Below are 57,671 nucleotides of genomic sequence, written 5' to 3'. Positions count from 1 at the left end.
ACCATGCCCAACTGGGGCTGAGCGAGGTGCGGGACGCGCTGGCCGATTACCCGATCTTTCTGCTGAAACATGCCGATAGCGGCCGGTTCAACCTCTGCGCCTTGTTCGCCCTGGAAGGGGGGGCAAGCTGGTTCATGATCCAGGGTGGCTGGCAGGCCACATATCTGCCGCGTAACCTGCTGCGCCAGCCTTTCCACCTCGCCCCCGGCGCCGGGGGCGTGTTCGATCTGGCGGTGGAGGAGGAAACGGACCGGCTGCATGACCGCGACGGCGAACCCCTGTTCGACGCGCACGGCCAGCCGACGGCGCGCACCGAACAGGTGGGCCGGCTGCTGGCCGGCCTGCGTGATGATCTGGCCGCCGCGCGCAGCTTTGTCGACCGGCTGGCGGCGCTGGACCTGATCTGCCCGGTCGACATGATGCTGACCTTCGGCGATGGGCGGGAAAACCAGATTGAGGGGCTTTACACGATCAGTGAAGACCGCCTGCGTGACTTGCCCGATGCGGATGTGCTGGCGCTGCACCGGGAGGGTCATCTGGCGCTCGCCCATGCGGTGATGGCATCGGCCACCCAGGTTCACCGCCTGCAACAGCTTCACAATGCAACGGCCAAGGTGCCGCTGACCCGCATCGCCAAGGCGGTGCGGGACTAAGAACATTAACCAACGGCGGCGACCGCCGCCGCGCGGCCCGTGCCGCGTAAGCCAAGGCGGCGGATGCCGCCGCCCGGCGCTTGAGGGGACAAGAAAATGACCGGCCATGTGCTTGCCATCGACCAGGGAACCACCGGCACCACCGTGCTGGTGTTCGACCGCGACGCCAATATGGTGGGCCGCGCCTATGCCGAGTTCACCCAGCATTTCCCCCAAGCCGGCTGGGTGGAACATGATGCGCTGGAAATCTGGCATGTGACGCTGGATGTGATTGGCCGCGCCCTACGCGCTGCCCATCTGCGTGCTGACGATCTGGCCGCCATCGGCATCACCAACCAGCGCGAAACCGTTGTGGTCTGGGACCGGGCGACGGGGGAGCCGCTGCACCGCGCCATCGTCTGGCAGGACCGCCGCACGGCTTCCTATTGCGAGGAATTGCGCGGGCAGTCCGGCGTGGAGGCGATGATCCGCGACAAGACCGGGCTGGTCATCGACCCCTATTTCTCCGGCACGAAAATCCGCTGGCTGCTGGACCATGTGCCGGGCCTGCGGACGCGGGCGGACAAGGGGGAAGTCGCTTTCGGCACCATTGACAGCTGGCTGATCTGGAAGCTGACCGGTGGTGCGGCGCATGTCACCGACTATTCCAACGCCGCCCGCACCCAGCTTTACAACATCCATGAACTGCGCTGGGATGAGGATATCCTGGCCCTGATGGATATCCCGGCTTGTTGCCTGCCCAAGGTCAACCCCTCCACCTGCATCCATGGGCTGACTGATCCCGACAGTTTCTTCGGCACCCATGGCATTCCTGTGTCGGGCGTGGCGGGGGACCAGCAGGCGGCCCTGTTCGGCCAGGCTTGCCATGGGCCGGGGCTGGCCAAGAACACCTATGGCACCGGTTCCTTCATGCTGATGAACACGGGCACGGCGGCGCGGCGGGGGCCGGGCAGCCTGTTGACCACCATTGCCTGGGGCATTGGTGATGAACCGGTGGAATATGCGCTGGAAGGGGCGATCTTCGTCACCGGGGCGGCGGTGCAGTGGCTGCGCGACGGGCTGGGGCTGATTGCATCCGCGGCGGAGACGGAGGAACTGGCCCGCTCCATCCGGGGCAATGAGGGGGTCTATTTCGTGCCGGCCCTGACCGGGCTGGGCGCCCCGCACTGGGATCCCTATGCGCGTGGCCTGATCTGCGGGCTGACGCGCGGCACTGGCCGCGCCCATATGGTGCGCGCGGCGCTGGAAGCCATGGCTTATCAGACGCTGGACGTGGTGCGCGCGATGGAGCGGGAGGCAGGGATTCCCTTGACGGAGTTGCGCGCCGATGGCGGGGCCACCGCCAACCATTTCCTGATGCAGTTCCAGGCCGACATGCTGGGCGTGCCGGTGGAGGTGCCGCGCATCGCCGAGACAACGGCATTGGGTGCCGCCTATCTGGCGGGGCTGGGGGCCGGTGTGTGGAGCAGCCGGGAAGAGTTGGATGAGAAATGGAAGCTGGCCCACCGGTTTGAACCGGGCATGACGCCAGCCGAACGGGACCGGTTGTATGAACGCTGGGGCCGCGCCCTGGAGCGCGCCAAAGGGTGGGATGTGTAGGGGGTGATGGTGGGGTGTTCTGTGAGGCACTTCCCGCCGCCCGTTATTGCCTCCCCCGCGAAAGCGGGGGTCCAGGGGCCGCCTGGACGACGCTTAAGTGCTTGTGGCCCCTGGATCCCCGCTTTCGCGGGGAAAGCACTGTAAGTGAATCAATCTCTCTAACTCCCCCTCAACCCGCCCCCCAATTCACGGGAACAAACAATGTCGATCCTGGATCGCAACCATTCCATCGCCCGGCTGGATGCCGAACCCGGCAAGTGCTGGGACTTGGTGATTATCGGCGGCGGGGCCAGTGGCCTGGGCGTGGCGCTGGAAGCGGCGGCGCGCGGATACAGCGCCCTGTTGCTGGAAGCGCATGATTTCGCCAAGGGCACCTCCTCGCGCTCCACCAAGCTGGTGCATGGCGGTGTGCGCTACCTGGCGCAGGGCAATATCGGGCTGGTGATGGATGCGCTGCGTGAACGCGGGCGGCTGCTGGCCAATGCCCCGCATGTCACCCGCAAGCAGCCCTTTGTCGTGCCGGTCTATCGCTGGTGGGATGCCGCCTTCTATGGTGCCGGGTTGATGGTGTACGACCTGCTGGCCGGGCGGCTGGGTCTGGGCCGGTCCCGCCTGCTGTCGCGGGCGGAGGTTCTGCGCCGCGCGCCGACGGTGAAACGGGCAGGGCTGAAGGCTGGCATTCTTTATTATGATGGGCAGTTCGATGATGCGCGGCTGGCCCTGACTTTGGGCTTGAGTGCGGCGGACGCCGGGGCCGTGTTGGTCAACCATGCCCCCGTCACCGGGCTGCTGAAGCAGGATGGCAAGGTGACGGGGGTGCGGTTCGTGGATAGCGAAACCGGTGTTGAACGCACGGCCAACGCCCGCGCCATCATCAATGCCACCGGGCTGTTCACCGACCAGACCCGGCATCTGGACGATCCGTCCCGCCCCTCCACCCTGTCGCTCAGCCAGGGGATTCATCTGGTGCTGGATCGGTCCTTCCTGCCGGGGGATGATGCGGTGATGGTGCCGAAAACAGCCGATGGGCGGGTGCTGTTCGCCGTGCCCTGGCACGACCGGGCCATTATCGGCACCACTGACACGCCCATCCCGGAGATCGCGCTGGAACCGCGCCCGCTGGAACAGGAAATCGAATTCCTGCTGACCCATGCCGCCCTCTATCTGGAAAAGGCCCCCAGCCGCGCCGATGTGCTGGCCGTGTTCAGCGGTATTCGCCCGCTGGTGAAGGCTGATGGTGTGTCCGGCACCTCCGCCGTGCCGCGCGACCATCTGATCATCACTGACCCTTCCGGCCTGATCACGCTGACCGGCGGGAAATGGACCACCTATCGCAAGATGGCCGAACAGACGGTGGATCGTGCTGCCGATCTGGCCGGGCTGCCGTCCGTGCCGTCCAACACGGCCGACCGGCATCTGGCTGGCTGGGTGGAGAAGGCGGGCGATTATGCCGATCCGTTGACCGTCTATGGCGCTGATGCCGATGCGGTGCGGGCGCTGATGGCATCCGATCCGGCCCTGGCCGCCCCGCTGCATCCGCGCCTGCCTTATCCGACCGCCCTGGTCATCCATGCTGTGCGGGCCGAAATGGCGCGCACGGTGGAGGATGTGCTGGCCCGCCGCACCCGCGCCCTGCTGCTGGATGCGGCGGCAGCCTTGGAAGCCGCACCCAAGGTGGCCGCCCTGATGGCCGCCGAACTGGGCCGGGATGAGACCTGGCAGCGGCAACAGGTGGAAGCCTTCGCCGCCACTGCCGCTGCCCATCATCTGTGATGGATGGCGTTCGCCATCCATCCACCGATCATAACCAATAAGGAAGTCGCCCCGTGACGATGCTCCGCCCCCTGGGAACCGCCCTTGCCACGCTTTTTCTGCTCTGCCCGCTGATGGTGGTCCCCGCCATGGCGGTGGAGCCAGAGCCGACGCGCGCCGAATGGGAGCGACCGGATATCCTTGCCATCGGGCGGGAACCGGCGCGCGCCACCTTTGACGGTTTCACCAGCCGTGAGGCCGCCCTGGCGCGCGATACCACGGGGCAGCCCTTTCACCTGTCGCTGGATGGCAAATGGTCCTTCGCCTATTCCCGCAACCCGGAGGCAAGGCCGAAGGATTTTTACCGCCCGGATTTTGATGTCAGCGGTTGGGGCAGCATCCAGGTGCCGGGCATCATGCAGGCGCAGGGCTATGGCCAACCCTATTTCAACAATATCGACTATCCGTTCCCGCTGAATCCTCCTTTCATCCCGCATGAAATGAACGAGGTCGGGTCGTACCGCCGCAGCATCGACATTCCGGCGGATTGGGCCGGGCGGCAGGTGTTCCTGAAGATTGGGGCTGCCGGTTCGGCCTATTATGTCTGGGTCAATGGCGTGCGCGTCGGCTATGCGGAGGACAGCAAGCTGCCGTCGGAATTCGACGTCACCCCGCATCTGAAGCCCGGCCAGCCCAATGTGGTGGCGATTGAGCTTTATCGTTTCGCCGATGGCTCTTACCTGGAAGATCAGGATTTCTGGCGGGTTTCCGGCATTGAACGCTCGGTCACGCTCTATGCCGCCCCCACCACCCATCTGCGTGATTTTGAGGTGAAGGCCGGGCTGGATAAGAGCTTCCAGAACGGCACCTTCGCCCTGGATGTGGCGATTGCCGGGGCGAAGGCCGCCAAGGGTGGGCAGGTGCGCGCCACCTTGTTGGATGGCAGCACCCCGGTGCTGACCCAGCAGGCCGCCGTGAAGGACACGGTCAGCCTGTCCGGCACCGTGCCGGGGGTGCGCCCCTGGTCGGCGGAAACGCCGCATCTTTATACGCTGCTGATCGAACTGCTGGACCGTGACGGCAAGCTGGTTGAGGCGACCAGCCGCCGCGTTGGCTTCCGTACCGTGGCGGTGGTGGATGGGGAGGTGCAGGTGAATGGCCGCCGCGTCACCATTCGTGGTGTGAACCGGCATGAACATGACCCACATACGTTCCGCGTTGTCAGTCTGGAAACCATGCGCCGCGATATCGAGTTGATGAAGCAGGCCAATGTCAACGCGCTGCGCACCTCCCACTATCCCAACGATCCGCGCCTGTATGATCTGGCCGATGAATATGGCCTCTACATCATGGATGAGGCGAATATCGAAACCCATGAATTCATGGAACTGGGTAACAAGACCGGCGACCGCGCCGCCCACCAGATGGGCTATAAGCCGGAATGGAAGGAGGCGCACCTGGACCGGTTGCGCCGCATGGTGGAGCGGGACAAGAACCACCCTTCCATCATCTTCTGGTCGCTGGGCAATGAGGCCGGCATCGGCCCCACCTTTGAGGCGATGGGCAAATGGGTGAAGGGGCGCGACCCGTCGCGCCTTGTCTCCTATCTCGGCTGGGGCACGCTGACCCAGGAACATCGGCCCAATGATTATGTCGATATCTATGCGCCCATGTATGACGATATCGACAAGATCGTCGATTACGCCACCGACCCCGCCTTCAAGCAGCCGTTGATCCAGTGCGAATATGCCCATGCCATGGGCAATTCGCTCGGCAATCTGGAAGATTACTGGAAGGCCATCCGCGCGCATCGCAAATTGCAGGGCGGTTTCGTCTGGGATTGGGTGGATCAGTCCATGATCCTGAAGGATGCCCAGGGCCGGGATTACTGGGCGTCGGGCTTTGATTACGGCCCCAACCCGCGCGGGGATCTCAGCGTTGTGGCCGATGGCTTGATCCAGTCCGACCGCACGCCCAACCCGCATTATTATGAATTGGCCAAGGTCTATGCCCCCATCGGCTTTGACGGGTTCGACCCCGCGGCTGGCACCGTCACCCTGCATAACCGCCACGACATGATCGACCTGTCCGGGGTCAGCTTCGACTGGAAGGTGGAGGCCGATGGCGTGGTGGTGGCCAGCGGTAGCCTGGAGGTGCCCAACGTACCGGCGGCCAGCAATGCCAAGCTGACCCTGCCGCGTTACCCAGCCCCGGCGGCGGGGGAGACGCGCAGCCATGTGCTGACCCTCCGTGCTTTGGCGCGGGAGGGGGCCATCCCCGGCGTGGCGGCGGGCCATGTCGTGGCCTGGGAGCAGTTCGCCCTGAACGAACCGCCGGCCCCGGCGCTGCTGGCGGCAGATGCCAGGCTGGTGGACCGCGATGGCCGCATCACCCTAACTGCCGGCGATGCCGAACTGGTGATCGACCGGGCAACCGGTCTGGTGGAGCGCTATGCCCGTCAGGGCAAGCTGCTGCTGTCCGGTGGGGCACCCAATTTCTTCCGGGCGCTGACCGACAATGATATCGGGGCTGGCGTGCAGAAGACCCATGATGTCTGGCGCGAACTGTCCGACGCCCAATATCGCCATGTGCGGGAGATCAAGGCCGACAAGGAAGGTGCCGTGACCGTGCGCCACGCGCTGGGGGCCGGCGGCGGCTGGTTCGAAACCCGCTATGCCATGGGGGCCGATGGGGTGGTGGAGGTGACGGGCAGCTTCACGCCGGTGAAGGATGACCTGCCCGACCCGCTGCGCATCGGCCTGTCCTACAGCATCCCCACCAGCCTGACCGACCTTTCCTGGTTCGGGCGTGGCCCGCAGGAAAGCTATGCCGACCGCAAGAGCGGGATGGCGCTGGGCCTGTGGCAGGGTAAGCTGGCCGAACAGCACCATGATTATGTGCGTCCGCAGGAAACCGGCAACAAGGTGGATGTGCGCTGGCTGACCCTGCAAGGGCAGGGCCTGCCCATGTTGCGGGTGACTGGGGCCGGTCCGCTGTCGGTCAATGCCCTGGCCTTCCCCTATGCCGATCTGATGATGAAGCCGGTGGGCAAGGCGCACAGCTCCGACATCCAGCCCGGCCCCATCGGCAGCCTGCTGATCGATGCCGGCCAGGTGGGTGTCGGCGGCGATACGGGGTGGAGCCTGGATGGCCGCGCCCTGCCGCCCTATCGCCTGAAGGTGGCCGCCACCAGCTTCCGTTTCCGGCTGGGCGGTTGATTACGCAATCGTTCCATGTCTGTAATGGAGCCTGAAATTCAAGGCGCTGTCTGACAGTAGGGCGGCTTTACCGGGCCTGTATTTATCATATATAATACCTGCCCGGTACCTCAGCCGCCCCTCTCTTATCTGCACCCTTTCAACAGCGCCCCCGCTGTTGGGCCCCGCCCGTCTGGCGCTTCTTCTGGCAGTGGAGTGCCGTCGCGGCTTCTGTGGAGTTCTGTTCAGATGACTAATGGCAATGCAAGGGGCCTGCGCCACGAAATGGGCCGCAACTTCACCTATGAAATCCTGCAGCGCCTGGGCGTGGATATCGTCACCGGCACCTATGGCGTGGGCAACCCGTTCCCGACCGAGGCGGAGCTGTGCAAGCAGCTGGGGGCCAGCCGCAGCGTGCTGCGCGAAGCGGTGAAGATGCTGACGGCCAAGGGCCTGCTGAAGGCCCGCCCCCGTCAGGGCACCTGGATTGAGCCGGAGCGCAATTGGAACCTGCTGGACCCCGATGTGCTCTATTGGCTGCTGGAGCGGAAATTCTCCCCCGGCCTGCTGCTGGAATTCACACAAGTCCGGCTGGCCATTGAACCGCTGGCGGCGGCCCTGGCGGCCCGCCATGCCGACGCCAAGGCCAAGGAGGCCATCACGGCGGCGCTGAACCGGATGAAGGCGGCGGAAGCCGGCGACGATGATCCGCTGACCTCTGACATTGCCTTCCATGTTGCGATTCTGGAAGCCAGCGGCAATCGTTTCTATGCCCAGCTGCGCGGGCTGATCGAGGCGGCGCTGCGCACGTCGATCCGGCTGACCAACCGGCGCAAGGGCGTGCGGCTGGCCAGCGTGGCCGACCATCAGCGCGTCGCCGACGCCATCTTCGCCAGCGATCCCGACGCGGCATCGGCCGCCATGCGTCATTTGATGGTGGAGGCGATGACCCTGATCGAGCAGGCGAAGGAAACCATGGAAGCGACGGGGGCCGAGGAGGATTGACACCGGACCCCGGTGCGAGGGACGCGATCGGGGACCGGCGGAAGTGGGGCGGAGGGTGGCCCTATACCCGGTAAGCCAGCCGCAGTGCCCCCCAATGTCGGCCCGCCACCTGGATCGGGGCTGAACAATCCTTCATCAGGGTATAGGTGCCGTTGCCCATGTCGCGGCGATAGGCCTGCAACAGGAAGGGCTGGGTGTTGCGCCCGGCGGCCAGCCCCACCCGGTCGTTGAAGATGCGGCGGTTGCGGCAATGGGCGGCGTTCCAGGCCGCATCGCCGGGGCGCTGCGGATCGCTGAATTTCCGGTTATGCGTGGGCAGATAGCCATTGCGGTCCAGCGCCACGCAGAACACCACCTTGTCGGTCAGGGTCAGCAGCGGTTCCTGAATGGCCGGCAGCAGCCGGTCGGTCAGGTTGGTGAAGCGGGCCATATGCTGCTGCGGGTCGCTGCCGGCGACGGGCTGGTAATCCTCGTCAAACAGGTCGGAAACCTGAATGCTGCCCTCGGCCAAGGCCCGCTCAAAGGCGGCGGAAATCTGCCGGGCGGCGGCCTGGGTGGCGCGGATATAGGGCGTGTCCACCGTCTCCACATCCAGCTTGGCAGTATGGCCGATCAGCCGTTCGCTGAGGGAGAGCAGGTTGCTCAACCGCTCCCCCGCCTGGGCCAGGCTGGCGCTGCTTTCCTTCACCCCGCCGGCCATGTCGCCAATCCGGCCGTCCACGGTTTCAATACTGCCGCCGATGGCACGGGCGGCGGCATCGATATGTTCCTGCTGACGGTCCACTTCGCCCATCGCGTCGGCCAGCACCTGCATGGTGCGGCCGATCTGGTCGGTTTCATTGCGCACCCTGGCGGCCTTGGCGCTGCCGGCGGCACCCTTGTTGGCCAGGGCCTTCACCTGTTCGCCCAGGTCGCGCATGGTGGCGTCGATTTCCTGCGTCGCCTCCGCCGTTTTGTTGGCCAGCGCCTTCACCTCCGTTGCCACCACGGCGAAGCCGCGCCCGGCATCGCCGGCGCGTGCCGCCTCAATGGTGGCATTCAGCGCCAGCAGGTTGGTCTGCTTGGCGATGGTGTTGATCTCACCGGCCACCTTGCCGACGCGTGACAAGGCATCGGTCAGGCCGCGCAATTGCTGTTCAATGCCGGTGACATCGGCGGCCAGGGCGCGGATTTCTGTCAGCGCTTGGTCCACCTGGGATCGGCTTTCCACCGCCTGGGCACGGGCCTTGCCCGTCACTTCCCGCGCGGCGGATGTCGCGGCCGTCACCTGGGTGTTGCCGGCCTTCATCTCCAGCGCCTCCCGGCGCAAGGACTCGAATATCTCCGCCTGCTGGCGGATACGGCGGCTGACATCATCGACATAGCCGGTCACATCGGCGATGGAAACGCCCAGCGTTCCGACCTCCTGCGCCAGCTCCGCGATGGCCTGGCTGGTGCCTGCGCTGGTGACGGGCTTTCCGTTGCCTGCATAGGCTTGATCCATGGCATTTGCCTCCCGGTATGGTCGGTCGCTTTCATCATTGCGACTCTGACTTGTCATAGAGGGGGAGAATGAACGGGCAACAGTGCCTGCCGCTATAGGCCATTGGTCGATTCTTGCTTAAAACAACGTAAACCGACAATACACTTATGTCGGGGATGTACAGGCGACCGCCTTCAGCCATGTAACAACGCCACGGCTGTTACCATGGCCGGGCGGTGGACATCGGCGGGCGGCCTTGCCATAAGGGGTTCCGCGAATGAAACCGGCCCTTATGCCCAGGGGCAGCACAGCAACGGATGGTTATTCCCATGGCGGACACCCAATTCGATCTCGTCGTCATCGGCGCCGGCCCCGGCGGTTATGTTGCCGCCATCCGCGCGGCCCAGCTTGGCATGCGCGTGGCGTGCGTGGAGATGCGCAAGACCCTGGGCGGTACCTGCCTGAATGTCGGCTGCATCCCTTCCAAGGCGCTGCTGGTCGCATCGGAAAAGTACAGCGAAGCCAAGCACCATCTGGGTGCCTTCGGCGTGAAGGTCTCGGGCGTTGAGCTGGATTTTGCCGGCCTGATGAAGCACAAGGACGAGGTGGTGAAGTCCAACGTCACTGGTGTGGATTTCCTGTTCAAGAAGAACAAGGTCACGCGCATCCTTGGCAAGGGTTCCATCAAGGCCGCCGGCATTGTGCTGGTGACGAAGGAAGATGGTTCGACTGAGGAAGTCACCGCCAAGAACATCCTGATCGCCACCGGCTCCGACGTGATGCCGCTGCCGGGCGTGACGATTGATGAAAAGCGGATCGTGTCTTCCACCGGTGCGCTGGAGCTGGAAAAGGTGCCGGGCCATCTGGTGGTGATCGGCGGCGGCGTCATCGGCCTGGAACTGGGTTCCGTCTGGCAGCGCCTGGGTGCCAAGGTCACGGTTATTGAATATCTGGACCGCATCCTGCCGACCATGGATGGCGAGGTTTCCAAGCAGTCCCAGCGGATTTTTGGCAAGCAGGGCATCGACTTCAAGCTGTCCACCAAGGTGACGGGTGCCACGGTTGAGGGTGACAGCGTCACCCTGACGGTGGAGCCGGCCAAGGGCGGTGCGGCGGAGACGATCCAGGCCGATATCGTGCTGGTGGCCATCGGCCGCCGTCCCTACACCGATGGTCTGGGCCTGGAAGCTGTGGGCGTGGAACTGGATGAACGCCGCCGCATCAAGACCGACCATCATTTCCGCACCAACGTGCCCGGCATCTGGGCCATTGGCGACGTGATCGCCGGCCAGATGCTGGCTCACAAGGCGGAAGAGGAAGGCGTTGTCGCGGCGGAAGTGATGGCGGGCCAGTCCGGCCACATCAATTACGATGCCATCCCCGGCGTTGTTTACACCTGGCCGGAAGTGGCCACCGTCGGCAAGACGGAAGAGCAGTTGAAGGCCGAAGGTGTCGCCTATAAGGCCGGCAAGTTCCCCTTCACCGCCAATGGCCGCGCCCGGTCGATGAACGCGACCGAGGGCTTTGTGAAGATCCTGGCCGACGCCAAGACCGACAAGGTGCTGGGTGCGCACATCATCGGTGCCTCTGCCGGTGAGATGATCGAGGAACTGTGCCTGGCGGTGGAATTCGGCGCCTCGTCGGAAGATATCTACCGCACCAGCCATGCCCACCCGACCCTGACGGAAGCCATCAAGGAAGCCGCCATGGCCGTTGCCGGCCGCCCGATCCATATGTGAACGGCGGTCCCCGCAAGGGATGCAGAGAAGGGCCGGGGAGGGTGACCTCCCCGGCCCTTGTCATATATTGACCATCAGGGCAGCGCCACCGGCGCCCACAGCACCTGATCGATATTATCCGCCCCGGCCACCAGCATGGCCAGCCGGTCAAAGCCCAGCGCGATGCCGGCGCTGTCGGGCATCAGCGGCAGTGCTGCCAGGAAATCCTCGTCAATCGGATACCGCTCCCCATAGAGCCGCTCCTTCTCGGCCATGTCGGCCTCAAACCGGCGGCGCTGCAGCACCGGGTCGGTCAACTCCCCAAAGGCATTGGCCAGTTCCACGCCACAGGCATACAGCTCAAACCGTTCCGCCACACGCGGATCGTCGGGCTTGGGCCGGGCCAGGGCTGCCATGGAGACCGGGTAATCGGTCAGGAATGTGGGCCGGCCAAAACCCAGATGCGGTTCGATCCGGTCCAGGCTGACGCGGAAGAACAGGTCTTCCCAGGTATCGCTTTCCGCCACGCGGATGCCGATGCGCGTCACCTCCGCCGCCAGCCGGTCGCGGTCGGGGCGCAGCGGGTCAGGGGCGGTGGCCAGCAGGTCGATCCCGGCATAGGTATGGAAGGCATCGGCCACGCTCAACACCTCCCATTCCGCAAACGGGTCGCTTTCCGTGCCCCGGAAGCGCAGCTTGTCCCGCCCGGCGGCGGTGCAGGCGGCACGGGTCAGCGCCACGCAATCGCCCATCAGGTCACGATATCCAGCCCCGGCGCGGTACCATTCCAGCATGGAAAATTCCGGGTGATGCGTGCCCGATCGTTCCCCGTTGCGATAGACATGCGAAAGCTGGAACAGCTTGGACACACCCGCCGCCAGCAGCTTCTTCATGGTGAATTCCGGGCTGGTATGAAGGTAGAGCCGGATTCGGTCATCCGGGTGCGGCCCCACCAGATCGGTGGCAAAGGCCACCAGATGCACCTCCAGACCGGGGGAAATCTGCAGGGCCGGTGTCTCCACCTCATCAAAGCCCTGATCTTCAAACCAGTGCCGCGCGGTGCGCAGCACCTGCTGGCGCACCGCCAGATGCGGGCGCTTGGCCTGGAAATGATCGGGATGCCACCAGGGGGCTTGCTTGCTCATCATCCATGTCTCGACGGGGCGGGAAAAGCGGGGCACTCTCCCTTTCCCTTTGATCTGTCATGCAACCGGCCCCGATGTCGAGTCCTCCCCCGGAAACCCCGAACCTCCGTATTATCTGGGATGTCGGTCGCCTGTCGGAATGGGCGCGGCTGCTGGCCGATTGCGGGCAGAGCACCCTGACCCAGGGTTTCGGCTATTCCCAGGCGTTTTATACGACAGAGCGCTGGCGCCCAAGGCTGGGCATTATTGAGCTGGCCGATAATCCCGTCGGGCTGGTGGTGGTGACGGAAAAACGCATCGCCAAACTGATCCGGCTGGTGCGGCTGCATCGCGGGCCGCTGCTGTTGCCGGTGGCGCGCAAGCCGGCCGTCTTTGCCATGGTGATGAAGCTGCTGCGCCAGGAATACCGCCCCGGCCCCTTCTGCTGGCCGGCCCTGGTGCCGGAATGGCCGGCGGGGGAGGAGGCGGAAGCCATGATGCGCTGGGCCGGCTGGCGGCGCGACAAGGCACCGGGCTATCGCACCATCTGGCTGGATTTGCGCCAGGACGCGGCGGCGTTGCGGGCAGGTTTGGCGCAGAAATGGCGCAACGCCCTGAACCAGGCCGAGCGCGCCGGGCTGAGCGTGGAAATCGACCGCGATGGCAAGCAGCAACTGCCCTGGCTGCTGGAACAATATCAGGCCGACAAGGCAGCCAAACGCTATCGCGGCCCCTCCCCGCAACTGGTCATCCGTATGCGTACTGGCATGCATAAGGATGGCGATATCCTGCTGCTGCGCGCCGTGAAGGACGGGGTGCCGGTGGCCGGTATCATGGTGCTGGGCCATGGCAAGGCCGCGACATATCAGATCGGCTGGAGCAGTGCCGCCGGTCGGTCAGCGCGGGCGCATAACCTGCTACTCTGGCGGGCGGTGCAGGAATTGAAGGCGCAAGGGCGGGAATGGTTCGACCTGGGCGGGTTACTGCCTGATCACGCCGCCGGCGTCACCGCCTTCAAACGCGGCATGGGCGGGGAAGAGGTGGAGTTGGTGGGGGCGTGGCGGTAGGCCCCCCCTCCTTGAGGAAAAAAGGCGGCCACCCATCGGCAGCCGCCTTTCCCCTTACTTTCCGTCCACCAGCTTCTGCGTCAGATAGACCACCTGCAGGGCCGTCACTTCCGCGCGCTGTTTCAGGTTGGCAGCGGCTGAATGGCCGCCTTCCATATTCTCGTAATACATCACCGGATGGCCCAGGCTTTCCAGCTTGGCCACGAACTTGCGGGCATGGCCCGGATGCACGCGGTCATCCTTGGTGGAGGTGTAAACCAGCGCTTCCGGGTACTTCACATCCTTCTTGATGTTCTGGTACGGGCTGAACTTGGCCAGCCATTCGCGTTCCGCCGGGATTTCCGGGTTGCCATATTCCCCCATCCAGGAGGCACCGGCCAGCAGCGTGTGATAGCGCATCATGTCCAGCAGCGGCACAGCCACGATGACGGCCCCGAACAGGTCCGGGCGCTGGGTCATGGTCACGCCGGTCAGCAACCCGCCATTGGACCCACCCTGGATGCCCAGCTTGGCCGGCTTGGTCACCTTGGTCTTGATCAGATCCTCGGCCACGGCCTGGAAATCATCATAGGCGCGCTGGCGGTTCTGCTTCAGGGCCGCCTGGTGCCAGCGGGGGCCGAATTCCCCGCCGCCACGGATATTGGCCACCACATAGGTGCCGCCCTGTTCCAGCCAGGCCTTGCCCAGCACGGACATGTAGGACGGGGTCATCGAAATCTCGAAACCGCCATAGCCATACAGCAGGGTGGGGTTATTGCCATCCGCCTTCTGGTTCTTCGGCCGCACGATGAAGTACGGCACCTTGGTGCCATCCTTGCTGGTGGCAAAGCGCTGTTCGGTGGTGAAGGGGGCGGCATCAAACCGGGCCGGCAGCGCCTTGATACCCTGCGGCTTGCCCCCCTTTTCCATCAGATACAGCGTGTCGGGCTGCAGGAAGTTAGTGTAGCTGACCAGCACATCGGTGCTGAAGGCATCGGTGGAGATGATGTTCAGGCTGCCATTGGCCGGCAGGTCGATGGCGGTCTGCTGCCAGCCGCCGGTGCCCTTGCGGGTGGCCAGCAGCTTGCCGGTCACATTATCCAGCAGGTCAATATAGATGGCATCCTGCGCCAGGGCCACGCCCTGGATGGCAGCAGTCTCACCCGGCGAATAGATGACATCGACCGATGTGACCTTGCCAGCGGCCGCCTGGGCCAGCGGCAGGGCGACCAGATCGCCCTTCTTCAGCGTCTTGCCGGCCACAGCCCAGTCATCGCGCAGCGACAGGATCAGGTCGCCATTCATCACGCCGCGCAGCTCAATGCCCAGCGGCAAAGCCAGCTTGGTGGTCTTGGCGTCGGCACCGACCAGATGCCATTCCTCGGTGAAGAAATCCGGGCCGCGCTGCACCAGCAGGGTGGTGCCTTCGGGGCGGCGCACGGCATAGGGCCGGGCCCAGACATCCTGCTTGCCCACTTCCAGCAACAGCGGTGCCTTGGCCAGATCGGTGCCGCGCTTCCACAGCCTTACCTGCCGCGCATAACCGCTGTCGGTCATGCTGTCGGGGCCAAAGTTGGTCGCCACCATCAGGGTGTTTTCATCGGCCCAGTCGATGGTCTGCTTGGATTCCGGCAGTTGGAACCCGTCCTTGACGAAGCTCTTGGTCTTGACGTCGAATTCCCGCACGGTGACGGCATCCTTGCCGCCGTCGGACAGATAGACCAGGCAGCGCGTGGCATCGGCGCCGACGCAATTATGGCCCTTATAGACCCAGTTCTTGCCCTCTTCCTTGGCCAGCTTGTCGATATCCAGCACGATATCCCACTGGGTATCCTGGGATTTATAGCTGTCCAGGCTGGTGCGCCGCCATACGCCGCGCACATTGGTCTGGTCCTGCCAGAAATTATCGACCTTGCCGCCTTCCAGGCTGCCATAGGCGATGCGATCCTTGGCGGTCAGCACCTTTTCCGCCTCGGCGCGGATCGGCTCGAAACGCGGATCGTTCTTCAGGCGGGCAAAGGTGGCCTCGTTATGCTTGCGGCCCCAGTCCAGCGCCTTGGCACCTTCCACTTCCTCCAGCCAGACGAAGGGATCCTTGGCTGCCTCAGCAGCGGCGAAAGCCGGTTCCTGCACCTTGTCTTCTCCCTGCGCCGCCGTTGCGGCCAACGCCACGACGGCCACCGCCGTCAGCAATGCCTTGCGAAAAACCATGGGCCTGTTCCACCTGTTCCGGGGATGACCGGCACCGTCCGACGTCACCGGTCTTTGGTTAGGATGCAATTGGTACCATCCATAGCGCGCCCGGTTAAGCGACCGTAACAAGCCGGAAACAAAATCACCCTACCGGGCTGAATCGCCCGCCGGTCAGGGGGTACGGCACGCCCGTGGTGCCGGGCAGCGACAAGGGCAGGCCCAGGCGTGAGCGCACCGCCAGATAGGCAAAAGCCTCTGCCTCCAGCGCGTCGCCGTTCCAGCCCAAGCCATCCACCGGCGATACCGGCACGCCCAGCCGTTCGGCCAGCATCCACATCAGGGTTTCATTGCGCCGCCCCCCGCCGCAGACCAGCCAGCGGCGCGGCGGGGTGGGCAGATGGTCCAGCGCCCGCACGATGCTTTCCGCCGTGAAGGCCGTCAGCGTGGCCGCCGCATCGGCAGTATCCAGATTGGTCAGCGCCGTGCGGTTCCAGGCGTCGCGGTCCAGCGATTTGGGCGGTGGGGCCTGGAAATAACCATGATCCAGCAGCCGGACCAGCAGGTCCATATCCACCTTGCCCGTGGCCGCGATCCGCCCGCCATCATCATAGGGCTCGCCCGTGCGCGACAGGATCAGGTCATCCACCAGCGCATTGCCGGGGCCGGTATCAAAGGCAAGCACATCCAGCTCCCCCGGCCCCAGCCAAGTGACATTGGCCACCCCGCCAATATTCAGAATGGCGACAGGTCGTTCCAGATCGCCCACCAGTGCCTGATGGTACAGCGGCACCAGCGGCGCCCCCTGGCCACCCGCCTTCACGTCCGCCGTGCGAAAATCAAACACCACATCAATGCCGGTGGAAGCCGCCAGCCGGGCCCCATCGCCGATCTGCCAGGTATGCCGCCGGTCGGGCGCGTGCAGGATGGTGTGGCCGTGAAAACCGATCAGGTCCACCTGATCCGGGGTCAGGTCATGCACGCGCAGCGCACTGGCCACCGCGTCGGCGTGCAGGTCGGTCAGTTCCTGTTCCACACCCGCCACATCGCCCACCCCGCCCAGCACGGCGCGCAGCCGGTCGCGGAAGGCCCGGCGATAGGGGGCGAACAGGAAGCCCAGCGGTTCCACCAGCCCATGCCCGTCGGTACGGATCAGGGCGGCATCGATGCCATCCATCGACGTGCCGCTCATCAGACCCAATGCGGTGAAAACCTGCCCTGCCATCGTGCCCTCGTGCCCATTGCTGGCAACTGTGCTACCACGCCCTTGCCCATAGGGGCGATCAACTTCGATCAAAGACCAAGGTTTGAGAGATCATGACCACGACCACCGCACCCGCGAACATCAAATCCGACTTCCTGCGCGTGATGGTGGAGCGTGGCTATTATCATCAGGCGACCGACCTGGAAGCGCTGGACAAGAAATTCCTGGAAGGCCCGGTCACGGCCTATAATGGCTATGATGCCACGGCGGACAGCCTGCATGTCGGCCATCTGCTGCCCACCATGATCCAGCGCTGGCTGGGCAAGACGGGCAACAACCCCATCCTGTTGATGGGCGGCGGTACCACCAAGATCGGCGACCCGTCCGGCCGTGACGAAACCCGCAAGCTGCTGACGACCGAGGATATCAACGCCAATATCGACAGCATCAAGGGCGTGTTCGACCGCATGTTCACCTTTGGCGACGGCGCCCCCGGCACCGCCCGGCTGGTGAATAATGCCGACTGGCTGGACCAGCTGGAATATATCCCGTTCCTGCGCGATATCGGCCGCCACTTCACCATCAACCGCATGTTGAGCTTTGATTCGGTGAAGCTGCGCCTGGACCGTGAACAGCCGCTGACCTTCCTGGAATTCAATTACATGATCCTCCAGGCCTATGATTTCGTCGAACTGAGCCGCCGTTACGGCTGTTCGCTGCAAACCGGCGGCAGTGACCAGTGGGGCAATATCGTCAATGGGGTGGAACTGGGCCGCCGCATCGCCCAGGCCGACCTGTATGGCTTCACCTGCCCGCTGCTGACCACGGCATCGGGTGCCAAAATGGGCAAAACCGCCGCCGGGGCCGTCTGGCTGAACGAGGATCGGCTGTCCAACCTGGATTTCTGGCAGTACTGGCGCAACACGGAAGATGCGGATGTCGTCCGCTTCCTGAAGCTGTTCACCGAACTGCCGCTGGATGAAATCGCCCGCCTGGGTGCCTTGGCAGGGGCGGAGATCAACGAGGCCAAGAAGATCCTGGCCACTGAGATCACCGCCCTGGTGCGCGGCCGGGAGGCTGCCGAACAGGCCGCCGAAACCGCCCGCCGCACGTTCGAGGAAGGGGTGGCGGCCGACGGCCTGCCCACGGTGGAAATCCCGCAAGGCAGCCTGACCGATGGTGCCTATCTGGCCGACCTGATGGTGCAGACCGGCCTGTCCGCCAGCAAGGGCGAAGCGCGTCGCCTGATCAAGGGCAATGGCGTGAAGGTGAATGACGCTGCCGTGTCGGACGAGGCGTACAAGCTCTACGCCTCCCATATCGGCGATGACGGCGTGATCAAGCTTTCCGCCGGCAAGAAGCGCCACGCCCTGGTGAAGCCGGTCTGATGGGCGCGGGTGCCGTGATGAACGGTGCCCGTTGGCCGGAATCTGCCGCCGCCATCGGCGCGCTGCGGGTTCCGGCCCTGATCGGCTTGCAAGCTGTTGCCGCGCTGTGCGAGGGGCTTGCCCCTTTTCCGCTGGAGCGGCCCGGTTTGCGGCTGAGCCATAACCCGCTTCTGTCCCACCTACTGGGGCCGGATGGGGCGGTTGGTGGTCTGGCGGGCGACTTGCTGGGGCAGGGGGCAAGGCCGGTGCGGGCCTTGCTGTTCGACAAGACGGCACAGACAAATTGGCAGGTTCCCTGGCATCAGGATCGCACCATCGCCGTAACCGCCCGCCACGACGTGCCCGGCTTCGGCCCCTGGTCCGTGAAGACCGGCATACCGCATGTTGCCCCACCGGTGGAAATTCTGGCAGGGATGGTCACCATCCGCCTGCATCTGGATGATGTTGGACCGGATAATGCCCCTCTGCTGATTGCCCCCGGCTCCCACCGTCTTGGCGCGGTGGCAGAGGCGGATATTGCGTCGGTGGTTGCCACCACCGGGCATCATGCCTGTCTTGCCCAGGCCGGAGATGCCTGGGCTTATGCCACCTTGATCCTTCATGCGTCCGAGGTGGCACGGCAGCCGACGCGGCGGCGGGTGCTGCATGTGGATTACGCCGCTGCTGCGCTACCGCCGCCCCTAGAATGGCAGGGCGTATAACCGCCCCGCCAGCCCCCCTTGCTTACAGATCCAGCGCGTTGGTCAGGTCGCCCAGCGGCTTTGCGCCATTGGCTGCCAAGGCGGCATCGCGGGTCTTGATGCCCTCCAGCGTCGGCAGGCCATAGCGCTTGGTGATGAAACGCAGGATGGACGTGGTGTCATACTGCGTATGGTCGATAAACCCCTTCTTGGCGTGGGGGGAGATGATGATCGCCGGGATGCGGGTGCCGGGGCCGAAACGGTCCCCCTTGGGCGGGGCCACATGGTCCCAGAAGCCGCCATTTTCATCATAGGTGACAATGACCAGCATGTGCTTCCATTGCGGGCTCTTTTCCAGATGCTTCACAATGTCGGCGATGTGCTGATCGCCGCTGATCACATCGGCATAGCCCGCATGTTCGTTCAGATTGCCCTGTGGCTTGTAAAAGCTGACCTGGGGCAGCTTGCCGGCATCGACGGCCTTGATGAATTCCGCCCCGTCCATGCCGCCATCGCGCAGATGTTCCGCCCGCGCCTTCGTGCCGGGGGCGTAATTGGCGAAGTAATTGAAGGGCTGGTGGTGGAACTGGAAGTTCGGCGCCGGTGAGGCATTCTGCCCAGCCAGGGTGGCATTGAAGGCCGACGCGTACCAGGCCCAACTGACCCCCTTGGCCGACAGCAGATCGCCGATGGTGGTCTGGGTCTGCGGCGGCAGGGTGGTTGGGGCGGCCGGGTCGGCATAGGCCGGATCGCCGCCGGGGGCCGGCTTGTTATTGCTGGGCTGATAGGGGGGCTGCATGGTGTTGACGGCGTAGAAATCCGGCGTCAGGTTGCCATCCTTGGCAAATTTCGGCGGCCCCTGCAGGGCCGAAGCCGGTGAATTCTCGGCCAGTACCAGGGTCACGCCATCCGGCCCGACCTGGGAAATCAGATCCTTGGCCGGGCTTTTATCCGCATCGGGATAAAAGGGCGCGCAGGCGCAGGCCAGTTGGAAATGGTTGAAGAAGGAACCGCCAAACCCGCCCATGAAGAAATGGTCGGCCAGCGTGTAACGCTGTGCCACCTGCCAGAGTGGCAGTTTGGAGCCATCATAATGGCCCATCACCAGCCCGCCCGTATCACCCCAGGCGGCGAATTTGTCATTGCGGCCGCCATTGATCTGCATCTGGTTCTGATAGAAGCGATGCCACAGGTCGCGGGTGGCGATACCCAGCGACTGATTAAAGCCCTTGGGATCATCGATGGCGAACGGCGCATTGGGCAGATGTTCGGTTTGGGCCTGGGTGACGGCAGGTGTCACCCCCTTGGCCGTCAGCCCGCCCCAGACCGGCGGCAGTTCGGCCAGCGGCTTGCCGTCGCGGTCGGCCTGCACAATGCCGGATTTTTCCGCCTGTGCCAGCCCGTCAGCTCCGGGGAAATGGCCATAAAGATTATTGAAACTGCGGTTTTCGGCATAGATCACCACCACCGTTTCAATCTTTTCCAGCCCCTTGGGCGTGGCCGCCAGGGCAGGGGAGGTCAGCGCGGTGGCGGCCAGCAGCATCGGCAATAGCAGGGGGCGGGTACGCATCGGCATTCTCTTAAAATACGGGCGGACGGGTTGGGCTTTCCCTACTCCTACCGCATGTCGTTTTCATGATCATTCGCTGCGGCAGGATATCGCAAGATGTCGCAGTTTCGTTGATCGATCATGATTGGGCGTTAAGAAGGGGCGATGGCGTCTGGGGAGGGTGAGGGTGCGTGGGTTGCGGGTGTTGGCGGGGCTGGCCGCCCTGGTGTTGCTGGCCGGTGGGGCGGCTGCCATGACGCGGCAGGAGGTTTATGCGCGGGTTGAATTGCTCCGGCAGGCGGGCGGGGCGATCTTCGCTGATCCCAGCCTGTCGGCGTCCGGCAAGCTGGCCTGCGCCTCCTGCCATGTGCCGGGCAACGCCTTCGGCCCGGTCAGCGGGCGGGCGGTGGAGCCGGGCGGGCCGGACCTGTCGCTGTTCGGCCACCGGGCGGTGCCGTCGCTGACCTATACCCAGACGGTGCCGGCCTTCAACGAACATATGTTCGATACCGATCCCTATGGCGATGACAGTGTGGATGGGGGCCCGTCTGGCGGCCTGACCTGGGATGGCAGGGTGGACCGCACCGCCGATCAGGCGCGCATCCCGCTTTACTCCCCGGTGGAGATGGCAGCCTCCGGCCCGGCATCGGTGGCAAAGGCCCTGCGCGCTGCCCCCTATGCCGGGCTGCTGCGCCAGTTGGCGGGGAAGGGGGCGTTTACCCAGGATGAGGCGCTGGTGACCATTGCCCTGTCGGCGCTGGAGGTGTTCCAGCAAACGCCCGCGCTGTTCTATCCCTACAGCAGCAAGTACGACGCCTATCTTCAGGGCAAGGCGACCTTGACGGCGCAGGAGGCGCGGGGACTGGCCCTGTTCAATGATGAGGCGAAGGGCAATTGTGCGTCGTGCCATAAAAGTGCGGTGGATATGGACGGCACGCCGCCGCAATTCACCGATTACGGCCTGATCGCGCTGGGCGTGCCGCGCAACCGCGCCATCCCCGCCAATGCCGATCCGGCCTTTTTCGATCTGGGCCTGTGCGGCCCCGACCGGACGGATTTCAAGGCCCGTGCGGATTATTGCGGCCTGTTTCGCACGCCGTCGCTGCGCAATGTCGCCCTGCGCAAGCGCTTCTTCCATAACGGGGTGTTTACTGACCTGACCCAGGCCGTCAGCTTCTACGCCACCCGCGATACCGACCCCGCCCGTTGGTTTCCGCGCAAAGAAGATGGCACGGTGGATGCGTTTGACGATCTGCCCGCCCCCTATCGCGCTAACCTGAACATGGACCCGCCTTTTGGCGGCAAGGTTGGTGACAAGCCAGCGCTAAGCGAAGCGGAGATTGCCGATATTGTTGCTTTTCTGGGGACGTTGACGGATGGGTGGGGTGGAAAATGATTTGGTGTTTATTTTGAATTATGCCTTGTGGCGGTGAAATAATTTATATGTATTCTGTAAATGTGGTGATGTTTCAGTGGTTGTAATTTCAACATGCGCCAAGCGAATTTTCTGCATGTTTTTCTGAATTCGCGATACCATCATCTGGCATTTTGCTGGGGGTGGAAATGTCTGTGTCTTCGGTCAGTAAATTGTATGCGTCCCCGTTGACCTTTACGCCGGGGCAAGCCGATAGTTCTGTGCTGCCGCCTGCAGAAAGTGCGGCTGCCATTAATGTCCAGTTAAGCGACTTTGCCAAAAGCCTCACACCCTCCGCCGCTACTCTGTTTGGGAGCCTGTCGGACGAGACGAAGGATTTGATGGGAAAGCTGGTATCGGCGGGTAGCATTTCGCAGGATACGTTGGCCAATGCCCTTAATTATTTTGCGAAACTTCAGAATAATCAAACCATTGATGCCGCAGCGGGAGGCCAAGCTGGCGGTAATCAGGCTGGGCCTGATTTGGGGCAGATGCTGAATAGTTTTGAAAATGGCGGCAACGTTGACTTTGATGCCATCTCCAAAGCATCGGCAGAGTATCGCCGCGCGTCACTGGATCAACTGAACCAGGATTTGGCGGCGGGTAAAACCGGCTATTCGCTGAATGAATTGTCGGCAGGTGCTGCTGTCCGCGGGTTGGGGTTGGATAAGCTGATTGCACAGGATGTGGGGATGGACCTTTCCAAAGGAGCGTTGTGAAAGAGGGGGCACCCACTCTCTATAACCCACCCCCTTCCGCCCCCGCCCCATTTCCGCCTATAAGCAAGGTTAAACCCGCACCCGCCCGGTGCCCCTTGCCTTTTGAGAGCCCATGATCTTCACGCCGTTTGAACGCTTGGTTGCCTTCCGTTACCTGCGGGCGCGGCGGCAGGAAGGCACGGTGTCGGTGATTGCCGGCTTTTCCTTTGTCGGGGTGGCGCTGGGGGTGGCGACGCTGATCATCGTCATGTCGGTGATGAACGGGTTCCGGGCGCAACTGGTGGCGCGTATCCAGGGCATTGGCGCCCATGCCAGCATTACCCGCGATGGCGGGGCGATTCCCGACTATCCGATCCTGGTGGAAAAGCTGGCGGCCACGCCGGGCGTGGTGATGGCCATGCCGGTGGTGGAGGGCCAGGCCATGGCCACCGTCAATGGCCGGGCCACGGGCGTGAAGGTGCGCGGGCTGCTGCCGGAAGATTTCAAGCGCCGGCCCATTGTCGGCAGTTCGGTCATCCGGGGCCTGCCCGATCTGGGGGATGATGGGGTGGCGCTGGGCTTTGGCCTGTCGCGCACGCTGGGTATTTCGGTCGGTGGCGAAGTCACCTTGATCAGCCCCAAGGGCACGCCCACCCCGTTCGGCACCATGCTGCGGCGTAAATCCTTCCCCGTTTATGCGGTGGTGGATGTGCGGATGCCCGATCAGGATGCCGCCAGCCTTTATATGCCGTTGGGGGCGGCGCAGAGTTTCTTCCGTCTGCCGGAACAGGCCACCGCCATCGATGTCTTTGTGCAGAACCCGCAGGATGTCACCGCCCTCCATGCCAGCCTGTCGGCGGCGGTCGGTCCTGGCTATCGCGTTACCGACTGGCGGCAGGCCAATGGTTCCCTGGTCACGGCCTTGGGCGTGGAGCGGGTGGCCATGTTCATTGTGCTGACGCTGATCATCCTGGTGGCCAGCTTCAATATCATCTCCTCCATGGTCATGCTGGTGCGCGGCAAATCCGCGGCGATTGCCATTTTGCGCACCATGGGGGCGGCACAGCGTTCCATCCTGCGGGTGTTCCTGCTGGCCGGTGCCTCCATCGGGGCGTTTGGCACGCTGATCGGCTTTGGCCTGGGGCTGGTGCTGACCTTGAATGTGCAGGCCATTGGCGCGGCGCTGTCATCGCTGCCGGGGGCGGCCAATATCCCGATGATCGCCTTTCTGACCGGCCTGCCCGCCATCATTGATTGGGGGGAGGTGATGCTGGTGCTGGGGCTGGGCCTGTTCCTGTCCATCGGGGCGACGATCTACCCCGCCCTGCGCGCCGCCCGGCTGGACCCGGTGGAGGCGCTGCGCCATGGCTGAGACAAAGCAGAAGGCAGGCGGCATGTTCTCCGCTGTGGAACGCTGGATCGCCGGGCGCTATCTGCGCGCCCGGCGGCAGGAAGGCTTCATCTCCGTCATTGCCGGTTTCTCCTTCCTGGGCATCACGCTGGGGGTGGCGACGCTGCTGGTGTCGCTTGCCGTGTTCAACGGGTTTCAGCGCGATCTGCTGTCCCGTGTGCTGGGCTTCCAGGGCCATTTGATGGTGTTTTCCCCCAACGGCCCCTTCGTGCCGCCGGCAGATGACATGCGCCGCCTGTCGGCCCTGCCCGGCATGGCGGGGGTGATGCCGGCCATTGACGGGCAGGGGCTGCTTTCCATCCGCGATTATGCCGGCGGCGTGCTGGTCAAGGCGCTGAACGCGGCGGATATCGCCCGCCGCCCGGCCTTCGCCGGTTCCTTGAAGCAGGGCACCCTGCCGGCAGGCGACGGGGTGGCCATCGGGGCCAAGCTGGCCGAACGGGGCGGCATCAAGCTGGGCGACCGCATCACCCTGCTCAGCCCCCGCATTGGCACGGAAGGGGCACCCCGGTCACGCAGCTTCCCGGTTGTTGGCATTCTGGCGCTGGGCGTGTCGGAATTTGATGCCACCCTGGTGCTGATGGACCTGCCCGCCGCCCAGAGTTTCTTTGAACTGGGGGAGACGATCACCACCCTGGAACTGATGCTGGATGATCCGGCCAAGGCACCGGGGCTGCACCCGGCGGTCAGCGTCAGCCTGTCGGAACCCTTGCTGGCGCAGGATTGGCAGCAGGTGAATGGTGCCTTTTTCAGCGTCATTGAAACCCAGCGCAATGTGGTGACGCTGATCCTGGCCATGATCGTCATCGTGGCCGCCTTCAACATCATTTCCGGCATGATCATGATGGTGCAGGACAAGGGGCGGGAAATCGCCATCCTGCGCACGATGGGGGCCGGGCGCGGCATGGTGCTGCGTATCTTCCTGCTGTCCGGTGCCTCCATCGGCATTGCCGGCACGGCGGCCGGGGTGGCGCTGGGCGTGCTGGCCTCCCACCATGTGGAAGATGTGCGCCAACTGGTGCAGGCAGTGACGGGCACCGACCCGTTCAACGCCGATATCTATTACCTGTCCACCCTGCCAAGCTGGACGGACCCGGTGCAGGTGGCGCTGGTGGCGCTGTCCTCCGTCGCCCTGTCCTTTGTGGCCACCCTTTACCCCTCCTGGCGGGCTGCCCGGCTCGACCCTGTGGAGGCGCTGCGTTATGAGTGAGGCGATGAACGGCACCGATATTGTGCTTTCCCTGAACGGTATCCGCCGCTCCTTCGCGCAAGGCGAAAAAAGGCTGGATGTGCTGCGCGGGGTGAATGCCGCCGTGAAGGCCGGCGAACTGGTGGCCCTGGTCGGCCCGTCCGGGGCCGGCAAATCCACCCTGTTGCAGATCGCGGGCTTGCTGGAACGGGCCGATGGCGGGGAAATCCATATTGCTGGCCAATTGGCGTCAGCGCTGGATGATGCCGGGCGCACGGCGCTGCGCCGGGACCGCATCGGCTTTGTCTATCAGTTCCACCATCTGCTGCCGGAATTCTCCGCCCTGGAAAATATCGTGCTGCCGCAGATGATTGGCGGTGTGGCCCGCAAACGGGCGGAAATCCGCGCGCGGGAATTGCTGGAACGGGTGGGGCTGGCGGCGCGGGCCGACCATCGCCCGGCCAAGCTGTCGGGCGGGGAACAGCAGCGCGTGGCCATTGCCCGCGCCCTGGCCAACCGCCCGGCCCTGCTGATTGCGGATGAGCCGACCGGCAATCTGGACTTGCACACGGCGGAATCGGTCTTCGCCATGTTCCAGCAACTGGTGCGCGGCGAAGCGGCGGGCGGGGCCCGGCTGGGGGCCCTGGTCGCCACCCATAATATGGAACTGGCCCAGCGCATGGACCGGGTGGTGGAAATGCGCGACGGCGTGCTGGTGGAACGCTGAGATGGCGGGCGCGCTGCCGGACCTGGATTTGCCGGCGGGATACCGCGCCGATTGGGTGCTCGCATATCATGGCCGCGACCCGGACGGGCTGTCGGAACGGGTGGCGGGCAACCGCATCACCAAGCTGCTGGCCCCGGCCGGCCGTGCCATCCGGCTGGAGATCGAGATCGGAGCCGATGTCGCACGGCTTTCCGCCGACCCGGCAGACCTGAGTGCGGGGGAGGTGGCGGCCCTGGCCGATGCTGCCAGCCGAATGCTGGGCCTGGCCCTGGACGGGGCGGGGTTTGAGGCGCTGGCGGCAGCGGATGGGGAGGTGGCCCGCCTGCTGTCCCGCTGCGGCCCCGGTCTGCGCCTGCCCCAGACGGCCAGCGTGTTTGAGGCCTTGTGCTGGGCCATTGTCGGCCAGCAGGTGAATCTGCGCTTTGCCGGGCAGTTGCGCCGCACGCTGATTGAACTGGCGGGGTTGGACCATCCCTCGGGCATGAAGGCCCACCCCACGCCCGCCGGGATTGCCGCCCTGGACCCGGACCTGTTGGGCCGGCTGAAATTCTCCCGCGCCAAGGCGGCTTATCTGATCACTGCCGCCAGTGCGGGCGTGGATTATGAAAGCCTGCCGCATCTGGCCCCCGATGCGGCAGAGGCGGCGCTGACCGGTATCAAGGGCATCGGCCCCTGGACACGCGCCTATGTGCTGTTGCGGGCCTGCGCCATGCCGGATATCGCCCCCCTGGGTGACGCCGGGCTGGCGGCAGCCTTGCAGAATTTCAATCGCATGGAAAGGCGACCCACACCCGTAGAACAGGGGGAGATGATGCGCCGTTTCGCGCCCTGGCGGTCGCTGGCAACGGCGCATCTCTGGGCCGGCTGGTCGGCGGGGTAACGAAAAGGGGGTAGGGGCCGTGAAACCGCTTCTTCACCCTGATCATGCCCAGATTTTGCCGTGACCGCGGTTCATAGTAAGCATGATCAAGGCCCCCTGGCGGGCCTGTTGAGGTGAGGTTGCCATGCGTATCCGCAAATTCACGTCCATCGCCATGACGGCCGGTCTGATCTTGGCCCTTGCCGTGCCGCCCTCTCTTGCGCGTCCGGGTGACGATGATGATGGCCGGGGCCGTGGCTGGCATGATCACCGGGATGATGATCGCGGGCGGGATTGGAACCGCGACCGTGACTGGCATGGCCCGGATCGTCGCCGGGACGTCTATGTCCGTGAGGATGTGCATGTCTATCGCCCCGGTCCGCCGCCGGGCTGGTGGGATCGCGGACATCGCCCGGTGGTGAATTACTATATCCCGCCGGAACGTCGCCGGGTTTACCGTGATGTGGTGGTGGTCCGCCCCTATGGCCATTGGTACAATGGTTATGGCCACTATCGCCGGGATGATGATGCTCTGCTGTGGCTGGGCCTGACCGGCATCACGCTGGCCATGCTGAACAATATCAACGAGAACCAGCAGCGCGCGCTGGAAGATGCACAGATCCGCGCCACCGCCGCCCCCATCGGCCAGCCGATCTATTGGTCGGACAGCGGGGCCAATGGCCAGGTGGTGGCCCTGCGCGAAGGCCGCACTGCCACCGGCTCCTATTGCCGGGAATTCCAGCAGACGGTGATGATCGGCGGTCGTTCGGAAGACGCCTATGGCACGGCCTGCCGGATGCCGGACGGTGCCTGGCAGGTGGTGAACGATCAGCAGTAATTCGGGTTGGCCGGGGCGACAAATGGTTGCCCCGGCCTAATCCGTTTTGAACCAGTCCGCCGTTGCCGCATCTGCCGGGTAGAACAGTTCAATCCGCATATCCTGCAGGCCGGCATCCAACGGGGTGCCCAGCATGGCGATGACGGAAAACAGCGCCAACTGCACCCCATCCTTGGCGAAACGCAGGTAGAGGGTGGGGCTGTCCGGGCGTTGTTCCAGATCGGCGGGCCGCAGTGCCGCCACCGCCGGGTCATCCAGCAGGGCCAGCAAGCCAGGATCTGCCCCCAGCGGATCGGCCAGCATGGCCTCTGCCCGGATGCGGCGGATCATCCAGGCGGCCACCTCCTCGAAATTCACCAGCAGATGCCGCAGCGCGGGACTGAGCATCAGGCGCACCAGATTGGGCGATGGCGCCGCCTCCGCCTCCGTCTCCGTCTCGGCCCCCAGCAAAAAGCCCAGCAGTTTCGTGGCACCCGCATTGGCCTGCAGCAGGTCATAGGTGCGGTTCACCAGAATGGCAGGATAGGGTGCCTGACCGGCCAGCATATGGGCGATGGCGGCGCGCACCGGCCCCATCGCCGCCCCTTCCAGCCTGCTTTCCTCCCATGCCGGGGCGAAACCGGCGGCCAGCAACAGGGCATTCTGGTGCCGCAAGGGCACCGACAGCGCTTCAGCCAATTGCAGCACCATGCCCCTTGATGGCCTTGCCCGACCCGATTCCAGGAAACTGAGATGCCGCTGGCTGGTGGCGCAGGTCAGCGCCAGATCAAGCTGGCTGGTGCCGCGTGCCTGTCGCCATTGGCGCAGCAGGGGGCCGAATCCGCCGGTTGGGCGGCGGATGGCGAGGGATGATGGGGTGGGGCGGTTGGGTATCATCATGGTCATTACGGTGACATGGTGGCGATGGGACGTCCATTACTTGGCTGGTAATTGCGGCCCCTTGCGCTGTGGGTGGAGCATGGCACCATCAACCCTGTGATGGAGGATGCCATGACCAGTTTCGACCAGAGCGGCCTGCCTGCCGAGATACCCGCTGCCGCCCACCGCCCGGTGCGGATTTACGCCGTCATCGTTGCCCTGCTGGGGCTGGATTTGCTGCTGCTGCCGGCCTGGATCGCCCCGCTGGCCTTCGTTGACCCGCTGGTGGCAGTGATGCTGGAGATCGCCTGGCTGCTGCGCGGCCTGGGGCTTTCCTGCCTAGCGCTGGGGGCTGTGTTGTGGTTGCTGGCACGCAGCAGTGCGGCGGGGGTGGCACCGCTACTGGCCTTCGCGGCAGGGGCCTCCACCCTGGTTCTATTGGGCATCGGCTGGGGCCACCTGACATTGGCGGGGGAGGCGGCGCTGCTGCTGGCCGCCGCCACGGATATCGGCTGTGGCCTGTGGATGCGCCGGGCGCTGCGGGGCCGGGATTAACCGACGGGGGAGTCGCATCCGGCCCCCGCTTTGCGGTAGGGTCTGGATCAATCCCGTTCCGTAGCCTGATCGTTGCCGCCTTGTCTGACCCCGGTTTCATCCATCTGCGCGTCCATTCCGCCTATTCGCTGGCAGAAGGCGCGATCAAGCCCAAGGAACTGGTGAAGCTGTGCAAGAAGCACGGCTTCCCGGCGGTGGCCGTCACCGATACCGGCAACCTGTTCGGCTGCCTGGAATTCGCCATGGCGGCGTCCGACGACGGTATCCAGCCCATCATCGGCTGCCAGATGTGGATCACCCCCTTCGGCCCCTTGAAAAGGGTGGCGGGAAGGGTACTGGGGCCGGGGGCTGACCAGCTTGTCCTGCTGGTGCAGAGCGAGCAGGGATACCGCAACCTGATGCGGCTGGTTTCCAAGGCCTTTATGGAAACCGATCCGGGCCTGCTGCCCCAGGTATCGCTGGAGGATATGGAGGGGTTGACCGATGGGTTGATCTGCCTGACCGGCGGGTTCGGCGGCGGGTTGAACCGGTTGTTGCTGGATGGGCAGAAGCCCCACGCGCTGGACCTGCTGGCAAAGCTGAAAACCCTGTTCCCCGGCCGGCTGTATATTGAGCTGATGCGCCATGTTGAAGGGCCGATCGGGCAGGCGGAAGCCAAGGTGGAGCCCGATCTGATCGATCTGGCCTATGCCCACGATATTCCGCTGGTCGCCACCAACGATGCCTATTTCGCCACGGCGGACATGTACGAGGCGCACGATGTGCTGCTCTGCATCGCCGATGGTGCCTATGTGATGCAGGAGGATCGCCGCCGCGTCACCCCGCAGCATTATTTCAAGACCGCCGCCGAGATGCGGGAACTGTTCGCCGACCTGCCGGAGGCGGTGGACAATACCGTCGTCATCGCCCGGCGCTGCGCCTACATGCCGCGCAAGGTGAACCCGATCCTGCCGCCCTTTGCCAGCGAGGGCGGGCGTGAAGAACCTGATGAATTGCGCATCCAGGCGCATGACGGCCTGACCTACCGCCTGAACAAATATGTGTTCACCAGCGGCATGGCACAGGACGAGAAGGAGAAGATCGAGAAGGAATACCGGGAACGGCTGGATTTCGAGCTGGAAACCATCATCAAGATGAAGTTCCCCGGTTACTTCCTGATCGTGTCGGACTTCATCAAATGGGCCAAGGATCACGGCATTCCCGTGGGGCCGGGCCGTGGTTCGGGTGCCGGATCGCTGGTCGCCTGGTCGCTGCTGATCACCGACCTGGACCCGATCCGTTATGGCCTGCTGTTCGAACGCTTCCTGAACCCGGAACGCGTGTCGATGCCCGACTTCGATATCGATTTCTGCCAGGATCGCCGGGAAGAGGTGATCAAGTATGTTCAGCAGAAATACGGGTACGACAAGGTCGGCCAGATCATCACCTTCGGTAAGTTGCAGGCCCGCGCCGTGGTGCGCGATGTGGGGCGCACGTTGCAGATGCCCTATGGTCAGGTTGACCGTATCTGCAAACTGATCCCCAATAACCCGGCCAATCCCGTCACCCTGCAACAGGCGCTGGACGGGGAGCCGCAATTGCAGGAAATGCAGCGCGGGGATGAAACGGTGGCCCGCCTGCTGACCATCGCGCTGCGGCTGGAAGGGCTCTACCGCCATGCCTCCACCCACGCCGCCGGCGTGGTGATCGGCGACCGCCCGCTTTATGAACTGGTGCCGATGTACCGCGACCCGCGGTCCGACATGCCCGTCACCCAGTTCAACATGAAATATGTCGAACTGGCAGGTCTGGTGAAGTTCGACTTTTTGGGCCTGAAGACGCTGACCGTGCTGAAAACGGCGGTCGACCATGTGCGCGATCTGGGCCCGGAACTGGATCTGCTGGATTTGGATATGGAGGACAAGAAGTCCTACGATATCCTGGGCAGGGCCGAGAGTTCCGGGGTGTTCCAGCTTGAAAGTTCGGGGATGCGCGACGTGCTGCGCCGCATGAAGCCGAACCGGATTGAGGACATTATCGCGCTGGTATCGCTCTATCGTCCCGGCCCGATGGATAATATACCCAAATATATTAAGGTGAAATTCAAGCAGGAAGAGCCGGATTACATGCATCCGGCCCTGCAGCCCATCCTGGAGGAAACCTTCGGGATCATGGTGTACCAGGAACAGGTGATGCAGATCGCCCAGGTGCTGGCCGGTTATTCACTGGGCGGTGCTGACTTGCTGCGCCGCGCCATGGGTAAGAAGATCAAGGAGGAGATGGAGAAGGAACGGGCGAAATTCATCGCTGGTTCGGCTGAAAAGCTGGCCGTGCCGGAAGAACAGTCCGGCTTGATCTTCGATCAGGTGAATAAATTCGCCGGTTACGGCTTCAATAAATCCCACGCGGCGGCCTATGCGCTGGTCGCCTATCAGACGGCCTTCATGAAGGCCAATTACCCTGTCGAGTTCATGGCCGCCACCATGACCTATGATATGGGCAATACCGACAAGCTGAACCAGTTCCGCCAGGAACTGATGCGGCTGCGGATCAAGCTGTTGCCGCCGGATGTGAACGCCTCTGCCGCCCGCTTCGCCGTGGAAACCCTGCCCGATGGCAGCCGGGCGGTGCGTTATGCGCTTGCCGCCATCAAGGGGGTGGGGGCGCAGGCCATGGAATCGGTGGTGGCCGAACGCCGCGCCAATGGCCCCTATAAGGATGTGTTTGATTTTGCCCGCCGGGTTGATCACACGGTGATGAACAAGCGGATGATGGAAAAGCTGGTCTGCGCCGGGGCCTTCGACAGCCTGTCGCGCAACCGCCAGCAGCTTTTCGCCGGGCTGGAAACCGTGCTGCGCTACGCCCAGGCCGAAGCGCAGCAACGGGAAAGCGGCATGGCCAGCCTGTTCGGTGCCACCGAGGCGCTGAAGGCCCCGGACCTGCCGAAGGTGCCGGACTGGGAACCGCTGGAAAAGCTGCGGCACGAGTTTGAGGCGATTGGCTTCTACCTCTCGGCCCACCCGATGGATACGTTTGCGCCCGCCCTGACCCGGATGCGGGTGGTGAAACATGCCGATCTGCCCAAGGCCATGCGCGATTCCAAGTCAACCCGCTATAAGATGGCCGGCATCGTGGTGGCGCGCCAGGAGCGCACGGCCAAAAGCGGCAACCGCTTCGCCTTCGTCACCCTGTCGGACGCCACCGGCGTGTTCGAAGTGACCCTGTTCCAGGAAACGCTGGCCCAGAGCCGGGAGATGCTGGAGGCGGGCAAGGCCGTGCTTGTATCGGTGGATGCCCAACGCAATGGGGAGGAAATCCGCCTGACCTGCCATGGTGTGCAGCTGCTGGAGGAGGAGGTCTCCAAGACCGCCGCTGGCTTGCGCATTCTGGTGGATGATGTGCGCGCCGTGGACGGCATCAAGAACACCCTGTCCCGCCTGCCACCGGGACGCGGCAAGGTGATGCTGGCCGTGGAAATGGACGCCCTGCGGGAGGTGGAGATCGCCTTGCCGAAAACCTTCCAGATCGACAGCGCCGGTCGCGCTGCCATCAAATCCCTGCATGGGGTGGTGGAGGTGCTGGAGTTGTAGAGGGGCTGTCTACCACTTCAGTCTGATTGCACTTGTTAAGTAACTCACTTACCGTGCCCCTGATTGATAAAATCGGTCAACGGGGAAACGTATCATGGGCATTGTCGTCACCAGCCAGTCTGTTACTGGCGGTAATGGGTTGAAGCTGTCTGGCACCGCCACCGGGGTTGTTGCCGTCAGCTATGTTAATGGCTCTCTGCTGGTGACGGAGGGTGGGGTTGCTGTTGACACCTACGGCATCACCCTGCCCTTGAAGGAGATTGATGCCTCTGCCGTCAGCGGCATGGCAGTTTCCCTGACAGCCGATGTGGCTGGCGGCATCCGCCTGATTGGTACGGGGCTGGATGATACGCTGGTGGGCGGTTCTGGTAATGACACGCTGATCGGTGGTGCCGGGGCGGATAGCCTGACGGGCGGGGGTGGTGCTGACGACTTCATCGCCTATAACAGCGGCACGCAATATATGCCGCCGGCTGATGTGATCACAGATTTCGTCGTTGGTGATGCGATCCAGTTCGGTGCTCCCGTTACCAGCATCTATGATGGCGTTCGCCGCAGCGCCTTTGATGGGGAGTTGCAGGTAGCCGGCAATGCCGACGGAACCACCTATCTGGGGTTGGGCGTTTCCAGCATCGTCGGCTACCGATACACGCTTTCAAACAGTTATGCCGCCAGCGCTTTCACCATTGCAGACAGTGCCACTGGGCGCGTGACGCTGGTTTCCCAGGCTTCTGTCACGCCGACAGAGGGGGCCGATCTGCTGACCGGTACCACCGGCAATGACAGCATTGCCGGTTTGGGTGGCAACGACACAATAATCGGCCTGACCGGCAGCGACACGCTGGATGGTGGGGCTGGCGATGATGTGATGCGGCAAAATTTTGGCGGATACAGTATTCTTTATGGCGGGGCGGGGTCTGACACGGCTGAAATCACTTATGACCCCGCCAATGGTGCCCGTACCCATTCCATCGTTGCGCAATTCAACGAAGAGGAAATGAGTGGTGTTCGTATCAACACCTATTATGTGTCTTCTGCGGTGGAAGACGAAGTTTATCTGATTGATGTCGAACGGGCGATCATCAATGGTGTTGAATACAAGATCAGCAACGGTACCCTTTATGACAATGTGCTGACGGGTGCAGCTGAGGTCCGTAATTTGGCCTCCGGTAATCGCGGCGCTGATTCCATCACCGGGGGTAATCTCCAAGACACGCTTTATGGCGGCTGGGGGGGCGATACGTTACGCGGCGGTGCCGGTGACGATCTGCTTGTGGGTGGTCGCGACAGCGACCTGCTGGATGGTGGGGCCGGGTTTGATCGGGCCGCTTTGGACTATTCAGAAAATGCCTATGCGGTGGCCATCACCGTTACGGACAACAACATTACCATTGATAATGGTGACAATGATCAATTGATCTCCATTGAAGAGGTTCAGGTCACGGGCACCCGCTATGCCGACATCATTACCGGCGGCAACAGAAGCGAAACGCTGAACGGTGGCGCTGGTGCCGACCTTATTAAAGCTTGCGGTGGCGCTGATATACTGAACGGCGGTACGGGCAATGATACGCTCTGGGGCGGCACGGGTGATGACCTGTTCGTGCTGGGCGGCCGGAGAAGTATCGACGACACAGATTATGTGGCGGATTTCCATGCGGGTGATCAACTCTCCTTCACCCATCGGCTTGAGGCAACAGAACTATCCATCACCAGTTATCAGGCGGGGAACGGTTCCGGCCTGCAACTGGGCCAGATTCGTTATGAAAACTTGGCGGACGGCATGGTTCGGCTCTATGTCGGGGCGGACGATGTAGAGGGGGCTGATTACACCGTCGATATCGCCGGTCTCGGCACCGGCGCGCTGTTGAGCATTTCGGGCGGCAACCGTCTGGTCCTGGCCCCCACTGCCATTACCAATGGCCAGGGTACGGCCAATGCCGATATCGTGCGGGGCGCGGCCATCGACACTTTGCTGATCGGCGGCAAGGGCAATGATGTGATCATCGGCGGCAGCGGCACCCAGGCCGCCGGTATGGAGGCCAATTTCGCCGATGTGACCATTCTGCGCGATGCGACCGGCGTGGTGCAGGTGATCGACAACCGGGCCAATGGGGAGGGGGCGGATGTTCTCTCTGGCATCGAACTGCTGCGCCTGAATGATCGCATCGTCCTGCTGACCGATCCCGACCTGACCTCCGTCGTGCCATCAACCACGGTTGATGAGGATTGGTATCTGGCGGAAAATCCCGACGTGGCCGATGTCGTGGCGCAGGGCTTGCTGCAAAGCGGGGCGCAACATTTCCAGCTTTATGGTCAGGCAGAGGGACGCCAGCCCAATGCCGTTTCGGACAATCTGGGCAATGGCTTCAGCGAAAGTGCCTATCTGGATCGCTATGCGGATGTCCGCGCTGCTGTGAACCAGGGCATTTTCACCAGTGGCTATCACCATTATCAGGTGGCGGGCCGGGCGGAGGGCCGGGCTGGCTATGTCGATCAAGGCCTGCTGGCCTATGGGTTTGACGAATCATACTATCTGGCGGCCAACCCTGACGTTGCGGCCTCTGTCCGCGTGGGTGATCTGGCCAGCGGGTATGAGCATTATGTGCGCTCCGGCTTTGCGGAGGGGCGGGACGCCAATGCCTTCTTCGACACCGACTGGTATCTGGCCCATAACCCGGATGTGGCAGCCGCGGTTCAGCAGGGGGTGCTGTCCAGCGCCGCCATGCATTATTACACCTATGGCTGGCGGGAAGGGCGTGACCCTTCGGCGGCATTTGATGTCAGCGCCTATGCTGCCGATAATCCTGACGTGGCGGCAGCCGGCATCAACCCGCTGCTGCATTATCTGCAATATGGCTACAACGAAGGACGCATCGTTCGCGGGTTGGCCGACAGCGACTGGGCGTAAAAAATTGCGCAGCCACCGTCCGGTTCAGGCCGGGCGGTGGCCGCTTAACAGTTCAACCGCGGTTGCCAGGGTCTTGCCGCCTGTGTCGTACAGCGTGGTGGCGCGGCCATAGATGGCCTGCCCCGGTGCAACCCGCAAAAGTCTGGCGATGCTGTCATCCGCGGCAAGGGTCAGGAAGCCATCGGGCTGGCTGCGGAAACTGACACCGCAGGCTGACAGGATGGCCCCGAAGGGGATGCGGCGCTGGCGCACGGCGAACAGGGCCGCCGCCGGCAATGCATCCAAATGCATCTCAATCAGCCCCAGCTCCGCCGGGGTGCCGCTGTCTGCCCCGCTTAACAGCACATGGCGACGCAGGCGCACTGATTCTTCTGCTGTGTGCAGCACGGTCAGGCGCATGCGCTCGCCCCAGAAGGCTTCCAGCGTGGCGGTCATGCCATGGTCGTGCGCCAGAAGGTGGCGCGGCGTTTCTGGCAGGGCGTCGGCACTGATCCAATAGGGGGTGGCAGGTGTGCTCCCCTCGGCCTGCAGGCGCAGGAAGCCTGTCAACAGGTCAAGCTCGGCAGGCGTAGTGACGGGGGTGGTCATGATACCTTAAGCTGTATGGATGAAGCTGCGTTCTTTCTGTTTGGCGCGGACCATAAGGCACGGATGCCCAGATGCCAAGGCATGGCGGACCTGTCCCAAACGTCCCTGTCCAAATGGACCCATGCCGCCATGAATCCGCCATGGGCACAGGGCAGATAATCGCTTCCCTCTACCTCTTTCGGGGTGCCCTTCATGCACCGTGTGTTTCCAGTCGCCCTTCTGTCGTTGCTGGTCCTTGCCGGGTCTGCCATTTCCCAGCCCGTGCCAGCCGATTATGCGACCCTGGTTGAGCCGGATGACCGGGAAGCGGTGGTGATCAAACCCATGCAGGAAAAGCTGGCGGCCAACCCGGATGATCAGGCCACAGCCCGCGCGCTCTTGCTGGCCTACAAGCAGTATGGTGATTTTGAATCTGGCCTGCCTTTGGGGGAACGGCTGGGGGCTACCAACCCCGATGATGATGCGATATTTGAAGCCCGTATGTTGCTGGCCAAACGCCGCATCGACGAGGCGTCGCTCTTTGGCAAGAAATCCGCCGCCGCTGACCTGTTGGCCATGTGCGAGGGGGAACGGGCGCGGGCACCGCGCAGTGTGCCGGCGTTGAACTGTCTGGCCCAATATTACATGATCGCACCATCCATCGTTGGGGGCGACAAGGCAAAGGCGGAGGCGGCGATTGCCGCCATGGAAGGGTTGGATGCCGGCCAGTATCTGCGGCTGCGTGCCAATCTGGCCATCGGGAACGATGACAAGGCCAGTGCCAGGGCACTGTTGCTGGAGGCGATCCCCAAACTGACAGAGGCCGCCGATGTGACCGGCGCGGCCCTGGTATTGGGCATGTTGGGGGATGGGGAGGCGGCCTTGACGACGCTGGACCGCGCCGCCCTTCTCGACCCGGCTGACCCGCTGACGCTGTATCAGCGCGGCCGGGCGGCCGCGCTGACAGGGCGCAATCTGGAAGCGGGGCGTGATTCGCTGCTGCGTCTGCTGGCTGGCAGCGCCTGGATTAATGGCACCGATTATCGTGCATCGGCGCACTGGCGGCTGGGCCAGATCTACATGGCGCTGGATGATAAGGGGACGGCAGAAAAGGCGTATCGCCGCGCCCTGGTACTGGAACCGAAGCACAAGGAAGCGCAGGCAGCCTTGAAAGCGCTGAAAAGCAACGGTTGAGCGGGCGTTTTTTGTCCGCCATGCGGCGATGGCGGGGCGGGCGGGCTAAAATCGTGGGCCGGCGGGGTTGCAATGCGCGGCTGCCTGCGCTATTCCACGGCCCATCGTTAATCCCACACGTGGGCTTGCGGTGCGGATACTTGTACCTGTCGGCTGGTCTGGCATGGGGTATCAGCATCGGTCCGGTGTTTGCGTGGCATGGTGCCAGGCAGACGTCGCCCACGGAGGAAGAACCGGAAAAGGACTTTTCCTATGGCTATGCCGACCTTTACCATGCGTCAGCTGCTGGAAGCTGGCGTGCATTTCGGTCACCACACCCGCCGCTGGAACCCGAAGATGGCTCCGTACCTCTTCGGCGTGCGCAATGGCGTGCATATCATCGACCTGGAGCAGACCGTTCCGATGCTGCATCGTTCGATGCAGGCCGTTCGTGACGTGGTCGCCGGCGGTGGTCGCGTGCTGTTCGTCGGCACCAAGCGCGCCGCCCAGGAAAAGGTGGCCGAGGCTGCCAAGCGCTGCGGCCAGTACTATGTCAACCATCGTTGGCTCGGCGGTATGCTGACCAACTGGAAGACCATTTCCCAGTCCATCCGCCGCCTGAAGGAAATGGACGAGGCGCTGGTTTCTGGTGAAGGCTCCGGCCGCACCAAGAAGGAACTGCTCAACATGACCCGCGACCGCGATAAGCTGGAGCGCGCGCTGGGCGGTATCCGTGAAATGGGCGGCCTGCCCGACCTGCTGGTGATCATCGACACCAACAAGGAAAGCCTGGCCATCCAGGAAGCCAACAAGCTGGGTATCCCGGTTGTCGCCATCGTCGACAGCAACAGCGATCCGGACGGCATCACCTTCCCGGTGCCGGGCAACGACGACGCCCTGCGCGCCATCGAGACCTATTGCGATCTGCTGGCCGGCTCCGTGCTGGATGGTCTGCAGGCTGAAATGTCGGCTTCCGGCATCGATGTTGGCGCCCAGGAAGAAGCCCCGGTCGAAGTGCTGCCCGAGGAAGTGGCGGCTGAGGCCCAGGCCTGAGTTTGAGTGACCGCGGCCGGGCCGTACCCGATTGTCGGGGCGGTCCGGCCGTTGTGCTGTTCAGGGGTTGGCAACCATCGCGGCATCCGCTGCGGTGGTTGCTCACCTGTTTTTGACGATGACCCACCAATCCTAGCGGATAGAGAGGCGAATTATGGCCGAGATCACTGCTGCGCTCGTCAAGGAGCTGCGCGAGAAGACCGGTGCCGGCATGATGGACTGCAAGAAGGCACTGGCCGAAACCGCCGGTGACACGGAAGCTGCCGTCGACTGGCTGCGCAAGAAGGGCCTCGCCGCCGCCGCCAAGAAGTCCGGCCGTGTCGCTGCCGAAGGTCTGGTTGGCGTTGCCGCCAACGGCGTGGTTGGCGCTGCCATCGAGCTGAACGCCGAAACCGATTTCGTGGCCCGCAACGATGCCTTCCAGGGCGCCGTCACCACGGTGGCCAAGCTGGCTGTTGAGAGCAACGGCGACATCGAGTCGCTGAAGGCCACTGCCTATCCGGGCACCGGCCGCACCGTCGCCGAAGAGCTGACCCATCTGGTCGCCACCATCGGCGAGAACATGAACCTGCGCCGTATCGCCAAGCTGGAAGTGAAGGACGGCATCGTTGCCTCCTATGTTCACTCCGCTCTGGTCCCCGGCCTGGGCAAGATCGGCGTGCTGGTCGCCCTGGAATCCACGGGTGACAAGGCCAAGCTGGCCGATCTGGGCAAGCAGATCGCCATGCATGTCGCCGCCGCCCGTCCGGAAGCCCTGGACATTGCCGACGTGAGCACCGCCAACCTGGACCGCGAGCGCGCCGTTCTGGTTGAACAGGCCCGCGCCAGCGGCAAGCCGGAGAACATCATCGAGAAGATGGTCGAAGGCCGCATCCGCAAGTATTATGAAGAAGTGGTGCTGCTGGAGCAGCTCTACGTCATCGACGGCGAAACCAAGATCCGCAAGGTCGTGGAAGCTGCCGCCAAGGACGTGGGCGCCCCGGTGACGCTGACCGGCTTCGTCCGCTTCCAGCTGGGCGAAGGCATCGAGAAGGAAGCGACGGACTTCGCGGCCGAAGTGGCCTCGATGGCGCGCTGATGCATACTGCCTGAATCCCGCCGCAATCGGGATTTAGGAGGCCGGTGCTCGAAGGGGCGCCGGTAGAAGTCTGCCAATCCGGGCGGGGAGCTTTCCCGCCCGGTTTTGCCCTGCATTCCCTGATCGAAAGGACCAACCCCGTGCCCGCTGCCGCCCGATACAAGCGCGTTCTGCTGAAGCTCTCTGGCGAAGCCCTGATGGGCGAACGGGAATATGGGCTTGACCCCAACGTCGTCGACCGGATGGCGCGGGAGATCAAGGCAGTCATCGAGATGGGGGTGGAGGTTTGCGCCGTCATTGGCGGCGGTAATATCTTCCGGGGTATTTCCGGCGCTGCATCGGGCATGGAACGCGCGACCGCCGATTATATGGGTATGCTGGCCACCGTGATGAACGCGCTGGCCGTGCAGAACGCCCTGGAAAAGGCTGGCGTGCCGACGCGCGTGCAGTCGGCCATCCCGATGGCCAGCGTCTGCGAACCCTATATCCGCCGCCGGGCGGAACGGCATATGGAAAAGGGCCGGGTGGTGATTTTCGCCGCCGGCACCGGCAATCCCTTCTTCACCACCGATACCGCCGCCGCCCTGCGCGCCTCTGAAATGGGCTGCGATGCGCTGCTGAAGGCGACGAAGGTGGATGGCGTCTACAGCGCCGATCCGAAGAAGGTGAAGGACGCGATCCGCTATGATCGCCTGACCTATCTGGATGTATTGTCGCGCGATCTGGCTGTGATGGACGCGTCGGCAATCTCGCTTGCCCGCGAAAACAAGATTCCGATCCTGGTATTCTCCATCGTGACCGACGGCGCCTTCGCCGAGGTCATGGGCGGGCAGGGCAAGTTCACCATCATAACCGAAGAGGCATAAGGTGGCCGCTCCCGACCTTAAGGACATGGAACGCCGCATGGCCGGCGCCCTGGAAACCCTTCGCAAGGAATTTGCCGGTCTGCGCACCGGTCGTGCTTCCGCCAACCTGCTGGAGCCGGTGGTGGTCGAGGCCTATGGCGCGACCGTGCCGCTGAACCAGGTGGCTAATGTCAGCGTGCCGGAGCCGCGCCTGATCTCCGTGCAGGTGTTCGACCGCAGCACGGTGAAGGCTGTGGAAAAGGCCATCCGTGACAGCGGCCTGGGCCTGAACCCGCAGACCGAGGGTTCCACCATCCGCGTGCCGATTCCCGAGCTGAATTCGGAGCGTCGCAAGGAGCTGACCAAGGTTGCCGCCAAATATGCCGAACAGACCCGCGTTGCCGTGCGCAATGTACGTCGTGATGGCATGGATGCCGCCAAGAAGGCCCAGAAGGATGGCGACCTGTCCGAAGATGAGCTGAAGGGCCTGTCGGACAAGATCCAGACCGTGACCGACGCCCATATCAAGAAGATTGATGAGGCGCTGGCCACCAAGGAAAAGGAAATCCTGCAGGTCTGACGGCCGGCAGAGGGGAAGGGATCGGCCCGTCATGCACGGCACCGACAGCCAGGGTTTCGGGCCGCCGCCAGCGCATATTGCCATCATCATGGATGGCAATGGACGTTGGGCGACGGCGCGCGGCTTGCCGCGAACCGCTGGTCACAAGCGGGGGGTGGATGCCGTCCGCAACGCCATTGAGGGCGCCCGCGAACTGGGGGTGCGCTACCTGACCCTCTACAGCTTCTCCACGGAGAACTGGAGCCGGCCGGAGGATGAGGTTTCAACCCTCATGCAGCTGCTGCGCTTCTATCTCCGCGGGGAGATTGCCAAGCTGCACAAGAATGGCATCCGCCTGCGGGTGATCGGCGACCGGCAGCGCCTGTCGCCGGACATCCAGGCACTGATCGAGAATTCCGAGGCGCTGACGGCCGACAATCAGGACATGACCCTGGTGCTGGCGCTTTCCTATGGCGGGCGTCAGGAGCTGGTGGATGCGGCCCGGCGCATGGCCGAATCTGTGGCGCGGGGCGATATGAGCCCCGGCGACATCAATGCCGAAAGCTTCAGCCAGCATCTGTTCACCGGCTCGGACATCCCCGACCCGGACCTGATGATCCGCACCAGCGGCGAGAAGCGCATCAGCAATTTCCTGCTCTGGCAGCTGGCCTATGCGGAGCTGGTCTTCGTGGATACGCTGTGGCCGGACTTCACCAAGCGTGATCTGGAGGACGCCATCCGCGAATTCCACCGGCGGGATCGCCGCTTCGGCGCCACGGTGGGCAGCCGTTGAGCGTGCCGCCCCCCAAGAAGCGCCCGTCCGACCTCGCCCTGCGGGCGATATCGGCCGTGCTGCTGGGGCCGCCGGTGCTGGCCGCCGTCTGGCTGGGCGGCATCGCCTTTGATCTGCTGATTGCCCTGATTGCCGTGCTGGGGCTGCGCGAATGGGTGCGGCTGGCGGAGCCGGGGCAGCAGCGCCTGCCGTTCAGCATCTCCCTGGTGGCCGTTGCCGCCGTGGTGGCGACCGATCTGTTTTCCGGCGCCCATGCGGCCGTGCTGCTGGCCCTGGGGGCTACCCCGGCGCTTTATCTGGCTGCCCATGCCACCCGCATGAAGCACCGGCTGCTGCTGGCAGCCGGCGTGCCCTATATCGCCCTGTCGCTGGTGTCGCTGGATTGGCTGCGCACGGAGAATGGGGCGGCGGGGCTCTCGCTGTTCCTGTTCCTGCTGCTCTCCATCTGGGCCACGGATATCGGAGCCTATGCTGCCGGGCGCACCATTGGCGGGCCGAAACTGGCACCGCGTATCAGCCCGAAAAAAACCTGGGCCGGCCTGATCGGCGGCATGGTCTCGGCGGCCCTGGCCGGTTTTGCTGTGGCCAGCTGGGCCGGGGCGGAAAAGCCCTGGCTGGCATTGATCATCGGCGCCCTGCTGGCCGTGGCCGGGCAGGCGGGCGACCTGTTCGAATCGCATATGAAGCGCCGGGTGGATATGAAGGATAGCGGGCGGCTGATCCCGGGTCATGGCGGCATTCTGGACCGCATTGACGGGCTGATCTTTGCCGCCCCGCTATTCGCGCTGATCCATGGTCTGGCCGGGGAATGGTTGCAATGGTGGTGATGTCAACAGCCCCCGCCCGCCGGGTGACGGTGCTGGGCAGTACCGGGTCCGTCGGTTCCAATACGGTGGAACTGCTGGCCGCCTATGCTGATCGTTTCGCGGTGGAAGCGCTGGTCGCCAACGCCAATGTCGCCAAGCTGGCGGCCCAGGCCAAGCTGCTGCGGGCCAAGCTGGCCGTGGTGGCCGACCCTGCCCATTATGCGGCGCTGCGTGAGGCGCTGGCCGGCACGGGTATTGAGGCGGCGGCCGGGCCGGACGCGGTGGTGGAGGCGGCCCGCCGCCCGGCCGACTGGGTGATGGCGGCCATTGTCGGTGCCGCCGGGCTGGCCCCGACCCTGGCCGCCATTGAACGCGGTGCCACCGTGGCCTTCGCCAATAAGGAAGTGCTGGTCTGCGCTGGCGATCTGGTGATGCAGGCCGTGCGCCGCCATGGCGCCACCCTGCTGCCGGTCGACAGCGAACATAGCGCCATCTTCCAGGTGTTCGATGAGAAGCGGCGCGAAGGCGTATCGCGGCTGGTGCTGACCGCGTCGGGCGGACCCTTCCGGGAAAAGAGCCTGGAAGAGATGCGGGCGATGAATCCGGCCCAGGCCTGCGCCCATCCCAACTGGTCGATGGGGGCGAAGATTTCCGTCGACAGCGCCAGCATGATGAATAAGGGGCTGGAGCTGATCGAGGCCCACCATCTGTTCGCCATGCCGGAAGACCGCATCGATGTGCTGGTGCATCCGCAATCAGTGGTGCACAGCCTGGTCGAATATATTGACGGCTCCGTGCTGGCCCAGCTGGGCACGCCGGATATGCGCACGCCCATCGCCGTGGCCCTGGCCTGGCCGGAACGCATCGCCACGCCGGGCGACCGGCTGGACCTGATCAAGGCGGGGCGGCTGGATTTCCAGGCGCCCGATCCTGTGCGCTTCCCGGCCCTGACACTGGCCAGGGAAGCCTTGCGCGCCGGGGGGGCGGCCCCTACAGTGCTGAACGCGGCCAATGAGGTGGCGGTGGCGGCCTTCCTGCAAGGCCGCATCGGCTTCCTGGATATTGTCCGCGTGGTGGAGCGCACCCTGACAAGCTTCGGGCCGTCGTCGATCAGCACGCTGGCTGATGTGATGGCGGCAGATGGGGAAGCGCGGCGCCTTGCCTTTGCCGAAATTGCAGGTTAGTCCACCTGCTGACGATACGGAGCCTCGGGGCATTTGATGGAAGTTCTGAGCTTCATCTGGAATTACGGCATCATGTTCCTGGTGGTGCTGACCATTCTCGTCTTCGTGCACGAGATGGGGCACTTCCTGCTTGCCCGGCGCAATGGCGTGCGGGTGGAGGTTTTCTCGGTCGGTTTCGGGCCGGAGATTTTCGGCCGCACCGACCGGCACGGCACACGCTGGAAATTCAGCGCCATTCCGCTGGGCGGCTATGTGAAGATGTTCGGCGATGCCGGGGCGGCCAGCACGCCCGGCGATGGGCTGAACCAGATGAGTGCGGCGGACCGTGCCGTCTCCTTCCACCATAAAAGGGTGGGGCAGCGCATGGCCATCGTGGTGGCCGGGCCGATGGCGAATTTCCTGTTTGCCATCGTGGCCTTTGCCTTCATGTTCATGGTCTATGGCCAGCCCTATTCGACGCCCGTGGTGTTGGAAGTGGCCCCGGATGGTGCCGCCAATGAGGCGGGGATGAAGCCGGGCGACCGCATCATCCAGCTGGAAGGGGCCGCCGTTGAGCGGTTTGAGGATGTGCTGGGTGCCGTCATCATCAATCCCGGCAAGCCGCTGCACATGGTGGTGCAGCGCGCCGTGGCCGGGGAGCCGGAAAAATTCGAGACGCATGAGATAGTTCTCACGCCGCGCCACGTGAAAGTGGAAGATCGTTTCGGCAATGTCCACACGATCGGCCGGATGGGCGTGATCCATGGGGGCTATGAATATCGCCGCCATACGCCGCTGAAAGCCGTCTGGGAAGCCGTCAAGGAGACGGTCGGATCGATCGACAAGACCCTGGGTGTCATCTGGCAGATGATCAAGGGGGAACGGGAGACGACCGAGCTGGGCGGCTTTCTGGGCATTGCCCAGATGACTGGCCAGGTGGTGCAGGAAAATTTCGTGACGGTCCTGTGGTTCATGGCCGGCATGTCGATCAGCCTTGGCTTGATCAACCTGTTCCCCATTCCGATGCTGGACGGGGGACATTTGCTGTATTACGCACTGGAGGCGGTTCGTGGACGGCCTCTGGGGGAGCGGGCCCAGGAATATGGTTTCCGGGTGGGCCTGGCTTTGGTATTGAGCTTGATGCTATTCGCGACATGGAACGATCTTGTCCGTCTGCGTGTCGTCGACTTCGTCAAGAATGTCCTGTCATAGCCTTTTGGGGGAACAGTTGGTCTCGGTTTCCAGGTTCGCGGCACTGTGCCTGCTGCTCGGCGGCACGACCGCAACATCCGTCATCGCGCTCTCATCTGGCGCCATGGCCCAGGAGGCGTTTGATGGTGGCATCATCCGTGATGTCCGTGTCGAAGGCTCTCAGCGTATCGAAGGGGCGACGGTTCAGTCCTACCTGACGGTAAGGGCTGGCGATCCGTTCGATCCGGCGAAGATCGACCAGTCGCTGAAGTCGCTGTTCGCCACCGGCTTGTTTGCCGACGTAGCGCTGCGCCGCGATGGCGGCACGCTGGTGGTGGCGGTGGTGGAAAACCCCATCATCAACCGCATCGCGTTCGAAGGGAACAAGCGGGTCAAGACCGAGGATATCGGCGCGGAAGTGCAGCTGCGCCCCCGCACGGTCTATACCCGCACCCGCGTGCAGAACGATGTGGAGCGCATCCAGGAGATCTATCGCCGCAAGGGCCGCTTTGCCGCCCGGATCGAGCCGAAGATCGTGCAGCTGGAGCAGAACCGCGTCGATCTGATCTTCGAGATCGACGAAGGCCAGATGACGGGTGTGCAGGCCATCAGCTTCGTGAACAATAATGTGTTCGACGACAGCGAACTGCGCGAGATCATGATCACCAAGGAATCGCGCTGGTGGCGGTTCCTGTCGTCCAATGACAATTATGATCCCGAGCGCCTGCGCTATGACCAGGAGCAGATTCGCCGGCATTATCTGCGCAATGGCTATGCCGACTTCAAGGTGCTGACGGCGGTGGCGGAACTGACGCCAGACCGTGAGGATTTCTTCATCACCCTGACGGTGGATGAGGGCAAGCGCTACAAGTTCGGCAAGATCGAAATCACCAGTGACATCCCCGATCTGGATATTGCCCCGCTCTATCAGGCGCTGAACACGGTCAGCGGTGACTGGTACAATGGTGACAAGATCGAGGAATCGATCAAGGCGCTGCAGGATCGGCTGGGTGATCTGCAATATCCGTTCGTCGAAGTCGACCCGCTGCTGGAACGCAACCAGGAAGACCAGACGATCGATCTGCTGTTCGAAATGAAGCAGAGCCCGCGCGTCTTCGTGGAGCGGATCGACGTCAACGGCAATTACCGCACGCTGGACAAGGTGGTCCGGCGCGAAATCCTCCTGGTGGAAGGCGACCCGTTCAGCATTTCCAAGGTGCGCCGGTCTGAACAGCGCATCAAGGATCTGGGCTATTTCCTGGAAGCCACCATCACCCCGAAGGAGGGCAGCTCGCCCGACCAGGCGGTGCTGACGGTTGATGTGCAGGAAGATTCCAGCGGCGAAATCCAGCTGGGTGCCGGTTACTCCACCACCGACGGCGCTTTGCTGGACTTTTCCTTCCGCGAACGCAACCTGATGGGTAAAGGCCAGGATCTCCGCCTGTCCACCACCTTGTCCAAACGCACGTTCGAGGTCGATCTCGGCCTGACGGAGCCTTATTTCCTGGACCGCGATCTGGCGGCGGGTATTGACCTGTTCCGCATCGTCCGCGACGATTCCCGTTACTATTCCTACAGTCTGGAAAGCACGGGCGTGACGTTCCGCCTGGGCTATCCACTGTCGGAAAAGCTGCGTCAGCGCCTGTCTTACTCGTTAAGCCAGAACAAGATTGATGATGTTTTGCTTGGGTCGTCGCGCTTCCTGCTGGACCAGCAGGGCACGACGGTGACCTCTGCGGTGGAAAGTCAACTATTGTGGGATGAGCGCGACAGCCGGCTGGAGCCGACCTCGGGCTTCTATTTCCTGCTGTCAAACCAGCTGGCTGGCCTGGGCGGTGACACGCGTTACCTGCGCAACCGCATCACCGGCGGCACCTATTGGGAACCGTTTGAAGAGGTGGTGCTGGGCCTGACGACAGAGGCCGGCTATATTTGGGGCATGGGCAAGGATCTGCGCATCAATGACCGCTTCTTCCTGGGTGGTGATACGCTGCGCGGCTTTGAGGTGGGTGGCGTCGGCCCGCGTAACGTGCCCGACTTTAATAACAAGGATAACAGCGATTCGTTGGGGGGTACCATCTTCACCCGCGCCAGCCTGGAACTGACCAGCAAGCTGGGCCTGCCGGACGAGCTGGGCGTGAAGGCGCACCTGTTCAGCGATGCCGGTACGCTGTCCTCCTCCAAGGAGACGCCGGGCCAGGGCGACATGTTCTATGACAGCAACAAGATCCGCGCCTCGGTGGGTGTGGGTGTGTCGTGGAAGTCGCCTTTCGGCCCGATTCGCCTCGACTTGGCCTATCCGTTCTCCAAGGAACCCTATGACCGGACCGAACAGCTGAAATTCAGCTTCGGTACGCGCTTCTGATGATGCGGCGGGCGGGTTTCTCCTCTCTGCGCTGGTTGATCGCCGGTCTGGCCCTGGTGGCCGGGCCGGCGATCAGTCTTGCCGCCCCGGCGGTGGCACAGGAACCTGCCGGCCCGACATTGCCTGCTGCCCTGGCCCAGGTGGTAGGAGAGCCGACATCGGTGCCAGCGGCACCCGCCGGCCCAGCGCGCAAGGGCAGCCTGCCCTATGCCCAGGTGGCGGTGGTGGATGTGCAGCGCATCCTGCAGGATGCCGCCGTCATGCGGTCCATCCAGCAGCAGCTGGACCGGCAGAAGGATCAGTTCCAGCGGGAGGTCGGTGCCCAGCAGGAACAGCTGCGGGTGGCCGAACAGGATTTGGCCAAGCTGCGCCAGTCGGTGGCGGTGGAAGAGTTTGACCGCAAGCGCACCGATTTTGAAAGCCAGGTTTCGGCCATGGGCCGCGCCCTGCAGGAACGTACCCGCCGCCTGGATGTGGCCTTCAATCAGGCCCGGAACAGCGCCATCAACACGCTGGATCAGGTGATCGCCGAGGTAGCCAAGGAGAATGGCGCCACCCTGGTGATTTCCCGCCAGTTCATCGTCTATCAGGCGGGAACGGCGGGCGACATCACGGACGAGGTGATGCAGCGGCTGAATGCACGTCTGCCGGAGATCATCGTCAATCTGCCGCCCTCACCCTGACGGCTATTTGATTTTCCCTGCCCTTATCCTTTCGTCCAGAGGTCCATCCCATGGCCGATCCCCGTTTCTTCGACCGCGCCGGTCCCTTCACCCTGGCCGCACTGGCTGCCTTGTCCGGGGCGGAGGTGGCGCCCGGTGCTGACCCCGACCTGCTGTTGCATGATGTGGCACCGCTGGATGGGGCAGGGGAGGGGCAGCTTTCCTTCCTCGATAACCGCAAATATCTGGACGCGTTCAGCGCCAGCAAGGCGGCGGCCTGTGTCGTGCATCCGGCCCTGGCCGACAAGGCGCCGGCCGGCATGGCGCTGCTGCTGTCGAAAAAACCCTATCGTTCCTACGCGCTCTGCGCCCAGGCCTTCTACCCGCTGCCCCAGGCCAGCGGGGTGATCTCTCCGACCGCCCATGTGGATGCTACGGCGGTGCTGGGGCAGGGGGTGGAGATCGCGGCCGGGGTGGTGGTGGAGGCAGGCGCCGTTATCGGTGACCGGGTACGCATCGCCCCCAATGCCGTCATCGGCCGCAATGTGCAGATCGGCGCCGATACCATCATCGGCGCCTGCGCCTCGCTGTCCCATTGCATTATCGGGGCGCGGGTGATGATCTATCCCGGTGCGCGCATCGGGCAGGATGGTTTCGGCTTCGCCATGGATATTGACCGGCATGTCCGGGTGCCGCAGCTGGGCCGCGTCATCATTGAAGATGATGTGGAGGTGGGGGCCAATGTCACCATCGATCGCGGGGCCGGGCCCGATACGGTGATTGGCCGGGGCTGCATGATTGATAATCTGGTGCAGATCGGGCACAACGTCCAGCTCGGGGCCGGCTGCGTCATCGTGGCCCAGTCCGGCATTTCGGGAAGTACCAGGTTTGGCCATCATGCCGTGCTGGCGGCGCAGGCGGGCGTTGCCGGTCATCTGACCATCGGCGCCGGTGCGCGCATCGCGGCACAGAGCGGCGTCATGCGGGACGTGGAGCCCGGCACGGAGGTGTTCGGCACCCCCGCTTTGCCGAAGCGCCAATATTTCCGGCAGGTCGCCATGATGGGCCGGCTTGTCAGGGGCAAAAGTGGACAAGGCGATGAACGCGACGGCGGATAATCAGGTTTTGGAGCAGCTCGACATTCTGCGGATCATGCAGATGATCCCGCACCGTTACCCCATGCTGCTGGTGGATAAGGTGCGCGACATTGTGCCGGGGGAAAGCTGCACCGGCATCAAGAATGTCACGGTGAACGAGCCGATCTTTACCGGCCATTTCCCGCAGAAGCCGGTGTTCCCCGGCGTGCTGATCGTGGAAGCCATGGCGCAGACCTCTGCCATTCTGGTGATGCACACGCTGGGGCAGGAGGCTGAGGGGCGGCTGGTCTATTTCATGGGCATTGAAGAGGCGAAATTCCGCCGCCCCATCGTGCCGGGTGACCAGATCCATATCAAGGTGCAGCGCCTGCAGAACCGCCGCAATGTCTGGAAGTTCAAGGCAGGGGCTTTTGTTGACGGCAATCTGCACGCCGAAGCCACATATTCTGCCATGATTGTCATGGATAGTGAGAAGGCGTGAAGCGATGGGCTGGGGGCGTTGGCCCCTGGCCTCTGCGCCCCCTTGATCCCTTGCGACGGAACCATCCGCACATGACCAGTTTTATCCATCCCTCTGCCATTGTCGACTCGGCCGCCCAGATCGGCAATGACGTGCATATCGGCCCGTTCTGTGTTGTCGGTCCCGATGTGGTGCTGGGGGATCATGTGCGGCTGGTCAGCCATGTCGCGGTCGATGGCCGCACCCGGATCGGGCCTGGCACCGTGGTCTATCCCTTTGCCAGCCTGGGTCACCCGCCGCAGGATTTGAAATATAAGGGGGAGCCGTCGGAACTGATCATCGGTTCCAACAACAAGATCCGCGAGCAGGTCACCATGAATCCCGGCACTGAGGGTGGCGGCATGGTGACCCGTGTGGGCAATGGCGGGCTGTTCATGGTCGGTGTCCATATCGGCCATGACTGCATCGTCGGCGACAATGTGATCTTCGCCAACAATGCCACCCTGGGCGGGCATGTCGAGGTGGGGGATTATGCGGTGCTGGGCGGCCTGTCGGCCGTGCATCAATGGGTGCGCATCGGCGCCCATGCCATGATCGGTGGCATGTCGGGCGTGGAGGCTGATGTCATCCCCTATGGTCTGGTCAAGGGCGAACGGGCCTTTCTGGCCGGCCTTAATCTGGTGGGGCTGGAACGGCGCGGCTTCAATCGGGAACAGATCGGCGCCCTGCGCAACGGTTTCAAGCGCATCTTCACCGCCGGTGAAGGCACCATGGCGGAACGCATGGAAGCGGCGGCGGCGGAGTTCGCGGACAGCGATCTGGTGGCCGCCATGCTGGATTTCCTGGCTAAGCGCGGATCGCGTGCGCTGACCCTGCCGCGCTGAGGCGGGGTGATGGCGGCTAAACTCGGCATTCTCGCCGGCGGCGGCGACCTGCCGGTCCGGCTGGTGGAGACGTGCCGCCGTGATGGGCGGGAATTTTTCCTGATCGCCCTGGAAGGGCAGGCGGAGCCGGACTGGCTCTCGCCCGCCATCCCGCACGCCTGGTTCCGCATGGGGGCGGCGGGTGCCATTCTGGATCGGCTGAAGGCCGAACGGGTGGGGGATATCGTGCTGGCCGGCCGGGTGCGCCGGCCCTCCCTGGCGGAATTGCGGCCGGATTGGAAGGCCACCCAGTTTTTCACCCGTATCGGTATGAAGGCGCTGGGGGATGATGGCTTGCTGCGCGGCGTGGCGCAGGTGCTGGAGCAGGAGGGGTTCCGCGTCGTTGGTGTGCAGAACCTGATCAGCGACCTGTTGACCCCCACCGGCCCGCTGGGCCGCCTACACGCCGATGAACAGGCGCTGGCCGATATTGCCCACGGTCTGCGCGTTGCGCGGGCGCTGGGGGCGTTGGATATCGGCCAGTCCGTAGTGGTGCAGCAGGGGGTCGTGCTGGGGGTCGAAGCGATTGAGGGGACTGATGCGCTGATCCAGCGCTGTGGTCCGCTGCGCCGGCCCGGTGCGGGGCCAGTGCTGGTGAAATGCGCCAAGCCGCAGCAGGATCGCCGGCTGGACCTACCGGCCCTGGGGCCCGATACGGTGGCCCATTGTGTGGCGGCGGGCTTTTCCGGCATCGCCGCACAGGCCGGCAATACCCTGTTCCTGGGCCGGGAGCAGGCGGTAACCGCTGCTGACGCCGCCGGCCTGTTCCTGCTGGGGATTGAGCCATGAGCGCGCCGCTGATTTTCCTGGTGGCGGGGGAGCCATCGGGCGATGTGCTGGGTGCCCGGCTGATGGCCGGGCTGAAGCAGGCCACCGGCGGGCAGGTGCGTTTTGCCGGCATCGGTGGCGATCGCATGATCGCGGAGGGGCTGGACAGCCTGTTCCCGATGGAAGAACTGACCCTGTTCGGTCTGGCCGAACTGTTGCCCAAACTGCCCAATATCCTGCGCCGCATCCGCCAGACGGCGGATACCATCTTGGACCTGAAGCCGGATGCCGTGGTCACCATCGATGCGCCGGATTTCTGTTTCCGGGTGGCGAAGAAGGTGCGGCGGGCGGACCCGTCGATCAAGCTGATCCATTATGTTGCCCCCACCGTCTGGGCCTGGCGACCGGGGCGGGCCCGGAAGATTGCCGCCTTTCTCGACCATCTGCTGGTGTTGCTGCCGTTTGAGCCGCCTTATTTTGAGAAGGTCGGGCTGCCCGCCACCTTTGTCGGCCATTCCATCGTCGAAGCCGGGGTGGAGCAGGGGGATGGGGCCGCCTTCCGCGCCCGCCATGGCATCGCGCCGGAGACCAAGCTGCTGACTGTGCTGCCGGGCAGCCGGCGCAGCGAGATCAAGGTGCTGCTGCCGGATTTCGGCCATGCGCTTGCCATCCTGGCGCAGCGCCATCCCGATCTGCGTGTGGTGGTACCGACGTTGGGCAAGGTGGCAGGACCGGTGCGCGAGGCTGTGGCGGGCTGGCCGCTCGCCCCCCTCGTGGTGGAAGGGGATGCGGAAAAATATGACGCCTTTGCCGCCTCCACCACCGCGTTGGCGGCCAGCGGCACGGTGGCGCTGGAACTGGCGCTGGCGCGGCTGCCGGCGATCATCGCCTATCGCATCCACCCGTTGACCTACCGGCTCTACCGCCGGCTGATCCGGGTGAAATATGCCAATCTGGTCAATATCATGCAGGACCGGATGCTGGTGCCGGAATATCTGCAGGGTGATTGCGTGCCCGACCGTCTGGCCGAGGGGGTGGATCGGCTGCTGAGCGATCCAACGGCCCGGCAAGCGCAGATCGACGGCGTGGCAGAGGTAGCCCGCTGGCTGGGCCAAGGGGAAGAAAAGCCCCCCAGCCGCCGCGCCGCCGATGCGGTGCTGGCGGTGATCAAGGGTTGATACCAAGTGGCGATGAGGTTAACTCATCGCCACTTGGTACGGCGGCGACCGCCGCCGCGCCGCACGTGCGGCGTAGCCAAGCCAGCGGATGCTGGCGCCGGCGATTGAGGGTCTTGATCAGAACCGATAGGGTTTGATCAAGGCAAATGAGTAATTTGTTTTATACCAATCTCCCTTGATCGTGACCGATCCAGGGAGATTTTGTGTTCCCTCATGCGCCGGGCGGGCGCTTCCGCGCCCTTGGCTTACGCCGCACGTGCGGCGGGCCGGCGGTCGCCGGCCTCCAATCTGCCAAGGGTCAAACCCTCGGCGGATTGGTATTATCCCACCAGCCGGCGGGCGATGGCCTCGTCAATATGGCCCTTCAGCACCGGGTCTTTATTGTAGAGCCGGTTGAAATCCCGCTTGTCCAGCAGCAGCAACTGGCAATAGGCGCTGGCCGTCACGTCGGCATTGCGCGGCTGGTCCATCACCAGGGCGATTTCGCCGAAGAAATCGCCCGTGCCCAGCCGGATCGGCTGTTCCAGCCCCGGCACCTCGACAGTCACCGCACCTGACGAAATGAAATAGACCGTATCGCCGCGTTCGCCGCGCCGCACGATGGGCTCGCCAGGGAAATAGAGGCGCGGGCGCAGCAACCGCTCAATACGCTTCAACCGGTCAGGAGACAGGCCGCTGAACAGCGGCACGCGCCCCACCAGCTCATGCGTGGCCAGCCCCAGATCGAGCTGCGGCGGCTGTTCCACCGTCTGGCGCCGCTCCCGCAGGTCGCGTTCCAGGGTGTTGAGGATTTCGCGACTGATCAGCGCTTCTTCAAACAGGGCCTGCGTGGCCCGTTCTTCCATCCGCAGCCCGGCTCGGATGAGATATTGCACCTCCACGCTTTCAATATAGGCGGGATATTGCAGGCGGATGATCTCCATCGCCTCATCAATGCGCTTCATGCGGGCGGCCAGCCGGTCCCGGACGGCGGCGGCGGCCTCCTTGCCCAGCATGGGCTGCAACCGCTCCGTGGTGAAGAGCTGCAATTCCTGCAGGCAGAAGCGCAGCGCGATCAGCATGGCGAAACGTTCGGACAGGCGGGCGGCTACTGGCCGTTCCACGCCGGTGCGGCGATGCAGCCACAATGCCACCCGCAGGCCCCGGCCGGGGCGCACCATCTTGCGGGCGATATGGTCATAGCCGGCCGGGCCGCCGGTCTTCAAGCCATCCTGCAATTGCCCGGCCCCGGCGGTCAGGGTCTCCACCGTCAGGCGGGAGATCAGCCCGTCATGGAAATAGGCCAGATAGCGCTGTTCCTCATAGCGGGCTAGGGTGGACAGCCCGATATAGAGCCGGTCATCCACCGACAGGGCGCCATAGCGCGCGTCCAGATCCAACTGTTCCTGCGCCAGCTCCGCCCCGCGTTCCAGCAGCGGGTCGATGGCACGGCTGGTATCCAGGCCGAACCGCGCCGCCACCTCCTCCAAGTCGCGCCGTACATTGCTGAGTGACAGGCCCAGCGCCCGGTTGCGCAGGTTCAGTTCAATCGGCGTCAGCTTGTCGATCCCCAGCAGGCCGATCAGCGGGCGCAGGCTGGTACCCTGCACAAACAGGGTGAACAGCACAAAGCCGGTGGCCACCACGGCCACCGTGTCCTGAATGCTGTCGGGTACATGGCGGTTCTCCGTCACGGCCAGGGCCAGGGCCAGGGAGACGGCCCCGCGCAGGCCGCCCCAGGTCATCACTGCCCGATAGGGGACGCTGATGCGATCACTGGCGCCGATCCAGCCCAGGATCGGCAGCAGGCCGAAGACCACCAGGGCGCGGGCGACCAGCGCGCCTGTCACCAGGGCGGCCAGCAGGGCCAGATGACTCCATTTCGCATTCAGCAGGGTGGGCGGTACCAGCATGGAGGCGAACAGGAAGATGAGCGAATTGGCCCAGAAGCCCAGCTGCCCCCAGACATGTTCCAGCCCCTGCCAGCTTTCCGGGCTGAGCCGGGTGCGCCCGCGTGATGCCATCACCAGCCCGGCCAGCACCACGGCCACCACCCCGGACACATGCAGATAATGTTCAGCCACGATGAAGGAAAGATAGGCCAGTGCCAGGGTCAGGGTGATCTCTGACTGGGCCTGATTGCGCAGGGGCGTGACGATCAGGGCGGCGGTCCAGCCCATGGCCCAGCCCACAGCCGCTCCGCCCAGGAACTTCACCAGGAAATCCAGCCCGGCCGCCGCCAGATCGGGCTCCCCCCCACGGGTCAGCATGGTCAGCAGCAGGGTGGAGAGCACGATGGCGGCGGCATCGTTGAACAGGCTTTCCCCCTCCACCAGGATGGAAAGCCGGCGGGGCGCGCCCAGGTCGCGGAAAATGCCCACGACGGCGGCGGGATCGGTGGTGGCGATGATGGAGGCCAGCAGCAGACAGACCACCAGGGCCCGCTGGGTGGCCTGACCATGCCAGATCCCCCAGGCCCACCAGGTGGCCAGCCCCGCCACGGCCGTGCAGACCAGCACGGCGACGATGGCCAGCAACAGCACCGGCCCCATATCATCCAGCAGCCGGCGCACATCGACAGCCAGGGCCGTTTCAAACAGCAGCACCGGCAGAAAAATGTAAAGAAAGGCGGCCGAGGTCAGCTCCACCTCGCCCAGGGCCTTGATGAAATCCCCCGCCGGCCCGGCACCCAGCCAGGAACCGCCACCATGGATCAGCAGGCCGATTCCCACCCCGGCGGCGGCCAGCACCACAGTATAGGGAAGGCGCAGTCTTTTGGCCAAAGCCGGCAGCAAGCTGACCAAACCCAGCAGCCCGGAGACGGCCAGCAACGTATAGACCAGGGCGTCCATTCAGGGGTGAAGCTTCCATGGCGGGCAAGATTAATCAGAAGCGCAAGATTGCATGGACGCGCCTTGCCGACCAGCGGCCAGCGGTGGCGGGGGCCTATGCATGCACTGCAGCCACTGGTGTTGGCAGCTTTGTCCTTTTATGTTCCATTAACCGGCCTGCATTGGCCGCGGGTCAGGCCGGGGGTTGGGCTCTGCGGGGGGAAACTGTTGATGGAAGAAGACCTTCTGGTATTCGCGGCGGAGCCTGACGCAGCCCAACCCGCGCCAGCCCTGTGCCCCTGGCTGATTCTGATTGTCGATGATGATCCTTCGGTACACAGCGTCACCAAGCTGGCCCTGCGCGATCTGGTCCATGCCGGGCGCAGGCCCTTGTTTCTGTCGGCCTATTCGGCGGTGGAGGCCCGGCAGATTCTGGCGGCATACAGCGATATCGCCCTGGTTCTGCTGGATGTGGTGATGGAGAGCGAGGATGCAGGGCTGGACCTTGCCCGCGCCATCCGGGAGGAATTGGGTAATCAATATGTCCGCATCATCCTGCGCACCGGCCAGCCCGGCCAGGCGCCGGAGCGGGAGGTGGTTGCGCGCTATGACATTAATGATTACCGCGCCAAGGATGAGCTGACGGCAGCCCGGCTCTGGACCTCGGTGCTGACGGCCCTGCGCGCCTATCAGCAGATCAGGGCGCTGGAGGCGAACCGCGCCGGGCTGGCCCATATCCTGGACGCCACGGCCCGCCTGTTTGAACAGCGTGACGTCAACCGTTTTGCCGCCGGTGTGGTGGACAGCCTGCTGGCCCTGGCCGGCCCTGGTGCCGGCGCCCTGCTGGCGCGGGTGGAGATGGTGGAGGGGGAGCCGGTGGGTGAACCCCGCCTGCTGGCCGGGCGGCTGGCAGGTGGTGGCCCCCAGGCCCGCCCGCTGCTGCCGGCGGGGCCGCTGTCCCATACGGTGCCGCCGGATATCTGCCAGCAGATTGTGCAGGCGCTGGCCCAGCCGACAGGGGTGCAGGGCGCCGGCTGGCTGGCCATCCATACGGCTGCTTCGCCCAGCGTTGCCGTGATCATCCATCTGTCTGGCCTGATACCGGACCATGGGCCGGATCAGCGGGTGATGGCGCTGTTTGCCCGTACCATCGCCATCGGGCTGGATAATGCCCTGCTGGTGGAACAGCTGTCGCGCGACCGCACCCATGACCGGGCCACCGGCTTGCTGAACCGCACCGGGCTGGTGGCAGCCTTAGGCGTCCGGCTGGGCCTGCTGGGGGAGGATGGGGCTGGTTCCTGCGCTGTCGCTTTGATCGATCTGCGGCGCTTCCGCGATTTCAACCAGGAGCTGGGGGTGGCCTGGGGTGACCAGCTGTTGAGCATCACCGCCCGGCGGGTGGTGCAGGCGGCGGGCCCGGCGGCGGCCTGCGCCCGCACCGCTGGTGACCAGTTCGCCATCATGCTGCCCGGCGGGCCGGATCTGGAGATGGCGCGCGCCCAGGTGCGCGCCATCCTGGCCGCCGTGTCCGAACCGGTGACCCTGGCCGGGCGGGAGGTGCATCCGCTGGCCACGCCGGGCCTTGCCTGGTGCAACCTGCCCGGCCGCCATGCGGAGGAGATGCTGGCAAGGGCGGAGGAGAGCCTGCACGCCTCCAAACGCGCCTTCGGTCGCCTGCAGGAGGTTCTGGTCGGCGATGACAGTGACCAGAACCGGCTGGGCTTGACGATGGAGCTGAATGCCGCCCTGAAACAGAACCAGTTTGAGCTTTATTATCAACCGATTGTCGATGCGGTGACGCGCAAGGTGGTGGCGTTTGAGGCGCTGGTGCGCTGGAAGCACCCGGCGCGCGGCATCATGGTGCCCGCTTCCTTCATCCCGGCGGCGGAGGAGACGGGGTTGATCGTGCCCATCGGCACCTGGGCGATGCGGGAAGCCGCCACCCGCATCGCCGAATGGACCCGCGCCAGCGGCCGGCCCATCTGGGTCAGCGTCAATATCTCCGCCGCGCAACTGTCCGAACCCGGCTTCCTGGACCATGTGAAGCGGGTGGTGGCGGAAAGCGGGGTCGATCCGACCCTGCTGAAACTGGAGGTGACGGAAAGCACCATCATCGGTGATCCGGCCCATGCGGCGGAAATCCTGTCGGGCCTGCGCGATCTGGGCATCCGGCTCTGCATGGATGATTTCGGCACCGGCTATTCCAACCTGTCCTACTTGCAGACCTTGCCGTTTGATTTCCTGAAGGTGGACCGGGCCTTTGTGTCCAGCATGATCGACCGCTTTGAAAGCCGCACCATCCTGCGCACCATGCTGGCCCTGGCGCAGCAGCTTTCCCTGGAGGTGGTGGCCGAGGGGGTGGAGACGCTGGAACAGGCCGATGAGCTGGAACGGCTGGGCTGTGGCTTCCTGCAGGGCTTCCTTTATGGCAAGCCGATGCCGGCCGAGCTGGCCGGCGCCATGCTGGGCGTGCCATCGGGGCCGCTGGGCTAGAAAGAAACTGCCTCAGGGGTTTGGGTTGGCGTAGGAGAGGGTGACGTTGTATCCGAGTTCAGTGAGGCGTCGGATGAGGCGTTTGGTTTGT

General features: G+C 64.0%; 44 protein-coding genes (1 of these 44 running past the window's edge). 36 read left to right on the top strand and 8 right to left on the bottom strand.

The window, feature by feature from the left end:
• The 5 genes from CHB97_RS21390 to CHB97_RS21370 form a co-directional block, all read left to right on the top strand.
• Positions 1–653 carry the 3' portion of a SapC family protein gene (locus CHB97_RS21390; RefSeq protein ID WP_089290044.1) on the top strand. The gene continues 85 nt to the left of window position 1, outside the view, so 653 of the gene's 738 nt are visible here — the last part of the coding sequence; its start codon lies off the left edge, out of view; the stop codon is at positions 651–653.
• Positions 654–749: 96 nt separating this feature from the next.
• The gene (gene glpK, locus CHB97_RS21385; RefSeq protein ID WP_089290043.1) at positions 750–2,252 is read left to right on the top strand and encodes a glycerol kinase GlpK; all 1,503 of its coding nucleotides are present in this window, start codon (positions 750–752) and stop codon (positions 2,250–2,252) included.
• Positions 2,253–2,453: 201 nt separating this feature from the next.
• Positions 2,454–4,025 carry a glycerol-3-phosphate dehydrogenase/oxidase gene (locus CHB97_RS21380; protein ID WP_089290042.1) on the top strand — a complete coding sequence of 524 codons (1,572 nt, stop codon included), beginning with the start codon at positions 2,454–2,456 and terminating at the stop codon, positions 4,023–4,025.
• A gap of 59 nt (positions 4,026–4,084) precedes the next feature.
• Positions 4,085–7,222 carry a glycoside hydrolase family 2 TIM barrel-domain containing protein gene (locus CHB97_RS21375; protein WP_244559653.1) on the top strand — a complete coding sequence of 1,046 codons (3,138 nt, stop codon included), beginning with the start codon at positions 4,085–4,087 and terminating at the stop codon, positions 7,220–7,222.
• Between the two features lie 228 nt (positions 7,223–7,450).
• A complete protein-coding gene (locus CHB97_RS21370) occupies positions 7,451–8,206 on the top strand; it encodes a FadR/GntR family transcriptional regulator (protein ID WP_089290041.1) in 756 nt (251 codons plus the stop codon).
• A gap of 61 nt (positions 8,207–8,267) precedes the next feature.
• On the opposite strand, the gene CHB97_RS21365 is transcribed toward CHB97_RS21370, so the two are convergent.
• Positions 8,268–9,689, bottom strand: coding sequence for a methyl-accepting chemotaxis protein (locus CHB97_RS21365; RefSeq protein ID WP_089290040.1), 1,422 nt, complete (start codon positions 9,687–9,689; stop codon positions 8,268–8,270).
• A 308-nt stretch (positions 9,690–9,997) separates the two neighbouring features.
• Here CHB97_RS21365 and lpdA point away from each other — a divergent pair, with 308 nt between their 5' ends.
• Positions 9,998–11,407, top strand: a complete 1,410-nt coding sequence (gene lpdA, locus CHB97_RS21360; protein ID WP_089290089.1) for a dihydrolipoyl dehydrogenase — start codon at positions 9,998–10,000, stop codon at positions 11,405–11,407.
• A gap of 74 nt (positions 11,408–11,481) precedes the next feature.
• Here lpdA and epmA read toward each other — a convergent pair whose 3' ends face one another.
• Positions 11,482–12,534 carry an EF-P lysine aminoacylase EpmA gene (gene epmA / locus CHB97_RS21355; protein WP_089290039.1) on the bottom strand — a complete coding sequence of 351 codons (1,053 nt, stop codon included), beginning with the start codon at positions 12,532–12,534 and terminating at the stop codon, positions 11,482–11,484.
• 71 nt (positions 12,535–12,605) lie between these two features.
• Between epmA and CHB97_RS21350 the strand changes: the two genes are divergently transcribed.
• Positions 12,606–13,577 (top strand): GNAT family N-acetyltransferase, encoded by a 972-nt coding sequence (locus CHB97_RS21350; RefSeq protein WP_089290088.1) that lies wholly within the window; start codon positions 12,606–12,608, stop codon positions 13,575–13,577.
• A 54-nt stretch (positions 13,578–13,631) separates the two neighbouring features.
• Here CHB97_RS21350 and CHB97_RS21345 read toward each other — a convergent pair whose 3' ends face one another.
• Both CHB97_RS21345 and CHB97_RS21340 read right to left on the bottom strand, forming a co-directional pair.
• A complete protein-coding gene (locus tag CHB97_RS21345; protein ID WP_089290038.1) occupies positions 13,632–15,767 on the bottom strand; it encodes a prolyl oligopeptidase family protein in 2,136 nt (711 codons plus the stop codon).
• Positions 15,768–15,891: 124 nt separating this feature from the next.
• Entirely contained in the window at positions 15,892–16,971 is a 1,080-nt protein-coding gene (locus CHB97_RS21340) for an anhydro-N-acetylmuramic acid kinase (RefSeq protein WP_089290037.1), read from the bottom strand.
• Between the two features lie 92 nt (positions 16,972–17,063).
• On the opposite strand from CHB97_RS21340, the gene tyrS reads away from it, so the two are divergent.
• Positions 17,064–18,338, top strand: coding sequence for a tyrosine--tRNA ligase (gene tyrS / locus CHB97_RS21335; RefSeq protein ID WP_089290036.1), 1,275 nt, complete (start codon positions 17,064–17,066; stop codon positions 18,336–18,338).
• A 17-nt stretch (positions 18,339–18,355) separates the two neighbouring features.
• Positions 18,356–19,039 carry a phytanoyl-CoA dioxygenase family protein gene (locus CHB97_RS21330; protein WP_089290087.1) on the top strand — a complete coding sequence of 228 codons (684 nt, stop codon included), beginning with the start codon at positions 18,356–18,358 and terminating at the stop codon, positions 19,037–19,039.
• Positions 19,040–19,061: 22 nt separating this feature from the next.
• Here CHB97_RS21330 and CHB97_RS21325 read toward each other — a convergent pair whose 3' ends face one another.
• The gene (locus tag CHB97_RS21325) at positions 19,062–20,588 is read right to left on the bottom strand and encodes an acid phosphatase (protein WP_089290086.1); all 1,527 of its coding nucleotides are present in this window, start codon (positions 20,586–20,588) and stop codon (positions 19,062–19,064) included.
• A gap of 166 nt (positions 20,589–20,754) precedes the next feature.
• On the opposite strand from CHB97_RS21325, the gene CHB97_RS21320 reads away from it, so the two are divergent.
• The 7 genes from CHB97_RS21320 to CHB97_RS27065 all read left to right on the top strand — a co-directional run bounded on the left by CHB97_RS21320 (position 20,755) and on the right by CHB97_RS27065 (position 27,703).
• Complete coding sequence (locus CHB97_RS21320) at positions 20,755–21,963, top strand: cytochrome-c peroxidase (RefSeq protein ID WP_244559651.1); 1,209 nt, start codon at positions 20,755–20,757, stop codon at positions 21,961–21,963.
• Between the two features lie 167 nt (positions 21,964–22,130).
• Positions 22,131–22,700 carry a hypothetical protein gene (locus CHB97_RS21315; RefSeq protein ID WP_143271097.1) on the top strand — a complete coding sequence of 190 codons (570 nt, stop codon included), beginning with the start codon at positions 22,131–22,133 and terminating at the stop codon, positions 22,698–22,700.
• A gap of 112 nt (positions 22,701–22,812) precedes the next feature.
• On the top strand, positions 22,813–24,051 hold the full coding sequence (locus CHB97_RS21310; protein WP_089290034.1) for a lipoprotein-releasing ABC transporter permease subunit: 1,239 nt from the start codon (positions 22,813–22,815) through the stop codon (positions 24,049–24,051).
• Complete coding sequence (locus CHB97_RS21305) at positions 24,044–25,300, top strand: lipoprotein-releasing ABC transporter permease subunit (protein WP_244559650.1); 1,257 nt, start codon at positions 24,044–24,046, stop codon at positions 25,298–25,300. Before CHB97_RS21310 ends, CHB97_RS21305 begins: the two co-directional genes overlap by 8 nt.
• Positions 25,293–26,006 (top strand): ABC transporter ATP-binding protein, encoded by a 714-nt coding sequence (locus CHB97_RS21300; RefSeq protein WP_089290033.1) that lies wholly within the window; start codon positions 25,293–25,295, stop codon positions 26,004–26,006. The genes CHB97_RS21305 and CHB97_RS21300 overlap by 8 nt, the downstream gene beginning before the upstream one ends.
• Position 26,007: 1 nt before the next feature.
• Positions 26,008–26,886, top strand: a complete 879-nt coding sequence (locus CHB97_RS21295) for a DNA-3-methyladenine glycosylase (protein WP_089290032.1) — start codon at positions 26,008–26,010, stop codon at positions 26,884–26,886.
• Positions 26,887–27,010: 124 nt separating this feature from the next.
• Positions 27,011–27,703, top strand: coding sequence for an RT0821/Lpp0805 family surface protein (locus CHB97_RS27065; RefSeq protein WP_305764487.1), 693 nt, complete (start codon positions 27,011–27,013; stop codon positions 27,701–27,703).
• Positions 27,704–27,739: 36 nt separating this feature from the next.
• On the opposite strand, the gene CHB97_RS21285 is transcribed toward CHB97_RS27065, so the two are convergent.
• Entirely contained in the window at positions 27,740–28,588 is an 849-nt protein-coding gene (locus CHB97_RS21285; RefSeq protein ID WP_089290031.1) for a helix-turn-helix domain-containing protein, read from the bottom strand.
• 45 nt (positions 28,589–28,633) lie between these two features.
• Here CHB97_RS21285 and CHB97_RS21280 point away from each other — a divergent pair, with 45 nt between their 5' ends.
• The 3 genes from CHB97_RS21280 (at position 28,634) to CHB97_RS21270 (ending at position 35,596) form a co-directional block, all read left to right on the top strand.
• Positions 28,634–29,116 carry a hypothetical protein gene (locus CHB97_RS21280; protein ID WP_089290030.1) on the top strand — a complete coding sequence of 161 codons (483 nt, stop codon included), beginning with the start codon at positions 28,634–28,636 and terminating at the stop codon, positions 29,114–29,116.
• A gap of 80 nt (positions 29,117–29,196) precedes the next feature.
• Positions 29,197–32,685, top strand: coding sequence for a DNA polymerase III subunit alpha (gene dnaE / locus CHB97_RS21275; RefSeq protein ID WP_089290029.1), 3,489 nt, complete (start codon positions 29,197–29,199; stop codon positions 32,683–32,685).
• A 94-nt stretch (positions 32,686–32,779) separates the two neighbouring features.
• A complete protein-coding gene (locus tag CHB97_RS21270) occupies positions 32,780–35,596 on the top strand; it encodes a calcium-binding protein (RefSeq protein ID WP_089290028.1) in 2,817 nt (938 codons plus the stop codon).
• Between the two features lie 24 nt (positions 35,597–35,620).
• Here CHB97_RS21270 and CHB97_RS21265 read toward each other — a convergent pair whose 3' ends face one another.
• Positions 35,621–36,184 (bottom strand): hypothetical protein, encoded by a 564-nt coding sequence (locus CHB97_RS21265; protein WP_089290027.1) that lies wholly within the window; start codon positions 36,182–36,184, stop codon positions 35,621–35,623.
• A 192-nt stretch (positions 36,185–36,376) separates the two neighbouring features.
• Here CHB97_RS21265 and CHB97_RS21260 point away from each other — a divergent pair, with 192 nt between their 5' ends.
• From CHB97_RS21260 to lpxB, 16 genes are all read left to right on the top strand, one after another.
• Positions 36,377–37,357, top strand: a complete 981-nt coding sequence (locus CHB97_RS21260) for a tetratricopeptide repeat protein (protein WP_089290026.1) — start codon at positions 36,377–36,379, stop codon at positions 37,355–37,357.
• A 252-nt stretch (positions 37,358–37,609) separates the two neighbouring features.
• Positions 37,610–38,389 carry a 30S ribosomal protein S2 gene (gene rpsB / locus CHB97_RS21255; RefSeq protein ID WP_089290025.1) on the top strand — a complete coding sequence of 260 codons (780 nt, stop codon included), beginning with the start codon at positions 37,610–37,612 and terminating at the stop codon, positions 38,387–38,389.
• 154 nt (positions 38,390–38,543) lie between these two features.
• Positions 38,544–39,467: a translation elongation factor Ts gene (gene tsf, locus CHB97_RS21250; protein ID WP_089290024.1), complete on the top strand. Its 924-nt coding sequence runs from the start codon at positions 38,544–38,546 to the stop codon at positions 39,465–39,467.
• 140 nt (positions 39,468–39,607) lie between these two features.
• On the top strand, positions 39,608–40,333 hold the full coding sequence (gene pyrH / locus CHB97_RS21245) for a UMP kinase (RefSeq protein ID WP_089290082.1): 726 nt from the start codon (positions 39,608–39,610) through the stop codon (positions 40,331–40,333).
• A gap of 1 nt (position 40,334) precedes the next feature.
• Complete coding sequence (gene frr, locus CHB97_RS21240) at positions 40,335–40,892, top strand: ribosome recycling factor (RefSeq protein WP_089290023.1); 558 nt, start codon at positions 40,335–40,337, stop codon at positions 40,890–40,892.
• 31 nt (positions 40,893–40,923) lie between these two features.
• On the top strand, positions 40,924–41,664 hold the full coding sequence (locus CHB97_RS21235; RefSeq protein ID WP_089290022.1) for an isoprenyl transferase: 741 nt from the start codon (positions 40,924–40,926) through the stop codon (positions 41,662–41,664).
• Between the two features lie 2 nt (positions 41,665–41,666).
• The gene (locus tag CHB97_RS21230) at positions 41,667–42,491 is read left to right on the top strand and encodes a phosphatidate cytidylyltransferase (protein ID WP_089290081.1); all 825 of its coding nucleotides are present in this window, start codon (positions 41,667–41,669) and stop codon (positions 42,489–42,491) included.
• On the top strand, positions 42,473–43,654 hold the full coding sequence (locus tag CHB97_RS21225) for a 1-deoxy-D-xylulose-5-phosphate reductoisomerase (protein WP_371333130.1): 1,182 nt from the start codon (positions 42,473–42,475) through the stop codon (positions 43,652–43,654). Before CHB97_RS21230 ends, CHB97_RS21225 begins: the two co-directional genes overlap by 19 nt.
• Before the next feature lie 36 nt (positions 43,655–43,690).
• Positions 43,691–44,845 carry an RIP metalloprotease RseP gene (rseP, locus tag CHB97_RS21220; protein ID WP_089290020.1) on the top strand — a complete coding sequence of 385 codons (1,155 nt, stop codon included), beginning with the start codon at positions 43,691–43,693 and terminating at the stop codon, positions 44,843–44,845.
• A gap of 16 nt (positions 44,846–44,861) precedes the next feature.
• A complete protein-coding gene (bamA, locus tag CHB97_RS21215; RefSeq protein ID WP_244559649.1) occupies positions 44,862–47,189 on the top strand; it encodes an outer membrane protein assembly factor BamA in 2,328 nt (775 codons plus the stop codon).
• Positions 47,189–47,872 carry an OmpH family outer membrane protein gene (locus tag CHB97_RS21210; RefSeq protein WP_089290018.1) on the top strand — a complete coding sequence of 228 codons (684 nt, stop codon included), beginning with the start codon at positions 47,189–47,191 and terminating at the stop codon, positions 47,870–47,872. The genes bamA and CHB97_RS21210 overlap by 1 nt, the downstream gene beginning before the upstream one ends.
• Before the next feature lie 50 nt (positions 47,873–47,922).
• Positions 47,923–48,969 carry a UDP-3-O-(3-hydroxymyristoyl)glucosamine N-acyltransferase gene (gene lpxD / locus CHB97_RS21205; RefSeq protein ID WP_089290017.1) on the top strand — a complete coding sequence of 349 codons (1,047 nt, stop codon included), beginning with the start codon at positions 47,923–47,925 and terminating at the stop codon, positions 48,967–48,969.
• Complete coding sequence (fabZ, locus tag CHB97_RS21200; RefSeq protein ID WP_089290016.1) at positions 48,950–49,429, top strand: 3-hydroxyacyl-ACP dehydratase FabZ; 480 nt, start codon at positions 48,950–48,952, stop codon at positions 49,427–49,429. The genes lpxD and fabZ overlap by 20 nt, the downstream gene beginning before the upstream one ends.
• Positions 49,430–49,500: 71 nt before the next feature.
• Positions 49,501–50,292 (top strand): acyl-ACP--UDP-N-acetylglucosamine O-acyltransferase, encoded by a 792-nt coding sequence (lpxA, locus tag CHB97_RS21195; protein WP_089290015.1) that lies wholly within the window; start codon positions 49,501–49,503, stop codon positions 50,290–50,292.
• 9 nt (positions 50,293–50,301) lie between these two features.
• Entirely contained in the window at positions 50,302–51,120 is an 819-nt protein-coding gene (locus tag CHB97_RS21190) for an LpxI family protein (RefSeq protein ID WP_089290014.1), read from the top strand.
• Positions 51,117–52,277, top strand: a complete 1,161-nt coding sequence (gene lpxB, locus CHB97_RS21185; RefSeq protein ID WP_089290013.1) for a lipid-A-disaccharide synthase — start codon at positions 51,117–51,119, stop codon at positions 52,275–52,277. Before CHB97_RS21190 ends, lpxB begins: the two co-directional genes overlap by 4 nt.
• Positions 52,278–52,597: 320 nt before the next feature.
• On the opposite strand, the gene CHB97_RS21180 is transcribed toward lpxB, so the two are convergent.
• Positions 52,598–55,108, bottom strand: a complete 2,511-nt coding sequence (locus tag CHB97_RS21180) for a cation:proton antiporter (protein ID WP_089290012.1) — start codon at positions 55,106–55,108, stop codon at positions 52,598–52,600.
• 210 nt (positions 55,109–55,318) lie between these two features.
• Here CHB97_RS21180 and CHB97_RS21175 point away from each other — a divergent pair, with 210 nt between their 5' ends.
• Positions 55,319–57,580: an EAL domain-containing protein gene (locus CHB97_RS21175; RefSeq protein WP_160106122.1), complete on the top strand. Its 2,262-nt coding sequence runs from the start codon at positions 55,319–55,321 to the stop codon at positions 57,578–57,580.
• Positions 57,581–57,671 lie beyond the last annotated feature (91 nt).

This window comes from Azospirillum sp. RU38E, assembly GCF_900188385.1.
GTDB lineage: Bacteria > Pseudomonadota > Alphaproteobacteria > Azospirillales > Azospirillaceae > Niveispirillum.
This window is presented reverse-complemented; position numbering and strand designations above follow the sequence as displayed.

Bases quoted from the DNA above. Each gene is read 5' to 3' on its own strand.
- glpK (WP_089290043.1), top strand. From the start codon at position 750: ATGACCGGCCATGTGCTTGCCATCGACCAGGGAACCACCGGCACCACC.
- CHB97_RS21380 (WP_089290042.1), top strand. From the start codon at position 2,454: ATGTCGATCCTGGATCGCAACCATTCCATCGCCCGGCTGGATGCCGAA.
- CHB97_RS21375 (WP_244559653.1), top strand. From the start codon at position 4,085: ATGCTCCGCCCCCTGGGAACCGCCCTTGCCACGCTTTTTCTGCTCTGC.
- CHB97_RS21370 (WP_089290041.1), top strand. From the start codon at position 7,451: ATGACTAATGGCAATGCAAGGGGCCTGCGCCACGAAATGGGCCGCAAC.
- CHB97_RS21365 (WP_089290040.1), bottom strand. From the start codon at position 9,689: ATGGATCAAGCCTATGCAGGCAACGGAAAGCCCGTCACCAGCGCAGGC.
- lpdA (WP_089290089.1), top strand. From the start codon at position 9,998: ATGGCGGACACCCAATTCGATCTCGTCGTCATCGGCGCCGGCCCCGGC.
- epmA (WP_089290039.1), bottom strand. From the start codon at position 12,534: ATGATGAGCAAGCAAGCCCCCTGGTGGCATCCCGATCATTTCCAGGCC.
- CHB97_RS21350 (WP_089290088.1), top strand. From the start codon at position 12,606: ATGTCGAGTCCTCCCCCGGAAACCCCGAACCTCCGTATTATCTGGGAT.
- CHB97_RS21345 (WP_089290038.1), bottom strand. From the start codon at position 15,767: ATGGTTTTTCGCAAGGCATTGCTGACGGCGGTGGCCGTCGTGGCGTTG.
- CHB97_RS21340 (WP_089290037.1), bottom strand. From the start codon at position 16,971: ATGGCAGGGCAGGTTTTCACCGCATTGGGTCTGATGAGCGGCACGTCG.
- tyrS (WP_089290036.1), top strand. From the start codon at position 17,064: ATGACCACGACCACCGCACCCGCGAACATCAAATCCGACTTCCTGCGC.
- CHB97_RS21330 (WP_089290087.1), top strand. From the start codon at position 18,356: ATGAACGGTGCCCGTTGGCCGGAATCTGCCGCCGCCATCGGCGCGCTG.
- CHB97_RS21325 (WP_089290086.1), bottom strand. From the start codon at position 20,588: ATGCGTACCCGCCCCCTGCTATTGCCGATGCTGCTGGCCGCCACCGCG.
- CHB97_RS21315 (WP_143271097.1), top strand. From the start codon at position 22,131: ATGTCTGTGTCTTCGGTCAGTAAATTGTATGCGTCCCCGTTGACCTTT.
- CHB97_RS21310 (WP_089290034.1), top strand. From the start codon at position 22,813: ATGATCTTCACGCCGTTTGAACGCTTGGTTGCCTTCCGTTACCTGCGG.
- CHB97_RS21305 (WP_244559650.1), top strand. From the start codon at position 24,044: ATGGCTGAGACAAAGCAGAAGGCAGGCGGCATGTTCTCCGCTGTGGAA.
- CHB97_RS21300 (WP_089290033.1), top strand. From the start codon at position 25,293: ATGAGTGAGGCGATGAACGGCACCGATATTGTGCTTTCCCTGAACGGT.
- CHB97_RS21295 (WP_089290032.1), top strand. From the start codon at position 26,008: ATGGCGGGCGCGCTGCCGGACCTGGATTTGCCGGCGGGATACCGCGCC.
- CHB97_RS27065 (WP_305764487.1), top strand. From the start codon at position 27,011: ATGCGTATCCGCAAATTCACGTCCATCGCCATGACGGCCGGTCTGATC.
- CHB97_RS21285 (WP_089290031.1), bottom strand. From the start codon at position 28,588: ATGACCATGATGATACCCAACCGCCCCACCCCATCATCCCTCGCCATC.
- CHB97_RS21270 (WP_089290028.1), top strand. From the start codon at position 32,780: ATGGGCATTGTCGTCACCAGCCAGTCTGTTACTGGCGGTAATGGGTTG.
- CHB97_RS21265 (WP_089290027.1), bottom strand. From the start codon at position 36,184: ATGACCACCCCCGTCACTACGCCTGCCGAGCTTGACCTGTTGACAGGC.
- CHB97_RS21260 (WP_089290026.1), top strand. From the start codon at position 36,377: ATGCACCGTGTGTTTCCAGTCGCCCTTCTGTCGTTGCTGGTCCTTGCC.
- rpsB (WP_089290025.1), top strand. From the start codon at position 37,610: ATGGCTATGCCGACCTTTACCATGCGTCAGCTGCTGGAAGCTGGCGTG.
- tsf (WP_089290024.1), top strand. From the start codon at position 38,544: ATGGCCGAGATCACTGCTGCGCTCGTCAAGGAGCTGCGCGAGAAGACC.
- CHB97_RS21235 (WP_089290022.1), top strand. From the start codon at position 40,924: ATGCACGGCACCGACAGCCAGGGTTTCGGGCCGCCGCCAGCGCATATT.
- CHB97_RS21225 (WP_371333130.1), top strand. From the start codon at position 42,473: ATGGTTGCAATGGTGGTGATGTCAACAGCCCCCGCCCGCCGGGTGACG.
- rseP (WP_089290020.1), top strand. From the start codon at position 43,691: ATGGAAGTTCTGAGCTTCATCTGGAATTACGGCATCATGTTCCTGGTG.
- CHB97_RS21210 (WP_089290018.1), top strand. From the start codon at position 47,189: ATGATGCGGCGGGCGGGTTTCTCCTCTCTGCGCTGGTTGATCGCCGGT.
- lpxD (WP_089290017.1), top strand. From the start codon at position 47,923: ATGGCCGATCCCCGTTTCTTCGACCGCGCCGGTCCCTTCACCCTGGCC.
- fabZ (WP_089290016.1), top strand. From the start codon at position 48,950: ATGAACGCGACGGCGGATAATCAGGTTTTGGAGCAGCTCGACATTCTG.
- lpxA (WP_089290015.1), top strand. From the start codon at position 49,501: ATGACCAGTTTTATCCATCCCTCTGCCATTGTCGACTCGGCCGCCCAG.
- CHB97_RS21190 (WP_089290014.1), top strand. From the start codon at position 50,302: ATGGCGGCTAAACTCGGCATTCTCGCCGGCGGCGGCGACCTGCCGGTC.
- lpxB (WP_089290013.1), top strand. From the start codon at position 51,117: ATGAGCGCGCCGCTGATTTTCCTGGTGGCGGGGGAGCCATCGGGCGAT.
- CHB97_RS21180 (WP_089290012.1), bottom strand. From the start codon at position 55,108: ATGGACGCCCTGGTCTATACGTTGCTGGCCGTCTCCGGGCTGCTGGGT.
- CHB97_RS21175 (WP_160106122.1), top strand. From the start codon at position 55,319: ATGGAAGAAGACCTTCTGGTATTCGCGGCGGAGCCTGACGCAGCCCAA.